Annotated in this window: 56 protein-coding genes and 1 pseudogene (1 of these 57 running past the window's edge); 32 read left to right on the top strand and 25 right to left on the bottom strand. The window is 56.5% G+C overall.

What is annotated here, in order from left to right; all coding sequences use genetic code 11:
* Together xylH and xylR are read left to right on the top strand one after the other, a co-directional pair.
* Window positions 1-780: the 3' portion of a xylose ABC transporter permease XylH gene (gene xylH, locus HMPREF3178_RS07295; RefSeq protein ID WP_004106802.1), read on the top strand. Its footprint begins 399 nt before the window's first position; 780 of the gene's 1,179 nt are visible here — the last part of the coding sequence; its start codon lies beyond the left edge, outside the window; its stop codon occupies window positions 778-780.
* Window positions 781-902: 122 nt separating this feature from the next.
* Window positions 903-2,081 (top strand): D-xylose utilization transcriptional activator XylR, encoded by a 1,179-nt coding sequence (gene xylR / locus HMPREF3178_RS07290; protein ID WP_004106805.1) that lies wholly within the window; start codon window positions 903-905, stop codon window positions 2,079-2,081.
* A 60-nt stretch (window positions 2,082-2,141) separates the two neighbouring features.
* On the opposite strand, the gene HMPREF3178_RS07285 is transcribed toward xylR, so the two are convergent.
* Window positions 2,142-2,969 (bottom strand): protein bax, encoded by an 828-nt coding sequence (locus HMPREF3178_RS07285; RefSeq protein ID WP_071530269.1) that lies wholly within the window; start codon window positions 2,967-2,969, stop codon window positions 2,142-2,144.
* A 315-nt stretch (window positions 2,970-3,284) separates the two neighbouring features.
* Here HMPREF3178_RS07285 and HMPREF3178_RS07280 point away from each other — a divergent pair, with 315 nt between their 5' ends.
* Both HMPREF3178_RS07280 and avtA read left to right on the top strand, forming a co-directional pair.
* On the top strand, window positions 3,285-5,315 hold the full coding sequence (locus HMPREF3178_RS07280; RefSeq protein WP_017145248.1) for an alpha-amylase: 2,031 nt from the start codon (window positions 3,285-3,287) through the stop codon (window positions 5,313-5,315).
* A gap of 174 nt (window positions 5,316-5,489) precedes the next feature.
* Window positions 5,490-6,749 carry a valine--pyruvate transaminase gene (gene avtA / locus HMPREF3178_RS07275; protein WP_004106812.1) on the top strand — a complete coding sequence of 420 codons (1,260 nt, stop codon included), beginning with the start codon at window positions 5,490-5,492 and terminating at the stop codon, window positions 6,747-6,749.
* A gap of 104 nt (window positions 6,750-6,853) precedes the next feature.
* Here the strand turns inward: avtA and HMPREF3178_RS07270 are convergent, their stop codons facing one another.
* Complete coding sequence (locus HMPREF3178_RS07270; protein ID WP_004106813.1) at window positions 6,854-7,342, bottom strand: 4Fe-4S dicluster domain-containing protein; 489 nt, start codon at window positions 7,340-7,342, stop codon at window positions 6,854-6,856.
* 118 nt (window positions 7,343-7,460) lie between these two features.
* Window positions 7,461-7,544, bottom strand: a pseudogene (locus HMPREF3178_RS30800) (IclR family transcriptional regulator); the annotation flags it as partial.
* 197 nt (window positions 7,545-7,741) lie between these two features.
* On the opposite strand from HMPREF3178_RS30800, the gene HMPREF3178_RS07265 reads away from it, so the two are divergent.
* The gene (locus HMPREF3178_RS07265) at window positions 7,742-8,065 is read left to right on the top strand and encodes a hypothetical protein (RefSeq protein ID WP_017145247.1); all 324 of its coding nucleotides are present in this window, start codon (window positions 7,742-7,744) and stop codon (window positions 8,063-8,065) included.
* A 68-nt stretch (window positions 8,066-8,133) separates the two neighbouring features.
* Here HMPREF3178_RS07265 and selB read toward each other — a convergent pair whose 3' ends face one another.
* The 5 genes from selB to HMPREF3178_RS07240 all read right to left on the bottom strand — a co-directional run bounded on the left by selB (window position 8,134) and on the right by HMPREF3178_RS07240 (window position 13,673).
* Window positions 8,134-9,981 carry a selenocysteine-specific translation elongation factor gene (selB, locus tag HMPREF3178_RS07260; protein WP_017145246.1) on the bottom strand — a complete coding sequence of 616 codons (1,848 nt, stop codon included), beginning with the start codon at window positions 9,979-9,981 and terminating at the stop codon, window positions 8,134-8,136.
* Window positions 9,978-11,366, bottom strand: coding sequence for an L-seryl-tRNA(Sec) selenium transferase (gene selA / locus HMPREF3178_RS07255; RefSeq protein WP_017145245.1), 1,389 nt, complete (start codon window positions 11,364-11,366; stop codon window positions 9,978-9,980). The genes selB and selA overlap by 4 nt, the downstream gene beginning before the upstream one ends.
* 95 nt (window positions 11,367-11,461) lie before the next feature.
* A complete protein-coding gene (locus tag HMPREF3178_RS07250) occupies window positions 11,462-12,070 on the bottom strand; it encodes a glutathione S-transferase (RefSeq protein ID WP_017145244.1) in 609 nt (202 codons plus the stop codon).
* Window positions 12,071-12,161: 91 nt separating this feature from the next.
* A complete protein-coding gene (locus tag HMPREF3178_RS07245; protein WP_004116365.1) occupies window positions 12,162-13,298 on the bottom strand; it encodes an HlyD family secretion protein in 1,137 nt (378 codons plus the stop codon).
* 3 nt (window positions 13,299-13,301) lie between these two features.
* Entirely contained in the window at window positions 13,302-13,673 is a 372-nt protein-coding gene (locus HMPREF3178_RS07240; RefSeq protein WP_017145243.1) for a DUF3302 domain-containing protein, read from the bottom strand.
* 535 nt (window positions 13,674-14,208) lie between these two features.
* Between HMPREF3178_RS07240 and mtlA the strand changes: the two genes are divergently transcribed.
* The 3 genes from mtlA (at window position 14,209) to mtlR (ending at window position 17,984) form a co-directional block, all read left to right on the top strand.
* On the top strand, window positions 14,209-16,119 hold the full coding sequence (gene mtlA, locus HMPREF3178_RS07235; protein WP_004106823.1) for a PTS mannitol transporter subunit IICBA: 1,911 nt from the start codon (window positions 14,209-14,211) through the stop codon (window positions 16,117-16,119).
* 123 nt (window positions 16,120-16,242) lie between these two features.
* Entirely contained in the window at window positions 16,243-17,391 is a 1,149-nt protein-coding gene (gene mtlD, locus HMPREF3178_RS07230; RefSeq protein ID WP_017145242.1) for a mannitol-1-phosphate 5-dehydrogenase, read from the top strand.
* Complete coding sequence (gene mtlR / locus HMPREF3178_RS07225; protein ID WP_024274809.1) at window positions 17,388-17,984, top strand: mannitol operon repressor MtlR; 597 nt, start codon at window positions 17,388-17,390, stop codon at window positions 17,982-17,984. The genes mtlD and mtlR overlap by 4 nt, the downstream gene beginning before the upstream one ends.
* Here mtlR and HMPREF3178_RS07220 read toward each other — a convergent pair.
* Window positions 17,973-18,197, bottom strand: coding sequence for a hypothetical protein (locus tag HMPREF3178_RS07220; protein WP_004106828.1), 225 nt, complete (start codon window positions 18,195-18,197; stop codon window positions 17,973-17,975). The genes mtlR and HMPREF3178_RS07220 overlap by 12 nt on opposite strands.
* 275 nt (window positions 18,198-18,472) lie before the next feature.
* Here HMPREF3178_RS07220 and HMPREF3178_RS07215 point away from each other — a divergent pair, with 275 nt between their 5' ends.
* From HMPREF3178_RS07215 to trmL, 5 genes are all read left to right on the top strand, one after another.
* Window positions 18,473-18,835 (top strand): YibL family ribosome-associated protein, encoded by a 363-nt coding sequence (locus HMPREF3178_RS07215; protein WP_004106830.1) that lies wholly within the window; start codon window positions 18,473-18,475, stop codon window positions 18,833-18,835.
* 356 nt (window positions 18,836-19,191) lie between these two features.
* Window positions 19,192-20,847, top strand: coding sequence for an L-lactate permease (gene lldP / locus HMPREF3178_RS07210; RefSeq protein ID WP_004106831.1), 1,656 nt, complete (start codon window positions 19,192-19,194; stop codon window positions 20,845-20,847).
* Window positions 20,844-21,617, top strand: a complete 774-nt coding sequence (gene lldR, locus HMPREF3178_RS07205; RefSeq protein ID WP_004106838.1) for a transcriptional regulator LldR — start codon at window positions 20,844-20,846, stop codon at window positions 21,615-21,617. The genes lldP and lldR overlap by 4 nt, the downstream gene beginning before the upstream one ends.
* Window positions 21,617-22,840, top strand: coding sequence for an FMN-dependent L-lactate dehydrogenase LldD (lldD, locus tag HMPREF3178_RS07200; protein WP_004116380.1), 1,224 nt, complete (start codon window positions 21,617-21,619; stop codon window positions 22,838-22,840). The genes lldR and lldD overlap by 1 nt, the downstream gene beginning before the upstream one ends.
* 126 nt (window positions 22,841-22,966) lie before the next feature.
* Window positions 22,967-23,440 (top strand): tRNA (uridine(34)/cytosine(34)/5-carboxymethylaminomethyluridine(34)-2'-O)-methyltransferase TrmL, encoded by a 474-nt coding sequence (trmL, locus tag HMPREF3178_RS07195; protein WP_004106843.1) that lies wholly within the window; start codon window positions 22,967-22,969, stop codon window positions 23,438-23,440.
* 104 nt (window positions 23,441-23,544) lie between these two features.
* Here the strand turns inward: trmL and cysE are convergent, their stop codons facing one another.
* From cysE to HMPREF3178_RS07170, 5 genes are all read right to left on the bottom strand, one after another.
* Window positions 23,545-24,366: a serine O-acetyltransferase gene (cysE, locus tag HMPREF3178_RS07190; RefSeq protein ID WP_004106845.1), complete on the bottom strand. Its 822-nt coding sequence runs from the start codon at window positions 24,364-24,366 to the stop codon at window positions 23,545-23,547.
* 80 nt (window positions 24,367-24,446) lie between these two features.
* On the bottom strand, window positions 24,447-25,463 hold the full coding sequence (gpsA, locus tag HMPREF3178_RS07185; protein ID WP_004106848.1) for an NAD(P)H-dependent glycerol-3-phosphate dehydrogenase: 1,017 nt from the start codon (window positions 25,461-25,463) through the stop codon (window positions 24,447-24,449).
* The gene (secB, locus tag HMPREF3178_RS07180; protein WP_004106849.1) at window positions 25,463-25,930 is read right to left on the bottom strand and encodes a protein-export chaperone SecB; all 468 of its coding nucleotides are present in this window, start codon (window positions 25,928-25,930) and stop codon (window positions 25,463-25,465) included. Before secB ends, gpsA begins: the two co-directional genes overlap by 1 nt.
* A gap of 60 nt (window positions 25,931-25,990) precedes the next feature.
* On the bottom strand, window positions 25,991-26,242 hold the full coding sequence (grxC, locus tag HMPREF3178_RS07175; RefSeq protein ID WP_004106850.1) for a glutaredoxin 3: 252 nt from the start codon (window positions 26,240-26,242) through the stop codon (window positions 25,991-25,993).
* 111 nt (window positions 26,243-26,353) lie between these two features.
* On the bottom strand, window positions 26,354-26,785 hold the full coding sequence (locus tag HMPREF3178_RS07170; RefSeq protein WP_004106853.1) for a rhodanese-like domain-containing protein: 432 nt from the start codon (window positions 26,783-26,785) through the stop codon (window positions 26,354-26,356).
* A gap of 245 nt (window positions 26,786-27,030) precedes the next feature.
* Between HMPREF3178_RS07170 and gpmM the strand changes: the two genes are divergently transcribed.
* The 3 genes from gpmM to HMPREF3178_RS07155 are packed head-to-tail and all read left to right on the top strand — an operon-like array spanning window position 27,031 to window position 30,795.
* Window positions 27,031-28,575: a 2,3-bisphosphoglycerate-independent phosphoglycerate mutase gene (gene gpmM / locus HMPREF3178_RS07165; protein WP_017145241.1), complete on the top strand. Its 1,545-nt coding sequence runs from the start codon at window positions 27,031-27,033 to the stop codon at window positions 28,573-28,575.
* Window positions 28,576-28,584: 9 nt separating this feature from the next.
* A complete protein-coding gene (gene envC / locus HMPREF3178_RS07160; RefSeq protein WP_004106857.1) occupies window positions 28,585-29,856 on the top strand; it encodes a murein hydrolase activator EnvC in 1,272 nt (423 codons plus the stop codon).
* Between the two features lie 3 nt (window positions 29,857-29,859).
* Entirely contained in the window at window positions 29,860-30,795 is a 936-nt protein-coding gene (locus tag HMPREF3178_RS07155; RefSeq protein ID WP_032726811.1) for a divergent polysaccharide deacetylase family protein, read from the top strand.
* Here HMPREF3178_RS07155 and HMPREF3178_RS07150 read toward each other — a convergent pair.
* From HMPREF3178_RS07150 to kbl, 3 genes are all read right to left on the bottom strand, one after another.
* Window positions 30,792-31,589: a glycosyltransferase family 2 protein gene (locus HMPREF3178_RS07150; RefSeq protein ID WP_004106861.1), complete on the bottom strand. Its 798-nt coding sequence runs from the start codon at window positions 31,587-31,589 to the stop codon at window positions 30,792-30,794. The two genes, HMPREF3178_RS07155 and HMPREF3178_RS07150, sit on opposite strands and share 4 nt — an antisense overlap.
* A 162-nt stretch (window positions 31,590-31,751) precedes the next feature.
* The gene (tdh, locus tag HMPREF3178_RS07145) at window positions 31,752-32,777 is read right to left on the bottom strand and encodes an L-threonine 3-dehydrogenase (RefSeq protein WP_004106864.1); all 1,026 of its coding nucleotides are present in this window, start codon (window positions 32,775-32,777) and stop codon (window positions 31,752-31,754) included.
* A gap of 9 nt (window positions 32,778-32,786) precedes the next feature.
* Window positions 32,787-33,980, bottom strand: a complete 1,194-nt coding sequence (kbl, locus tag HMPREF3178_RS07140; protein WP_004116405.1) for a glycine C-acetyltransferase — start codon at window positions 33,978-33,980, stop codon at window positions 32,787-32,789.
* A gap of 214 nt (window positions 33,981-34,194) precedes the next feature.
* Here kbl and rfaD point away from each other — a divergent pair, with 214 nt between their 5' ends.
* The 5 genes from rfaD (at window position 34,195) to HMPREF3178_RS07115 (ending at window position 39,341) form a co-directional block, all read left to right on the top strand.
* Window positions 34,195-35,139 carry an ADP-glyceromanno-heptose 6-epimerase gene (rfaD, locus tag HMPREF3178_RS07135; RefSeq protein ID WP_004106868.1) on the top strand — a complete coding sequence of 315 codons (945 nt, stop codon included), beginning with the start codon at window positions 34,195-34,197 and terminating at the stop codon, window positions 35,137-35,139.
* Window positions 35,140-35,255: 116 nt separating this feature from the next.
* The gene (rfaF, locus tag HMPREF3178_RS07130) at window positions 35,256-36,314 is read left to right on the top strand and encodes an ADP-heptose--LPS heptosyltransferase RfaF (protein WP_004106869.1); all 1,059 of its coding nucleotides are present in this window, start codon (window positions 35,256-35,258) and stop codon (window positions 36,312-36,314) included.
* A 3-nt stretch (window positions 36,315-36,317) separates the two neighbouring features.
* Window positions 36,318-37,289: a lipopolysaccharide heptosyltransferase RfaC gene (rfaC, locus tag HMPREF3178_RS07125; protein ID WP_004106870.1), complete on the top strand. Its 972-nt coding sequence runs from the start codon at window positions 36,318-36,320 to the stop codon at window positions 37,287-37,289.
* Window positions 37,289-38,197, top strand: coding sequence for a hypothetical protein (locus HMPREF3178_RS07120; protein ID WP_004106872.1), 909 nt, complete (start codon window positions 37,289-37,291; stop codon window positions 38,195-38,197). The genes rfaC and HMPREF3178_RS07120 overlap by 1 nt, the downstream gene beginning before the upstream one ends.
* A complete protein-coding gene (locus HMPREF3178_RS07115) occupies window positions 38,175-39,341 on the top strand; it encodes an O-antigen ligase family protein (protein WP_004106875.1) in 1,167 nt (388 codons plus the stop codon). The genes HMPREF3178_RS07120 and HMPREF3178_RS07115 overlap by 23 nt, the downstream gene beginning before the upstream one ends.
* 25 nt (window positions 39,342-39,366) lie before the next feature.
* On the opposite strand, the gene HMPREF3178_RS07110 is transcribed toward HMPREF3178_RS07115, so the two are convergent.
* Window positions 39,367-40,449: a glycosyltransferase family 9 protein gene (locus HMPREF3178_RS07110; protein WP_004106878.1), complete on the bottom strand. Its 1,083-nt coding sequence runs from the start codon at window positions 40,447-40,449 to the stop codon at window positions 39,367-39,369.
* 21 nt (window positions 40,450-40,470) lie between these two features.
* Window positions 40,471-41,433 (bottom strand): polysaccharide deacetylase family protein, encoded by a 963-nt coding sequence (locus HMPREF3178_RS07105; protein ID WP_004106881.1) that lies wholly within the window; start codon window positions 41,431-41,433, stop codon window positions 40,471-40,473.
* 111 nt (window positions 41,434-41,544) lie between these two features.
* Here HMPREF3178_RS07105 and rfaQ point away from each other — a divergent pair, with 111 nt between their 5' ends.
* The 7 genes from rfaQ (at window position 41,545) to coaD (ending at window position 48,478) form a co-directional block, all read left to right on the top strand.
* Window positions 41,545-42,621, top strand: a complete 1,077-nt coding sequence (rfaQ, locus tag HMPREF3178_RS07100; RefSeq protein ID WP_004106884.1) for a putative lipopolysaccharide heptosyltransferase III — start codon at window positions 41,545-41,547, stop codon at window positions 42,619-42,621.
* On the top strand, window positions 42,618-43,745 hold the full coding sequence (locus HMPREF3178_RS07095) for a glycosyltransferase family 4 protein (RefSeq protein WP_004106887.1): 1,128 nt from the start codon (window positions 42,618-42,620) through the stop codon (window positions 43,743-43,745). Before rfaQ ends, HMPREF3178_RS07095 begins: the two co-directional genes overlap by 4 nt.
* A gap of 2 nt (window positions 43,746-43,747) precedes the next feature.
* Window positions 43,748-44,842, top strand: a complete 1,095-nt coding sequence (locus tag HMPREF3178_RS07090) for a glycosyltransferase (protein WP_017145239.1) — start codon at window positions 43,748-43,750, stop codon at window positions 44,840-44,842.
* A gap of 30 nt (window positions 44,843-44,872) precedes the next feature.
* Window positions 44,873-45,862 carry a glycosyltransferase gene (locus tag HMPREF3178_RS07085; protein WP_004106893.1) on the top strand — a complete coding sequence of 330 codons (990 nt, stop codon included), beginning with the start codon at window positions 44,873-44,875 and terminating at the stop codon, window positions 45,860-45,862.
* 92 nt (window positions 45,863-45,954) lie between these two features.
* Window positions 45,955-47,229, top strand: coding sequence for a lipid IV(A) 3-deoxy-D-manno-octulosonic acid transferase (gene waaA, locus HMPREF3178_RS07080; protein ID WP_004106896.1), 1,275 nt, complete (start codon window positions 45,955-45,957; stop codon window positions 47,227-47,229).
* Complete coding sequence (locus HMPREF3178_RS07075) at window positions 47,229-48,005, top strand: glycosyltransferase family 2 protein (RefSeq protein ID WP_004106899.1); 777 nt, start codon at window positions 47,229-47,231, stop codon at window positions 48,003-48,005. The genes waaA and HMPREF3178_RS07075 overlap by 1 nt, the downstream gene beginning before the upstream one ends.
* Window positions 48,002-48,478: a pantetheine-phosphate adenylyltransferase gene (coaD, locus tag HMPREF3178_RS07070; protein WP_004106901.1), complete on the top strand. Its 477-nt coding sequence runs from the start codon at window positions 48,002-48,004 to the stop codon at window positions 48,476-48,478. The genes HMPREF3178_RS07075 and coaD overlap by 4 nt, the downstream gene beginning before the upstream one ends.
* 126 nt (window positions 48,479-48,604) lie before the next feature.
* Here coaD and mutM read toward each other — a convergent pair whose 3' ends face one another.
* From mutM to radC, 4 genes are all read right to left on the bottom strand, one after another.
* On the bottom strand, window positions 48,605-49,414 hold the full coding sequence (gene mutM, locus HMPREF3178_RS07065; RefSeq protein WP_004116441.1) for a bifunctional DNA-formamidopyrimidine glycosylase/DNA-(apurinic or apyrimidinic site) lyase: 810 nt from the start codon (window positions 49,412-49,414) through the stop codon (window positions 48,605-48,607).
* 192 nt (window positions 49,415-49,606) lie between these two features.
* Complete coding sequence (gene rpmG, locus HMPREF3178_RS07060; protein ID WP_003024094.1) at window positions 49,607-49,774, bottom strand: 50S ribosomal protein L33; 168 nt, start codon at window positions 49,772-49,774, stop codon at window positions 49,607-49,609.
* Between the two features lie 20 nt (window positions 49,775-49,794).
* Window positions 49,795-50,031, bottom strand: a complete 237-nt coding sequence (gene rpmB / locus HMPREF3178_RS07055; RefSeq protein ID WP_002436699.1) for a 50S ribosomal protein L28 — start codon at window positions 50,029-50,031, stop codon at window positions 49,795-49,797.
* A 217-nt stretch (window positions 50,032-50,248) separates the two neighbouring features.
* Window positions 50,249-50,914, bottom strand: coding sequence for a RadC family protein (gene radC / locus HMPREF3178_RS07050; protein WP_004106905.1), 666 nt, complete (start codon window positions 50,912-50,914; stop codon window positions 50,249-50,251).
* Window positions 50,915-51,089: 175 nt separating this feature from the next.
* Here radC and coaBC point away from each other — a divergent pair, with 175 nt between their 5' ends.
* From coaBC to HMPREF3178_RS07030, 4 genes are all read left to right on the top strand, one after another.
* Complete coding sequence (coaBC, locus tag HMPREF3178_RS07045) at window positions 51,090-52,301, top strand: bifunctional phosphopantothenoylcysteine decarboxylase/phosphopantothenate--cysteine ligase CoaBC (protein WP_029496766.1); 1,212 nt, start codon at window positions 51,090-51,092, stop codon at window positions 52,299-52,301.
* A complete protein-coding gene (gene dut, locus HMPREF3178_RS07040; RefSeq protein WP_004116446.1) occupies window positions 52,279-52,737 on the top strand; it encodes a dUTP diphosphatase in 459 nt (152 codons plus the stop codon). The genes coaBC and dut overlap by 23 nt, the downstream gene beginning before the upstream one ends.
* A 176-nt stretch (window positions 52,738-52,913) precedes the next feature.
* A complete protein-coding gene (gene slmA / locus HMPREF3178_RS07035; protein WP_004106912.1) occupies window positions 52,914-53,510 on the top strand; it encodes a nucleoid occlusion factor SlmA in 597 nt (198 codons plus the stop codon).
* Between the two features lie 160 nt (window positions 53,511-53,670).
* Window positions 53,671-54,687, top strand: a complete 1,017-nt coding sequence (locus HMPREF3178_RS07030; RefSeq protein ID WP_017145237.1) for an SMP-30/gluconolactonase/LRE family protein — start codon at window positions 53,671-53,673, stop codon at window positions 54,685-54,687.
* Window positions 54,688-54,724: 37 nt separating this feature from the next.
* Here HMPREF3178_RS07030 and pyrE read toward each other — a convergent pair whose 3' ends face one another.
* Complete coding sequence (gene pyrE / locus HMPREF3178_RS07025; RefSeq protein WP_004106918.1) at window positions 54,725-55,366, bottom strand: orotate phosphoribosyltransferase; 642 nt, start codon at window positions 55,364-55,366, stop codon at window positions 54,725-54,727.
* A 65-nt stretch (window positions 55,367-55,431) separates the two neighbouring features.
* Window positions 55,432-56,148 carry a ribonuclease PH gene (gene rph / locus HMPREF3178_RS07020; protein WP_004106921.1) on the bottom strand — a complete coding sequence of 239 codons (717 nt, stop codon included), beginning with the start codon at window positions 56,146-56,148 and terminating at the stop codon, window positions 55,432-55,434.
* Window positions 56,149-56,176: the final 28 nt, after the last annotated feature.

The following is a 56,176-nucleotide window of genomic DNA, read 5'->3' as shown; positions in this document are numbered from 1 at the left end:
AAAGTCCCGTCGTTTATCGTGACGCTCGCCGGTATGCTGGCATTCCGCGGTATTCTGATAGGTATCACCAACGGGACCACCGTCTCTCCCACCAGCCCGGCGATGTCGCAAATCGGCCAGAGCTATCTGCCTGATGGTATTGGCTTTGGTATCGGCGTGGCGGGAATGGCGGCCTTTATTATCTGGCAATGGCGCGGCCGTATGCGACGTCAGGCCCTGGGACTTGCCACGCCCGCTTCCGCTTCGACCGTAGGTCGCCAGACGATTACCGCCGTTATTGTGCTGGGCGCTATCTGGCTATTAAACGACTATCGCGGCGTCCCGACGCCGGTACTGATCCTCGCCGCGTTGCTGCTGGCGGGTATGTTTATGGCCACCCGCACCGCGTTTGGCCGCCGCATCTACGCCATCGGCGGCAACCTGGAAGCCGCGCGTCTATCCGGTATTAGCGTGGAACGCACCAAGCTGGCGGTGTTCGCCATTAATGGCCTGATGGTGGCGATTGCCGGGTTGATTCTCAGTTCACGTCTGGGCGCCGGTTCTCCTTCTGCCGGCAACATCGCCGAACTGGACGCCATCGCCGCCTGCGTGATCGGCGGAACCAGCCTCGCCGGCGGCGTCGGCAGCGTTGCCGGCGCGGTCATGGGCGCGTTTATCATGTCCGCGCTGGACAACGGCATGAGCATGATGGATGTCGCCACCTTCTGGCAGTACATCGTTAAAGGGGTCATTTTATTACTCGCGGTGTGGATGGATTCAGCCACCAAACGCCGGAGCTGAGAGCTTTGAAAAAAAATGCCCGAATTCTTTGCGCTACAGCCAAACTTAGGCACAAGTAGCTTGAAATAATCCGGGCATTGGCCGGTATTGTATGGCCTGCAAGAGAGACCAGGAACAACACTATGTTTGAAAAGCGTCACCGTATTACGTTGTTATTCAACGCCAACAAGGCCTATGACCGCCAGGTCGTTGAGGGCGTCGGCGAATATTTACAAGCATCGCAATTGGAATGGGATATCTTCATTGAGGAAGATTTTCGGGCGCGAATTGAAAACATCAAGGAGTGGTTAGGCGACGGCGTTATTGCCGATTACGACGACCCGGAGATTGAAAACCTGCTGCTCGACGTTAATGTTCCAATTGTCGGCGTCGGCGGCTCCTTCCACCGCCCGGAGTGCTATCCGCCGGTTCACTACATCGCTACCGACAACGCCGCGCTGGTCGAGAGCGCCTTCCTCCATCTGAAGGAAAAGGGCATTAACCGCTTTGCCTTTTACGGCCTGCCCACATCCAGCTGTAAAGGCTGGGCCGCAGAGCGCGAGCATGCTTTTTGTCAACTGGTCGCCAGAGAGAAATATCGCGGCGTGGTCTATCAGGGGCTCGAGACAGCGCCGGAAAACTGGCAGCATGCGCAAAATCGCCTCGCCGACTGGCTACAAACCCTGCCGCCGCAAACCGGCATTATCGCCGTCACCGACGCCCGCGCCCGTCATGTGTTACAGGCCTGCGAGCTGTTGCATATCCCCGTTCCGGAAAAGCTGTGCGTTATTGGCATTGATAACGAAGAGCTTACCCGCTATTTGTCGCGCGTGGCGCTGTCTTCCGTTGCTCAGGGCACCCGCCAGATGGGCTATCAGGCGGCAAAGCTGCTGCATCGTCTGCTGGAGAATGAAGAGCTGCCGCTTCAACGACAGCTTATCCCGCCGATGCGCGTAGTAGAACGCCGCTCCACCGACTACCGTTCGCTAACCGACCCTTCGGTTATCCAGGCGATGCACTATATTCGTAACCACGCCTGTAAAGGGATTAAGGTAGAGCAGGTACTGGACGCCGTAGGCATTTCCCGCTCGAATCTGGAAAAACGCTTCAAAGAGGAAGTGGGCGAGACCATTCATACGGTGATCCACAGCGAGAAGCTGGAAAAAGCGCGCAGCCTGCTGGTTTCAACCACCCTGTCGATTAATGAAATCTCGCAGATGTGCGGCTATCCGTCGTTGCAGTACTTCTATTCGGTGTTTAAGAAAGAGTACGACGTGACGCCGAAGGAGTATCGCGATCGGCACAGTGAAGTCATGATGTAGAGAGCAAAGAAAAATGCCCGGGCTTGCGCGCCGGGCATTAATAATGTCATGGATAAGCCATTACATATGCGCGGCAATCAACCGCTGGTTATCCTGATACATGGCGAAGAGATAGTTGTTATAGCTCGACCCTTTAGTCGAATAGCCCTTCAGCTTATGAATCATGGTGCTGGCGGTCACTTCCTGATCGGCCTTGCGCAGCTGCGCACGCGATTTACGGAACGATGAATAAGCCGGATGCGTATTCAGGTTTCTCACGTAGGCCTGAACGGACTCTTCCACCGAATCAAACTGCGAGTAGCCCTTCACCGCGCCGCGGCAGTTTCCACCGCCACACTTCATACCAAACAGATTGTTGTTAACGCGCGCCAGTTTTGACGTTCCCCAGCCGCTTTCCGCCGCCGCCATGGTTGCAACCATACTGTTCGGGATAATATCGACGCGTTCAAGCAACGAGTTCCATGGAATATGGCGAGTATTGCCGGACCACTTCACTTTATAGCGCGAGGCGATCTCTTTCAGGCGCGTACGCTCGCTCGGCGACCAGCGCGCATCGTACTGCTTGGAAACCAGCCAGTTACGATCGGCAGTAATCACCTGATTCTGTTTCGTAATATAAGGCATTACCGTCCGGAGAAACGCTTTTTTCCTTGGTGTCCCGGAAGGGTATTTTCGCAAATCAGGAAGTGAACTGCTCTTTACACTATTGCGAGAATACTCTTGTTTACTGCTTACCTTGCTTACTTTAACGGTACTTTTCTTTTTAACTATTGGGGCTTTATGACTCGTTGTTGCTGTGTGTGTTGTTGCCAGCACACTACCTGAAAATATGCAGGTAAGTAACATGAGTATCGCGGCCCCATATCGTCGAATGGGAGTCGATATCATTAGGTCTCCTGGTCGGATGCAATCATTCCAACGCCTTGTTTTTCACAAAAAATCGATAGTTGAATCGCGAATAGTATCAAAAATACCCAGATGACGCACCCACAGAAATAGTCCAATTCCGAAATGGTGTCACCTGAAATCGGTTTCTGCCAGCCTGCGAAGGCGCAAAAATGCTAGCGCCGTCTCATTTTCTGAGCATTTTTTGAGCGCGATCACTCACCCCTTTTCATCCTCCCTGGAAAAGCGCGGCCGGGATGAGTTCATCAGGCGGGTAGACGCGCAAACTGAACAAAACACCGCCTACAGGACTCCGCAATGAAACTCGCTGCGCTTGCGTCGCTGCTGTTGCCTGGGATGGCCTTCGCCGCCTGGACTACCGCAGACTTCCCCGCCTTCACCGAAGAGGGCACCGGCAGATTTATCAGTCAAAACGAGGTAGCAAAGGGTACGCGCCCGCTGCGAATTAATTTTGACCAACAGTGCTGGCAGCCCGCTGGCATGATCAAGCTCAACCAGATGCTGTCGATGGAACCCTGTCGCGACCCGGTGCCGCAGTGGCGCATCTTTCGCGACGGGCGCTATACCCTGGAAGTGGACACCCGTTCGGGTACGCCAACCCTGATGGTCTCCCTTGAGGAGAAACAGTCCGCTGCCGCCGCGCCGCAGATCAAGCAGTGTCCGAAATGGGATGGCAAGCCGCTGACCATTGACGTCAGTAAATCCTTTGCCGAAGGCAGTAAAGTTCGCGACTTTTACAGCGGCAATATCGCGACCGTCAGCGGCGGTAAAATTACCCTCCAGCCGGCGTTTAACAGCAATGGTCTTCTGCTGCTTGAGCGCGCGGAAACCGAATCCGCCGCGCCGTTCAACTGGCACAACGCCACCGTCTATTTCGTTCTGACCGATCGCTTTGTTAACGGCAACCCGGCCAACGACAATAGCTATGGCCGCCACAAAGACGGCATGCAGGAAATCGGCACCTTCCACGGCGGCGATCTGCAGGGCCTGACCAGCAAACTTGATTACATCCAGCAGCTCGGCGTTAACGCGCTCTGGATCAGTTCGCCGCTGGAGCAAATCCACGGCTGGGTCGGCGGCGGTACGAAAGGTGATTTCCCGCATTATGCCTATCACGGCTACTACACCCAGGACTGGACTAAGCTGGATGCCAATATGGGGACGGAAGACGATTTGCGCCGTCTCGTAGACGAGGCCCACAAGCGCGGGATTCGCATTCTGTTCGACGTGGTGATGAACCATACCGGCTACGCGACCCTGGCCGATATGCAGGAGTTTCAGTTTGGCTCGCTGTACATCCAGGGTGACGAACTGAAAAAGACGCTCGGAGAGCGCTGGACCGACTGGAAGCCTCGCGCGGGACAGAGCTGGCACAGTTTTAACGACTACATTAACTTCAGCGACAAAGCCGGATGGGAGAAATGGTGGGGTAAAAAATGGATCCGCACCGATATCGGCGATTACGACAACCCCGGCTTTGACGATCTGACCATGTCGCTGGCCTTCCTGCCGGATCTGAAAACCGAATCCACGGAGCCCTCCGGCTTGCCGAACTTCTATCGTCATAAGCCGGATACTGCCGCTAAAGCGATCCCCGGCTACACGCCGCGCGATTATTTGACCCACTGGCTGAGCCAATGGGTACGCGATTATGGCATCGACGGTTTCCGGGTTGATACCGCCAAACACGTCGAGCAGGCGGCCTGGCTGCAGCTAAAAACCCAGGCCAGTGAAGCGCTGGCGGAATGGAAAAAAGCCAATCCGGATAAAGCGCTGGATAACGCGCCGTTCTGGATGACCGGCGAAGCCTGGGGCCACGGCGTGATGCAGAGCGACTACTATCGTCACGGCTTTGATGCCATGCTGAACTTTGATTATCAGGATCAGGCAGCAAAAGCGACAAGCTGCCTGGCCAATATGGATCTGACCTGGCAACAAATGGCGGACAAGCTCCAGGATTTCAACGTCTTAAGCTACCTCTCTTCGCACGATACCAGCCTGTTCCGTGAAGGCGGTAGCACGGCGGCGGAACTGCTGCTGCTTGCGCCTGGCGCAGTGCAGATCTACTACGGCGATGAATCCTCACGGCCATTCGGTCCGACCGGCTCCGACCCACTTCAGGGAACGCGTTCAGATATGAACTGGCAGGACATCAACGGCAAAGCCGCGCGTAGCGTGACCCACTGGGAGAAACTGGGCCAGTTCCGCGCCCGTCATCCGGCCATTGGCATGGGTAAACAAACCACGCTATCGATGGCGACAGGCTACGGCTTTATCCGCGAGAGCGGTGATGACAAAGTCATGGTGGTGTGGGCAGGACAGCAGTAGCTTTTTGATGAGCGGCTCCCCCGGCGATCGCGGGAGCCTTTTCAGGATAAACGACCAAAAATCATCTACCTCAAAGCATAAAAACGAATTATCTTCCTGATACCTCGATTTGCACCCTGTCTGCGCTGGCGTTATGGTTACCCACTTTCCTGGGATACCGACAGACTAATCGCGATGACATTTTCACTTTTTGGCGACAAATTTACCCGTCATTCGGGCATCACCCGCTTGATGGAAGACCTCAATGACGGCCTGCGTACGCCAGGCGCCATCATGCTGGGCGGCGGCAATCCCGCACAGATTCCGGAAATGAATGATTACTTCCACAGCCTGCTGAGCGACATGCTGAATAACGGCAAAGCCCTTGATGCGCTTTGCAATTATGACGGCCCGCAGGGTAAAAGCGAGCTGCTGACCCTGCTGGCGCAAATGCTGCGTGATGAACTGGGTTGGGAGATCGAGCCGCAGAATATTGCACTGACAAACGGCAGTCAGAGCGCGTTTTTCTACTTGTTTAACCTCTTCGCAGGACGTCGCGCGGATGGAACCACGCGTAAAGTGCTGTTTCCATTGACGCCTGAGTATATCGGCTACGCCGACTCCGGCCTCGAAGAAGAGCTGTTTGTCGCCACTCGCCCGAACATTGAACTGCTGCCGGAAGGCCAGTTTAAATACCATGTGGATTTCGAACATTTGCAGGTCACGGACGAAACGGGAATGATCTGCGTTTCCCGTCCCACCAACCCAACCGGTAACGTGATCACCGATGATGAGCTGATCAAGCTCGATGCGCTGGCCAATCAGCACGGCATCCCGTTGGTTATCGATAATGCCTACGGCGTTCCGTTCCCGGGCATTATTTTCAGCGACGCCCGACCGCTGTGGAATCCGAATATCGTCCTGTGCATGAGCCTCTCCAAGCTTGGCCTGCCGGGCAGCCGCTGCGGGATTATCATCGCTAACGAAAAAATCATCACCGCCATCAGCAATATGAACGGCATTATCAGCCTCGCCCCCGGTGGAATGGGGCCGGCCATGATGTGCGAGATGATTAAACGCAACGACCTGCTGCGCCTGTCGGAAACGGTGATTAAGCCGTTCTACTACCAGCGCGTTCAGGAGACTATCGCTATTATTCGCCGCTATCTGCCGGAAGATCGCTGCTTGATTCATAAGCCGGAAGGGGCCATTTTCCTCTGGCTGTGGTTTAAAGATTTGCCGATATCTACCGAGCTGCTGTACCAGCGCCTGAAAAAGCGCGGCGTCCTGATGGTGCCAGGCGACTATTTCTTCCCGGGGCTGGATAAGCCGTGGCCGCACACGCATCAGTGCATGCGCATGAACTACGTGCCGGATCCGGAGAAGATTGAAGCGGGCGTGAAGATTCTCGCCGAAGAAGTTGAACGCGCATGGAGCGAACAGGGCGCGTCATAGGCCCGAATAAGCCAGATCTATCCCGGCTCGCACTGCGTTTAGCCGGGCTACAAGTCCCGTAGCCCGGACAAGGCGCGCCAGCGCCGCCTCCGGGTAACACGTCGCTACATCGCCAGCGCCATCCGCTGGCGACGTTCAGCGGCTATTCTTTCCAGCTCCATGGGCTCTATGCAGCGTAGCGCCTGCGTCGGGCATGCCGCCACGCAGGCCGGGCCCTCTTCACGATGGCTGCACAAATCGCACTTCAGCGCCTGTACGCCCTCCTCCACCCGCATCACCGTTATCGCGCCATAGGGGCACGCCACCATGCAGCTTTTGCACCCAATACAGCGGCGCTGATCTACGCGCCAGACCGAATTTTCTCGGCGGATAGCGCCCTCGGGGCAGACGTTGGCGCAGGGCGCATCTTCACACTGACGGCACAACGTCGCCGTCGAAAGTTCATCATTCTTTACCACGCGGATCCGCGGTGCAAAGCGCGTAGCGGATACGCCAGAACAATCCTGATTCTGCTGATGGGACACCACGCAGGCGACTTCACAGGTACGGCAGCCGATGCACTTTTGCGCATCCGCGATAATAAACCGGTTCATCCTTGCTCCATTAGGGATAAAAATGCAGAGTGCCAGAAAAAGCCGCTTCCGCGCCTTGATCCTGAATGGAGTCAGCGGCGTTTTCTCTCAGATGCCCGGGACAATTAGGTCATCTGCCTTAGCCTTCCCGCACGGAGAAGCCCAGTTCGCGAGAAATCGCCTCTGCCGTCTCGCGCAGCGGCTTGAGTAAACGCTTCGCTCCCGCCATTTCAGGGCGCAGTGCGAATCAGGGTAACAACAGAGAAACGAACTCAGAAGCAGCAATAAGCGGGCTATTTTCAGATTGACCCCCCTCGCTCCCAGGCCACATACTTTCTCCCGCCCCCCGCTGCTAGCGGGGGTCTGATGGCGCAAGCGACGTCATGTCTCCCGGTGTTTTAGAACAGGATCTTTTGATTTATGGATGAATTCATTACCGTTTCTTTAAAAAAAATGAGCGCGGGCAGTATTTATAATATCCTGCTTATCGGCCTGACCTGCTCATTAGTGCCGCTCGGCCTTTTAAACGGCATTCTCGCGGCGGTTGGCGTCAATTTACTGACGCTGCGCTGGAACGGAGAAGCTGTCCATGGCTTCAGCGCGATTATTATCAGCCCGATCTTGTGCTTCATCCTGGCGCTGGTGTTGACCGGCATCGTCGGCAGCCTGGCCTGGCTCGGATTATGGATTTACGGCCAGTTTCGCCCGCTGACTCTGCGCATCTCTTCCACCGATCGGGGTTAATGCAACCCGCTGCCCGGGCCATCAGACCAGACCTGATAGCCCGGCCAGGCGCCTCCGGCAACTTCTGTTTATTCTTTTATGAACAATGCCTTATCCCGAAGAATATGGTCGTTACCGCGACGGCGAGTAAAACCGATGCGGTCAAAATACTCGAGGATCTGAATCGCCAGCTTGCGCCCGACGTTCAGCGTATCGCGGAAATCCGCCGCGCAGGTTGAACCCCTTTCCAGATCCAGTTCACGGATCATTTTGGCAAACTCCACGATCCGATCGTTGCGATAGTAGCGATCTTTGACGATCGCGGTAATCATCCCCTGCTGCGCCGCCTGGCGAAGCACCGCACGCATTAACGACTCTTCCACGCAGGCTTCCCGCGCCAGATCGCGAACCCACCAGGGCTCATCGGCAAACAGCCCGGCGACCCGCTGCCAGATGGCCTGCTGCTCGTCGGTAAAGCCCGCTTTATGTTCCGGCAGATGCAGCCAGCCGTGGTGGCTATGAACAATACCGCTTTCTCGCATTTGCTCAATCAGCAGCAGCACCAGCGCTTCATCTTCCATCGGCAGCGCAATACGCCGCAGCCGTTCGCGGCCCGGTCCCGGCTCATCGCGATGCTGATCGTGATAGCGCGCGAGGGCTTCAAGCAGCTTGCGCTGCCAGCGCGCGGCGAGCGGGGCGCTCAACAGGCTCTTTCCCGCCTGTAGATAGTCAGGGCGGTTAATCAGGGCGTTGAGGCCATCGCTACTGAGCTGACGCGCCCAGGCGAAATCATCGAGACGCACCGCATCGCGCTGAAGGTGAATATCCAGCGCCTGGACGTCATCGCTTTGCGCAGCAGCCAGCGCGTGCAGCCACTGTAAATACTCCGGCTTACGCTTGCCCCGGCGCGGCGGATTGAGCGCCACCACTCGCGCACCGGCGAGCGTCAGGCGCGCGGAAATATCGCGCAGCACCAGACGGTCATTATCCGCCAGCCGCAGCGGCGTATCGAGGACCAGCTCCGCCAGCGCGCCTTCAAGCAGCGACACCCGGCCGGTAATATGGCTGGCGGCGTGGTGGATATGCAGCGGCTGCCACTGGCTAAGCGGCGTGTGGCACTGGAGCTCGACAATGACCCGGTCAGAGGCTTCCGGGGGCTGTACCGAGAGCAGCCAGTCGCCGCGATTGAGGTCCTCTTTTTGCGCATCGCCGACAATATTCAGGGCAATACGCTGGCCGGCCCGGGCCTGCTCAACCGGCTGATTTTGCGCGTGCAGACCGCGCACGCGCATCGGTTTATCCACGCCGGTCAGCCACAGCGTCTCGCCAACGTTGACCTCGCCGGATAGCGCCGTCCCGGTAACCACCAGCCCCGCGCCTTTGACGGTAAATGCCCGGTCGATCGCCAGGCGAAAACGCTGATGCTGCGGATGCGCGCGCGCGGCAAGGCGCAGGAGATGCTCGCGCAGCTCGTCAATGCCCCGCCCTTCCGTCGCCGCGACGGTAAACAGGGTCGCGCCGGTAAAGCCGAACTCCGCCAGCGCCGCATCGATTTCCGCCTTTACCTCTTCGATCCGAGTTGCTTCTACGCGGTCAGCTTTGGTCAGCGCGACGGTTAACGTCGGCTGCCCGGTAAGCTGGAGGATCGCCAGATGTTCGCGCGTCTGCGCCATCACCCCATCATCGCAGGCCACCACCAGCAGCGCGTGATCGATACCGCCGACACCGGCCAGCATGTTGGACAAAAACTTTTCGTGACCGGGTACGTCGATAAACCCCAGTACCCGCCCGTCGGGCTGCGGCCAGTAGGCGTAGCCCAGATCGATTGTCATCCCGCGCGCTTTCTCTTCCGGCAGGCGATCGGCGTTGATGCCGGTTATCGCCTGCAGCAACGTGGTTTTGCCGTGATCAACGTGTCCGGCGGTGGCAATAATCATCTCAGTAACATCTCCATAAACCGGGTTTCATCCTCAAGACAGCGCAGGTCCAGCCACAGGCGGCCATCATAGATCCTGCCAATAACCGGCACGGACAGCAGACGCCAGCGTGCCGCCAGGGCCACCAGCTGGCTGCCGCGACCATCGCGCGGAGTCAACGTCAACGCCGCGCTGGGCAAGCGGTCCACCGGCAGCGAGCCGCTGCCGATCTGCGACAGGCATGGCTCAACCCGCAGGTCAAAATCAGCATAATGCGCGACCAGAGCCGTTCGTATACGTTCGGCCTGCTGACGAATATCATCCGCCTGACGAGTCAGCAGGCGTAGAGTCGGCAGCTCTGCGGCCAACTTTTCCGGGTGCAGATAGAGGCGCAGCGTGGCTTCCAGGGCCGCGAGGGTCATTTTATCCGCCCGCAGGGCGCGCTTGAGCGGATGGCTCTGCAAACGGGCGATTAGCGATTTTTTGCCGACGATGATTCCCGCCTGCGGGCCCCCCAGCAGTTTATCGCCTGAGAAGCTCACCAGGCTGACGCCTGCGGCAATCATCTCCTGCGGCATCGGCTCTTTCGGCAGGCCGTACTGGCTTAAATCTACCAGCGAACCGCTACCGAGATCGGCCACCACCGGGATATTCAACTCGCGCCCCAGCTCGGCCAGCTCCGCTTCATCGACCGCTTTCGTGAAGCCCTCAATGCTGTAGTTGCTGGTATGCACCTTCATCAGCAGGCCGGTATTGTCGTTCACCGCCTGACGATAATCTTTCGCGTGGGTGCGGTTAGTGGTACCGACTTCATGCAGAACGCAGCCCGCCTGGCGCATCACGTCAGGAATACGGAACGCGCCGCCGATCTCCACCAGCTCACCGCGCGATACCACCACCTCGCTGCCGCCGGCGATCGCCGCCAGCATCAGCAGTACCGCCGCCGCGTTGTTATTGACGATACAGGCGTCTTCCGCACCGGTGATACGGCACAGGAGGTCGGCGAGCGCTCGGTCGCGGTGGCCGCGTCCGGCATCATCAAGATCGTATTCCAGCGTCACCGGCGCGCGCATCGCCCGGGCAACCGCCTCAACCGCCGCTTCCGCCTGAATCGCCCGGCCAAGATTGGTGTGCAACACGGTACCGGTCAGGTTAAAAACCGGACGCAGCGCGCTCTGCTGCGTCAGCGCCAGCCGCCTCGTCGTTTCCTGCAGCCAGTCATCGCACCAGCCCGGCAGCGCCTGGTTCTGACGGATATTTTCCCGCGCCTCGTCCAGCATCTGGCGCAGCAGCGCCACCGTCTGGGAGTGACCATATTGCATCAGCAGCGGCGAGAATGCGGGATCGCGGAGTAAACGGTCGATGGCCGGAAGCCGGGTATAAAGCGCACGAATCTCGGTAGTCATGAATGAGCCTATTTTCCCCCCTCCCGACGGGAGAGGGAGTCAACAAATGAGCAGCAATTGTAATCCCTTCACGAGAAAACTGTTACCTGCCTGGGTCAACTCACCGGCGGTTCGGTGCGCGCAAAGCTGGCGCGCTGAAAGAGGGAATCCACCAGACGGACCAGCTTCGGTCGGGTGGCGCACCAGCCTGGCGCGACGCGGCGGAAATTGAGATAAGCGATGGCGCAGGCTGCGGAAATGGTCGCCAGATTAACCTCATCAGGGCGCAACGTTCCGTCAGTCGCATAGCCTTCCAGCGCATCGAGACCGCGCGCGACCTTTTCGCGCTGGCGCAGCAGTTCACTTTCCGACTGCTGCGCCGCTGGCCGCGCTTTCTCCCGTACCAGAGTTTGCGCGGCCTCCATCACCCCATCTGCCAGCGCCTCAATTTGACGCAGTTTCAGCGCGGCTTTCGGTTCCGCAGGCAGCATAGCCGGGGCGATGCCGAGCAGCTCCAGGTATTGAGCAATAATGGGAGAATCGTACCAGCAGTCGCCGTCATCGGTGACCAGCGCGGGCACTTTTCCCAGCGGATTATACTGCGCCACGCCGTTAGTCTCGTGGTAAGGGAATTCGTTGACGAACTCAAAGGGGAGCGCTTTTTCCAGCAGTATGACGGAAATTTTGCGCACAAAGGGACTGGTGTAGCTGCCGATCAGTTTCATTGCCTGCTCCTTTCGCCAACAAAGTAATAAGTATGGCGCAGGCGCAGGCAAATAGCAGAGAGAGAAATCACCCCATGCCAGACTGACCCCGCTAATGGTCCAGATAGAGATAGTGCATCCAGCTGGTCATGCGCAGTAGCACTTTACGCATCACCGAAACGTGGGTGAAATGATCGGAGTAAACCGCCACCTGGGCATAGATCCCGTCAGGCAGAGCGTCGACGGCAGCGTTGGGCTCCAGCTCAATGGTCGCCAGCACGCCATCGGTACCCGGCGTCACCGTCAGTGCCTGCAGCGTGCCCTGCGCCTGGTATGTTCCGCCCGGCACGACCGGCAGGATACTTACCAGTTTGCCGCGAAAGACCTGTCCCGGCAGCGCGTTGAACACCGCTTCGGCATCGTCGCCCTGCTCCAGCCTGAGCAGCGAATTTTGCCGGAACTGCGCCACGATGAGGCGTTTCTGTTGCGGAATAAAGACCATCACCGGCCGCAGAGGCAGCGAGGCGGCATAGGTACCGGGACGAATCAGGACCTGGGTAATATAACCGTCGCTGGGCGCGCGCACGGTGGTCTGGTCAAGATTATATTTCGCCTCCGCCAGCTGCGCGCGGAGGCTCACTATCTGAGACTGCTCGCCGTTAACCATGCTGTCGAGCTGACTCTGAATTTGCGCCTGCTCCGCCACCGATCCTTTCACCATCGCATCCTGGGCGAGGTAGTTTTGCCGGGCATTATCGATATCGCTTTCCGAAAACGGATTAACCCGCGCCTGGCTTCCTTTCAGGTAGCGCTGATAATCCTTATACAGACGGTCGCGCTCCGCCGAAACGCGCGTGGTGTTGGCCTGAGCCTCAGAAAGCTGGGCTTTAAGGGTATTGATACTGTGCAGCGCGGTCACAAGATCGGCCTGGAGTCTGTCGACCCGCGCCTGATAACGTGTCGGGTCGATGGTAAACAGCACCTCTCCCTTTTTAACTCGTTGATTGGCTTTATCCGTAACGCTGCTGACCACTCCGGTAACCTGCGGGGTAATCGGAATAGAAATCACCGCCTTCTGCGCAGTGAAGGTATAAGGATGGTTGTAGTTCATTAATAAAATAAGCGCGCTAACAATAAATACGCCGCCCAGCGCCGCGGTGGGAACCGTCCATTTATTTACCGGGATCTTAAATATTTTAAATATCGACCAGGCTATCGCCACGTAGGTTAAAATAATCAGCAGATCCATGAGTTATTTCTCCACCGTAGGGGATTGGGCAGATGGCTGAATACCCGTTATCTGCTTTTCAAGCGCAATAACCCGTTGCCGCAGTTCGCTAAGTTCATCCTCGCTTTCCGTCGCCTCCGGCGACATCTCATCCCGCGAGTGCTGCATCCCCCAGCCGCGTTCAGGCCGATAAAGCGTGGCCCAGATCCATAAAAACGGCCAGATAACGTGCAGAGTAAAAAGACTCACCCAACCCGCAACATGAATGGCATCGGCATGCGGGTGGTTACGTTTCTTCGCGATCAGATAAGGAATATCATGGAGAATGATGATTCCATAAAAAATCACCAGAAATACAAAGATCAGAACGCCGAGCGCAAAATAATTGAGAAACATAATTTCCTCGGATTTACGCTAATTATTTCCAGGATGTATGCCGGGCCCGACAAAAAAAGGGCTGACAAATTGAGCATAATTCACCCGTTTCATTTTCGCCATTGACGACTAAAATGTTCTTTAAGCCCTCACGTTGCTGAATGACGCATCAGCAAGCAGAACGCGGTATAACCTGCGCGAGATCACATCAGGGAAAATCCAGGTGAAAATATTTTGTGATATACATCACAAATAAATAACAAAACGTCAAAGTAAATTTGTGATTTTAATCACATAAAAATGCATTATCCCCCCTTAAAACCGGGTCTGTTGTTTTTTTACACACCCATTTTGTGACGAAGATCACTACAAAAGACCCTCGCCGCCCTATATTCATGTGATACAAGTCACATAAAAATCCATCGACTGGACAGCTTAACGATTCAGTGCCAGATTTCGCACTATCACTCAGGGCCCGGCTACCTCTGCCGCCTTATTAACAACAAGCCTCGGGCTTTCAGCCTGCCGATAGCAAAAACAGAAGAAGGGGTGTTTTATGTCATCCGATATCAAGATCAAAGTGCAAAGCTTTGGTCGTTTCCTCAGCAATATGGTGATGCCAAATATCGGCGCGTTTATCGCGTGGGGTATTATCACCGCACTATTCATTCCGACAGGATGGTTACCGAACGAAACGCTGGCGAAGCTGGTCGGTCCGATGATCACCTATCTGCTGCCGCTGCTGATCGGTTATACCGGCGGTAAGCTGGTTGGCGGCGAGCGTGGCGGCGTAGTCGGCGCGATTACCACCATGGGCGTTATCGTCGGCGCGGATATGCCGATGTTCCTCGGCTCCATGATCGCCGGTCCACTGGGCGGCTGGGCTATTAAAAAATTCGACGTGTGGGTAGACGGTAAGATCAAGTCCGGTTTTGAGATGCTGGTGAATAACTTCTCCGCAGGCATCATCGGTATGATCCTCGCTATCCTGGCGTTCCTCGGCATTGGCCCGGCAGTTGAAGTTCTGTCGAAAATCCTGGCTGCGGGCGTTAACTTCATGGTGGCGCACGACATGCTGCCGCTGGCGTCTATCTTTGTTGAACCGGCAAAAATCCTGTTCCTCAATAACGCCATCAACCACGGTATCTTCTCGCCGCTGGGCATCCAGCAGTCTCACGATCTCGGCAAATCTATTTTCTTCCTGATTGAAGCCAACCCGGGTCCGGGGATGGGCGTCCTGCTGGCATACATGTTCTTTGGTCGCGGTAGCGCGAAACAGTCTGCGGGCGGTGCGGCAATTATCCACTTCCTCGGCGGTATTCACGAAATTTACTTCCCGTACGTGCTGATGAACCCGCGCCTGATTCTGGCGGTTATCCTCGGCGGTATGACCGGCGTGTTTACCCTGACCCTTCTCAACGGCGGTCTGGTTTCTCCGGCCTCTCCGGGCTCCATCCTCGCCGTGCTGGCAATGACGCCGAAAGGCGCCTACTTCGCTAACATCGCCGCGATTGTTGCCGCCATGGCCGTCTCCTTCGTGGTTTCAGCCGTGCTGCTGAAAACCAGCAAAGTTAAAGAAGAAGATGATATTGAGGCCGCAACCCGCCGTATGCAGGATATGAAAGCGCAGTCCAAAGGCGGCGCCACTCCGCTGGCCGCGGGAGACGTGGCTAACGACCTGAGCCACGTGCGTAAAATCATCGTTGCCTGCGACGCCGGTATGGGCTCCAGCGCAATGGGCGCAGGCGTGCTGCGTAAAAAAGTGCACGATGCCGGACTGAGTAATATCTCCGTCACCAACTGTGCGATCAACAACCTGCCGCCGGATGTTGACCTGGTCATCACCCACCGCGACCTGACCGAGCGTGCGATGCGCCAGGTGCCGCAGGCGCAGCATATTTCGTTGACTAACTTCCTCGACAGCGGCCTGTACACCAGCCTGACCGAACGTCTGGTTGCGGCGCAGCGCCACACGGATAACGAAGAGAAAGTTCGCGATAGCCTGAAAGACAGCTTCGACGCGTCTGACACCAACCTGTTCAAACTCGGCGCGGAGAACATCTTCCTCGGCCGTAAAGCGGCGACGAAAGAAGAAGCGATTCTGTTTGCCGGCGAACAGTTGGTGAAAGGCGGCTACGTTGAACCGGAATACGTCCAGGCGATGCTGGATCGTGAAAAGCTGACCTCCACCTATCTGGGTGAGTCCATTGCGGTACCGCACGGCACCATTGAAGCCAAAGACCGCGTTCTGAAAACCGGCATCGTCTTCTGCCAGTACCCGGAAGGCGTGCGCTTTGGTGAAGAAGAGGATGAGGTGGCTCGCCTGGTTATCGGTATCGCCGCCCGTAATAACGAGCATATCCAGGTGATTACCAGCCTGACCAACGCGCTGGACGATGAGTCGGTGATTGAGCGTCTGGCGAAAACCACCAGCGTTGAAGAAGTTCTGACGCTGCTGAAAGCGTAACCTGTTGCCCGGCAGTGCGCCGGGCAACGCCCGCCTCTCCTCATTCGTGGGGAGAGGGTTCGGGTGAGGGAAAAGCCTCACCCGAACCCTCTCAGGTAAAAACATTAATTGAAGGTTAATACTATGAAAGCATTACATTTTGGCGCAGGTAATATCGGTCGTGGTTTTATCGGCAAACTGCTGGCGGACGCGGGGATACAGCTGACGTTCGCGGATGTAAATCAGGTCGTGCTTGATGCCCTGAATGCCCGTCATAGCTATCAGGTTCACGTGGTCGGCGAGAATGAGCAGGTTGATACCGTTTCCGGCGTTGACGCCGTCAGCAGCATCGGCGACGAAGTTGTCGAGCTGATTGCCAGCGTGGATCTGGTGACCACCGCCGTCGGCCCGGTCGTGCTGGAACGCATCGCCCCGGCGATTGCCAAAGGCCTGGCCAAACGTAAGGCGCAGGGGGTTACTGCCCCGCTCAACATCATCGCCTGCGAGAACATGGTCCGCGGTACCACCCAGCTGAAGGGACATGTCTTTAACGCCCTGGGCGAAGAAGATAAAGCCTGGGTTGAAGCCAACGTCGGCTTCGTTGATTCCGCCGTTGACCGCATCGTTCCGCCATCGGCTTCCGCTACTCACGATCCGCTGGAAGTCACCGTGGAAACCTTCAGCGAGTGGATTGTCGACAAGACCCAGTTCAAAGGCGAACTGCCGAACATCCCCGGTATGGAATTAACCGATAACCTGATGGCATTTGTCGAACGTAAGCTATTCACCTTAAACACCGGACATGCTATAACCGCCTACCTCGGAAAACTGGCGGGTCATCAGACCATCCGTGACGCGATTCTTGATGAGAAGATTCGCGCTGTGGTTAAAGGGGCCATGGAAGAGAGCGGCGCGGTGCTGATCAAACGCTATGCCTTTGACGCGCAGAAGCACGCTGCTTACATCCAGAAAATTCTCGGTCGCTTTGAGAACCCGTATTTGAAAGATGACGTTGAGCGCGTTGGCCGCCAGCCGCTGCGTAAACTGAGCGCGGGCGACCGTTTAATTAAGCCGCTGCTTGGTACGCTGGAATACGGCCTGCCGCACCGGAATCTGCTGAAAGGGATCGCCGCGGCGATGCACTTCCGCAGCGAAGACGATCCGCAGGCGCAGGAGCTGGCGGCGCTGATTGCCGAGAAAGGCCCACAGGCCGCGCTGGCGCAGATTTCTGGTCTGGACGCGGCAAGCGAAGTGGTGGCGGAAGCCGTTACCGACTACAACGCGACCAAATGAGGCAAGACCTGGCGCGGTCCGAACCGCGCCCATTACTCATGTCAGATATGCAGGCAATAATGGAAGAAACACAGGCATTTGAAAACCGTGTGCTTGAACGTCTGAATGCTGGCAAAACCGTACGAAGCTTCCTGATCGCCGCCGTTGAACTGCTGACGGAAGCGGTCAATATCCTGGTGCTTCAGGTATTCCGTAAAGACGACTACGCGGTGAAATACGCAGTGGAGCCGTTGCTGGACGGCGACGGGCCGCTGGGCGACCTTTCCGTACGCCTGAAGCTGATCTACGGCCTTGGGGTGATTAGCCGCGCCGAATATGAAGATGCCGAACTGCTGATGGCCATGCGCGAAGAGTTGAATCACGATGGTAATGAGTACAGTTTTACCGACGATGAGATCCTCGGACCGTTTGGCGAGCTGCACTGCGTCGCCGCCCTGCCGCCCACGCCGCAATTCGATGATAGCGATGCGGAGCTGCTGGCAATGCAAAAGCTGCGCTACCAGCAGGTCGTACGTTCAACAATGATGCTTTCTCTGACCGAGCTGATTTCTAAAATCAGCTTAAAAAAAGCCTTTCAAAAATCAACGCTCTGATTCTGACTCTTGCTGGTCGCACGTCGGCCGATAGAGCTGACGATAATACTCAAGACGTCGCAGAAACAGCGCTTCTTTATCAGCCGGAATATCCGGCGGTATATGCTGCAAACGCGGAGATTTTTTTAGATATTCCATAAAAGCCTGACTTGAAGCCATAAAATCTACGGCTTTATCAATAATACGCGGTACGCCGTCGCCTATTTTCGCCATCACGCTCTCCTCTGCTGGGGAATGATCCTATTAAGGATTAGCCAAAAATAGCGTTTCAGATGAGGAAAACGTGCTTAACAGCCGACAGGTTTCACAGAAATGAGTATTCGCCAACTCTGCCTTGAAACAGGAATAATTTTCAATAAGTTATATTGTGCCGTTACGCCTGTTAAGGGTAAAAAAATGGCGTCGTTTTGATAAATAACTACCCACAACCCAAGCGACAGCACATACTATAGTCTGATAATGCCCCTTTCTTAATAGATTAAACCACCATGAAAGAAGTCGAAAAAAACGAAATTAAGCGCCTGAGCGATCGTCTTGATGCTATCCGCCACCAGCAGGCCGAGCTGTCACTGGTCGAAGCTGCTGACAAGTACGCCGAACTGGAAAAAGAGAAAACCACCATTGAGACGGAGCTCGTCCGCCTGCGTGAGGTTCAGGGCCAGAAGCTGAGCAAAGAAGCGCAAAAGCTGATGAGCATGCCGCATCGCCGCGCCATCACCAAAAAAGAGCAGGCCGATATGGGCAAGCTTAAGAAAAGCGTACGCGGTTTGGTCGTTGTCCACCCGATGACCGCGCTGGGACGCGAAATGGGCCTCAAAGAGATGACCGGCTTCTCAAAAACCGAGTTCTGATATTTTCATCCCGTGAATCTCCCGGCTCGCGCTACGCTTAGCCGGGCTACGGGTTCACTGTCCTCTGCGAGAGCCGGTAGCCCGGACAGATGCGCAGCATCGCCTCCGGGATCTATTCTGTTACTATCGTTATTCACCGCCCCAATTGGCCCTACCAATTATTTCTTAAACCCCCTAATGGTTCACATATCCATCATTTTCCGTCACAATCATATTGCCCAGCAATAACATTTGATTAACCATTCCTTGTCGTTAATCCTACAATCGCAATTTGGCTGGGCCAATTTTACAAATGATGTGACCTGCTAAGAGCACAAGACTCAGCACGGCATCATGGCGGCCCGATGGAGACCTGCATGAACCTCTGGCAACAAAATTACGATCCGGCCGGCAACATCTGGCTATCGAGTCTTATCGCATCGCTACCGATTCTGTTTTTCTTTTTTGCCCTGATTAAGCTCAAGCTGAAAGGGTACGTCGCCGCGACCTGGACCGTGGTCATTGCGCTCTCCGTCGCCCTGCTGTTCTACAAGATGCCGGTTGACCACGCGCTGGCCTCCGTCATCTACGGCTTCTTCTACGGCCTGTGGCCAATCGCGTGGATTATTATCGCCGCGGTCTTCGTCTATAAAATTTCGGTGAAAACCGGGCAGTTCGACATTATCCGCTCATCAATCTTATCGATTACTCCGGACCAGCGTCTGCAAATGCTGATCGTCGGTTTCTCCTTCGGCGCCTTCCTTGAAGGGGCCGCCGGTTTTGGCGCGCCGGTCGCCATCACCGCAGCGCTGCTGGTAGGACTCGGCTTTAACCCGCTGTATGCGGCGGGCCTGTGCCTGATCGTTAATACCGCGCCGGTGGCGTTTGGCGCGATGGGCATTCCGATTCTGGTCGCCGGGCAGGTTACGGGACTCGACAGCTTTGAAATTGGCCAGATGGTCGGCCGCCAGCTGCCATTTCTGACCATCATCGTGCTGTTCTGGATCATGGCGATTATGGACGGCTGGCGCGGCATTAAAGAGACCTGGCCTGCGGTCATGGTTGCCGGCGGCTCCTTTGCTATCGCTCAGTACCTCAGCTCAAACTTCCTCGGCCCGGAGCTGCCGGACATTATCTCTTCGCTGGTATCGCTGGTCTGTCTGACGCTGTTCCTCAAACGCTGGCAGCCGGTACGCATCTTTCGCTTCGGCGATATGGGCGCATCGCAGGTCGATATGAACCTGGCGCGCACGCACTACACGCCGGGACAGGTGATTCGCGCCTGGACACCGTTCCTGTTTCTGACCGCCACCGTGACCCTGTGGAGCGTGCCTCCGTTCAAAGCGCTCTTCGCTCCCGGCGGCGCAATGTACGATTTTGTGATTAATATTTCCGTGCCGTTCCTCGACAAGATGGTAGCGCGCATGCCGCCGGTGGTTAGTGAAGCCACGCCATATGCCGCGGTCTATAAATTTGACTGGCTCTCCGCCACCGGCACCGCGATCCTGTTCGCCGCGCTGCTTTCCATCGTCTGGCTGCGCATGAAGCCAAAAGATGCGATTTCCACCTTTGGCAGCACGCTGAGAGAGCTGGCGTTGCCGATTTACTCCATCGGCATGGTGCTGGCGTTCGCCTTTATTTCCAACTATTCCGGTCTATCCTCAACGCTGGCGCTGGCGCTGGCGCACACCGGCCATGCATTTACCTTCTTCTCGCCGTTCCTCGGTTGGCTGGGGGTATTCCTGACCGGTTCAGATACCTCGTCTAACGCGCTTTTTGCCGCGCTGCAGGCCACTGCGGCCCAGCAGATTGGCGTCTCCGATATCCTGCTGGTCGCAGCAAATACCACCGGCGGCGTGACCGGGAAAATGATCTCCCCGCAGTCGATCGCCATCGCCTGTGCGGCGGTCGGCCTGGTGGGTAAGGAGTCCGATCTATTCCGCTTTACCGTCAAACACAGCCTGATTTTCACCTGTATGGTCGGCGTCATCACCACGCTGCAGGCGTATGTCTTAACCTGGATGATCCCGTGATAGTGATGCCAAAACGCCTTGCCGACGACGTCGCCCGTCGCGTGCGGGCGCTGATTGAAGAACAAAAGCTGGAGGCGGGCATGCGATTGCCCGCCGAGCGCCAGCTGGCAACGCAGCTCGGCGTATCGCGCAATTCTCTGCGCGAAGCGCTGGCGATGTTAGTCAACGAAGGGGTGCTGCTCAGCCGTCGCGGCGGCGGCACCTTCGTGCGCTGGCAGCACGAAGCGTGGTCGGAGCAAAACATCGTTCAACCGCTGAAGACGCTGCTCTCCGACGACCCCGATTACAGCTTTGATATCCTCGAAGCCCGTCATGCTATTGAAGCCAGCACCGCCTGGCATGCGGCAATGCGGGCAACCGATGCCGAAAAAGAGAAAATCCGCCTCTGCTTTGAAGCCACCCAAAGTGAAGACCCGGACCTTGCCTCGCAGGCCGATGTCCGCTTCCACCTGGCGATCGCCGAAGCCTCGCACAATGTGGTGCTCCTGCAAACCATGCGCGGTTTTTTTGACCTCTTACAATCCTCAGTCAAGGAGAGCCGCCAGCGGATGTATCTCGTCCCGCCGGTATTCGCTCGCCTCACCGAACAGCACCTGGCGGTCATGGAGGCGATTGTCGCCGGTGACCCGGAAGGTGCCAGACAGGCGATGATGGCCCATCTGGGCTTCGTTCACGCCACCATCAAACGTTTTGATGAAGACCAGGCCCGCCAGGCGCGAATTACCCGCCTGCCCGGTGACCATAACGACAATTCCAGGGAGAACTTGTGATGATTATTTCCGCCGCCAGCGACTACCGCGCCGCCGCACAGCGTATCCTGCCACCGTTCCTGTTCCACTACATCGACGGCGGCGCTTACGCCGAGCACACCCTGCGCCGCAACGTTGAGGATCTCTCCGACGTGGCCCTGCGCCAGCGCATTCTGCGCAATATGTCGGACCTGAGCCTGGAAACCACCTTATTCAATGAGAAGCTGGCGATGCCAACGGCGCTGGCGCCGGTCGGGCTGTGCGGGATGTACGCGCGCCGTGGTGAAGTGCAGGCCGCCGGCGCAGCGGATGAGAAAGGCATCCCCTTCACCCTCTCTACCGTTTCCGTCTGCCCGATAGAAGAAGTTGCCCCGACCATTAAACGTCCGATGTGGTTCCAGCTGTACGTTCTGCGCGACCGCGGCTTTATGCGCAACGCGCTGGAGCGCGCGAAGGCGGCGGGTTGTTCAACGCTGGTCTTTACCGTCGATATGCCGACCCCCGGCGCACGCTATCGCGATGCTCACTCCGGGATGAGCGGCCCGAACGCGGCGATGCGCCGCTACTGGCAGGCCGTGACCCATCCGCAGTGGGCATGGGACGTCGGATTAAACGGCCGCCCACATGATTTAGGCAACATCTCCGCCTACCTCGGCAAGCCGACCGGCCTGGAGGATTACATCGGCTGGCTGGCGAATAACTTCGATCCCTCGATTTCCTGGAAAGACCTTGAGTGGATCCGTGAATTTTGGGATGGCCCGATGGTGATCAAGGGGATCCTCGATCCGGAGGACGCCCGCGACGCGGTGCGCTTCGGCGCTGATGGCATCGTGGTGTCTAACCACGGCGGCCGCCAGCTTGATGGGGTGCTCTCTTCCGCCCGCGCCCTGCCCGCGATTGCCGATGCAGTTAAAGGCGACATTACGATTCTCGCCGATAGCGGCATCCGCAACGGCCTCGATGTCGTGCGCATGATTGCCCTCGGCGCCGATAGCGTGCTGCTGGGCCGCGCTTATCTGTATGCGCTGGCCACGCACGGCAAGCAGGGTGTCGCCAATCTGCTGAACCTGATCGAAAAAGAGATGAAGGTGGCGATGACGCTGACCGGGACGAAAACCATCGGCGAAATCAGTCGTGAATCCCTGGTGCAAAACGCCGATGCGCTGCGGACTTTTGATGTTATTAAGGCGGGGAATGCGGCGGTTACCTCTAACCCTGAAGGAACCGTCCGGCAGGCGGGTTAACGTCCTCGTCGGGCCATCCGGCTCACAGGCTGGCGCCGGTTTGCTCCCGCTCCCTTTCCGCGAGAGGGTCGGGGTGAGGGTTAGCCAAATATCTGCTATTCTGCCCCCCGCAATTAAGGGGGCAGCATGCTTAACATCGTCTTATTTGAACCAGAAATCCCGCCAAATACCGGGAATATCATCCGCCTGTGCGCTAACACCGGCTTCAATCTGCATATTATCGAGCCTATGGGGTTTGCCTGGGATGATAAGCGCCTGCGCCGCGCCGGTCTGGATTACCACGAGTTCGCCGCCGTCCAGCGCCATCGCGATTACGCCGCGTTTGTTGAAAGCGCAAAGCCGCAGCGCCTGTTCGCCCTGACCACCAAAGGCACGCCGGCGCACAGCGCGGTGAGCTATCAGGACGGCGATTATCTGATGTTTGGCCCGGAAACTCGCGGACTGCCGGGCAGTATTCTTGATGCCCTGCCGCCAGAACAAAAAATCCGTATTCCGATGATGCCGGACAGCCGCAGCATGAACCTGTCAAATGCGGTGTCGGTGGTGGTCTATGAAGCCTGGCGCCAGCTGGGATATCCCGGCGCGGTACTGCGCAGCTGAGCTGGCTTTCTCCCGGAGGCGGCGCGTAGCGCCTGTCCGGGCTACCAGACTGCGCTCGGCTTTGTAGCCCGGATAGATGCGCAGCATCGCCTCCGGGAAATCAATCAAATACCGTCACCGTACTCGAAGGTATGGTGTATGCCATTAAAGTGCTGATCCATATCCATTGCGGGCTTATCGCTCTCTGGCTTGCCCACAATACGGGCCGGTACGCCTGCGGCGGTGGTATGCGGCGGCACCGGCTGCAGCACCACCGAACCCGCGCCGATTTTTGCTCCGCGCCCGACTTCGATGTTGCCGAGGATCTTCGCCCCGGCGCCAATCATCACCCCTTCACGAATTTTCGGATGACGATCGCCGCTGGTTTTACCGGTACCGCCGAGGGTCACGGATTGCAGAATCGATACATCGTCTTCAATCACCGCCGTTTCGCCGACGACAATACCGGTGGCGTGGTCAAGCATGATCCCGCGGCCAATCTTCGCCGCCGGGTGGATATCCACCTGGAACGATACGGAAACCTGATTTTGCAGGAAGATCGCCAGCGCCCGACGCCCCTGATTCCATAGCCAGTGGCCGATACGATAGGCCTGCAGCGCGTGGAACCCTTTCAGATAAAGCAGGGGGGTCGAGTATTTATCCACCGCCGGGTCGCGCGTTCGCACCGCCTGAATATCACAGGCGGCGGAGGCGATCATTTCCGGGTCAGCGGCGTAGGCCTCTTCCACTACTTCTCGGATCGCGATGGCGGGCATAATCGGAGAAGCCAGCTTGTTCGCCAGCATATAGCTCAGGGCGCTGCCGAGATTTTCGTGCTTGAGTAGCGTGGCGTGGTAAAAACTGGCGAGCATCGGCTCACAGTCAGCTAAAGCCCGGGCTTCGGCTTTAATATTATTCCAGACGATATCCAGTTCTTCACACGGCATTGCTGACTCCAGACGGTATAATCATGACCGGCCAGTTCTTCGCTGGCCGGGTCATTCAGGTGATCCAGGTTCCATTACGGTTAATTGCTGCGCTCGTCCTTGCGTGCACGGCCTAATAAGGTCAATGCTGCCTCGCGCGCAATTTTTCCGCAATACAATACCTGATAAATTTCCTCGGTTATTGGCATTTCGACGCCTAAACGCTGCGCCAGAACGCGAACCTCTTTGGTATTGCGATAGCCTTCAACCACCTGGCCAATCTTCTCCTGAGCGCTTTGCACATCCATACCCTGGCCGAGCATCATGCCGAAGCGGCGGTTACGCGACTGGTTATCGGTGCAGGTGAGCACCAGATCGCCTAAGCCCGCCATACCCATAAAGGTTTCCGGATCGGCGCCAAGGGCCTCCCCGAGGCGAGACATTTCGACCAGCCCGCGGGTAATCAGCGCGGTACGCGCATTGGCGCCAAAGCCGATGCCGTCAGACATGCCGGCGCCGATAGCGATAACGTTTTTCACCGCTCCGCCGAGCTGCACGCCGATAAAATCCGGGTTGATATAGACGCGGAAGCTCTTGCCGCAGTGCAGCAAGCGTTGCAAATCATCAGCAAACTGCGGATCCGTCGACGCCAGCGATATCGCCGTCGGCAGGCCTGCCGCCAGCTCTTTCGCAAAGGTCGGACCGGAAATTACCGCCAGCGGAATATCGTCGCCCAGGGCTTCACGGGCCACGTCCTGCAGCAGGCGTCCGGTTTCAGCTTCCAGACCTTTTGTCGCCCAGACCAGACGAGCGTCAGAGCGCATCAGCGGTTTAATCTGCCGCAGCACTTCGCCGAAAACGTGGCTCGGCACGACTACCAGAATATCGCGGCTGGCAGCCAGCGCGGTCGCCAGATCGCTTTCCAGATGCAGCGTGTCGGGGAAAGGAACGTCAGGAAGAAATGCGGCGTTGCAGCGATCGTGCTGCAGCGTCGCAATATGTTTCGGGTCATGGCCCCACAGCACAACGTGGTGGCCATTTCTTGCCAGGGTGATGGCAAGAGCGGTGCCGTAAGAGCCGGCACCGATTACAGTCATTGCAGCGTTAAGCGCGTTCATCAGGCATCCTGATGTTGTTCAGCACCTTCGCCAGCCTGCTGCTGCAGATAGTTCATAAACAGCGCATCGAAGTTCACTGGCGCAAGGTTCAGTTGCGGGAAGGTACCGCGAGAAACCAGGCTGGTGATGCACTCACGCGCGTACGGGAACAGAATGTTCGGGCAGTATGCGCCGAGGCAGTGCGCCATCTGGGTACCGTCGATGCCTTCGATGGAGAAAATACCGCCCTGCTGAACTTCACACAGGAATGCAGTTTCTTCGCCCAGCGAGGCGGTTACGGTGACACGCAGCACCACTTCATACACGCCTTCAGCCAGCTGGCTGGAAGCTGTATCCAGATCAAGTTTAACTTCCGGCTGCCAATCTTTCTGGAAAACTTGCGGCGCGTTCGGCGCTTCAAAAGAAATATCTTTGGTATAGATGCGCTGAATCTGGAAAGTCATTTCGGTGCTGTTTTGTTCTGACATAGTAAAACCCTTTCGTGTTGTCCTTAAGTACGCCCGTCCAATGGAGATGAGCGCAAAAAATTAGCGCAAGAGGGGATCGAGTCCACCACGTGAATCAAGCGCATACAAGTCGTCACAGCCGCCAATGTGCTGCGCATCAATAAAAATCTGCGGAACCGTCGTCCTACCGCTGCGCTGAATCATCTCTTCACGCTTTGCAGCATCGCCATCGATAGGCAACTCGTTGAACGTGACGCCCTTGCTGTTCAGCAGGGCTTTCGCACGCACGCAAAACGGACATGTCGCTTTGGTATAGATATCAATATTGGCCATGACTTCACTCCTGTTTTTACCCCCGAGGGTTTTACACCGCAGGCAATGTTCCCCCGCTGGCGAATCGCCGGCACAGGGGAAACCGCACTACGCCATAAAGACGCGGGTAAATTATTTACCGCGTACCAGCGGAAGGTTCTCGCCGCTCCAGCCTGCGATGCCTTCCTTCAGTACGAAGACCTTTTCAAAACCGGCTTTGTTCAGCGCGCTGGCGGGTTCTTGCGCCTGCATACCTGAGCCGTCTACTACTATAATGGGTTGTGCTTTGTGCTTTTCCAACTCGCCGACGTTATTTGCTTTGATATCGCTCGGCAGCAGGTTAATAGAACCCGCAATATGACCTTTGCGGAAATCGTCACGCTGACGCAGGTCGACAACCACGGCATCTTCTTTGTTGATCAGGCGCGTCGCTTCACCGCGGGTGATGACTTTAACTTTCGACATCAGCCCTTTAAAGGTGGTGAACAGCACCGCCGCCAGCAGCGCGACCCACGCGATGCTCAGGACGGGGTGACGGCTGATGAATTGCATAATTTCTTGCATGGGGGGTTACAACTCCCGACTAAGTGAGAAAAAAACCAGGGAAGGAGTATACCTGTGCATTGCGGCAAATACAGCCAGTGAGCGCGATGTAATGTATTTTCTGCGGCCCGTCACGAAAAAAAACCGCTCTCGCCGCGGCGATGCGCTCTGGCCGCCCTCTTTCTTTGATCTTTTACGGTGATTTGATCGATTCAGCTGTAGTAAAATTACGCAAATTTTCTGTCTTTGAGCATGAGGTTGTCGCAATGTCGGTTTCTAAAAAACCTATGGTACTGGTGATTCTGGATGGCTATGGCTACCGTGAAGACCAGCAGGATAACGCTATTTACAGCGCCAAAACCCCTGTTATGGACGCACTGTGGGCAAAACGTCCGCATACTCTGATTGATGCTTCAGGCCTGGAAGTCGGTCTGCCGGATCGTCAAATGGGTAACTCCGAAGTGGGCCACGTCAACCTCGGCGCGGGCCGCATCGTATATCAGGACCTGACCCGCCTGGACGTTGAAATCAAAGAACGCACCTTCTTCGCCAACCCGGTACTGACCGGCGCGGTGGATAAAGCCGTTGCCGCTGGCAAAGCCGTGCATATTATGGGCCTGATGTCTCCGGGCGGCGTCCACAGCCACGAAGACCACATCATGGCGATGGTGGAGCTGGCAGCCGAACGCGGCGCGGATAAAATCTATTTGCACGCTTTCCTCGACGGCCGCGATACCCCGCCGCGCAGCGCTGAAAAGACGCTGGCGAAATTCGAAGATAAATTTGCCGCACTCGGCAAGGGCCGCGTCGCCTCAATCATTGGCCGCTACTACGCCATGGATCGCGACAACCGTTGGGATCGCGTTGAGCAGGCTTACGATCTGATGACTCTGGCGAAAGGCGAGTTCCAGGCCGATACCGCCGTTGCGGGCCTGCAGGCCGCTTATGCACGCGATGAAAACGATGAATTCGTGAAAGCAACCGTTATTCGCGCTGAAGGCCAGGCCGATGCGGCCATGGAAGACGGCGATGCGCTGATTTTCATGAACTTCCGTGCCGACCGCGCTCGCGAAATCACCCGCGCCTTCGTTAACGCCGATTTCGACGGATTTGCCCGTAAGAAAGTGGTTAACCTCGATTTCGTCATGCTGACCGAGTACGCCGCAGACATTAAAGTCGCCTGTGCTTATCCGCCGGCATCTCTGGTGAACACCTTCGGCGAATGGATGGCGAAAAATGACAAAACCCAGCTGCGCATCTCCGAAACTGAAAAATACGCTCACGTCACCTTCTTCTTCAACGGCGGCGTTGAAGAGCCGTTCAAAGGCGAAGAGCGCATTCTGATCAATTCACCGAAGGTCGCAACCTACGATCTGCAGCCGGAAATGAGCTCCGCTGAGCTGACCGAAAAACTGGTTGCCGCCATCAAGGGCGGTCAGTTCGACACCATCATCTGTAACTACCCGAACGGCGATATGGTTGGCCACACCGGGGTGATGGAAGCCGCCGTTAAAGCAGTAGAAGCGCTGGATCGCTGCATTGACGAAGTGAGCAAAGCCGTTGAATCCGTTGGCGGACAGCTGCTGATCACCGCAGACCACGGCAACGCCGAGCAGATGCGCGATCCGGCCACTGGCCAGGCGCACACCGCGCACACCAACCTGCCGGTTCCGCTGATTTACGTTGGCGATAAAAACGTCAAAGCGGTCAACGGCGGCAAACTTTCCGACATCGCGCCGACCATGTTGACGCTGATGGGAATGGAAATCCCGCAAGAGATGACTGGCAAGCCGCTGTTCATCGTGGAATAATCCTTCCCCATGAGGGGAAAGGCGACTTATTCAACTACATGGATCGCAACGGCAGTTCGATCCGTCCTTTACGCCAGCGCGCTTAGCGCTGGCGTATTGCTGTGCGCCGCATCTGCTCACGCCGACGATCGCGACCAGCTTAAATCCATTCAGGCCGACATTGCCGCTAAACAGCGGGCGATTAAACAACAGCAGCAGCAGCGTGCTTCCCTGGTTGCCCAGCTTAAAGCGCAGGAGGAGGCCATCTCCGCCGCCGCGCGCAAGCTGCGCGAAACCCAGGAAACGCTGAACCAGCTAAATAAGCAGATCGACGAAATGAACGCCGCGCTCGCGAAGCTGGAGCGTCAGCGCGCCTCGCAGGAGCGCAACCTTTCCGCCCAGCTCGATGCCGCGTTTCGTCAGGGGCCGCACACCGGCATCCAGATGATCCTCAGCGGCGAAGAGGGGCAGCGTAATCAGCGTCTGCAGGCCTACTTTGGCTATCTGAATCAGGCGCGTCAGGAAACCATCGCCCAGCTCAAGCAAACTCGCGAAGACGTGGCGGTGCAAAAATCCATGCTGGAAGAGAAACAGAGCCAGCAGCAAACCCTGGTGTACGAGCAGCGCGCCCAGCAGAGTAAGCTGGAGCAGGCGCGCAACGAGCGTAAAAAAACCCTCGCCAGCCTTGAATCCTCTATTCAGCAAGGCCAGCAGCAGCTCAGCGAAATGCGGGCTAACGAATCACGCCTGCGCGGTCGTATCGCCCAGGCGGCGGCGGCGGCCAAAGCGCGAGCGGATCGCGAAGCCCGCGAAGCGCAGGACGTACGCAATCGCCAGCAGGAAGCCTCACGTAAAGGCACCACCTACAAACCTACCGAAAGCGAACGCTCGCTGATGTCCCGCACCGGCGGGCTTGGTTCACCGCGAGGCCAGGCATTCTGGCCGGTTCGCGGCTCAATTCTCCATCGCTATGGCGAACAGCTGCAAGGTGAACTACGTTGGAAGGGGATGGTTATCGCTGCGTCTGAAGGCACCGAGGTCAAAGCCGTTGCCGATGGTCGGGTTATTCTTGCCGACTGGCTGCAGGGCTATGGCCTGGTGGTGGTCGTTGAACACGGCAAAGGCGACATGAGTCTTTACGGCTATAACCAAAGCGCGCTGGTCAGCGTCGGCACTCAGGTCCGGGCGGGCCAGCCGATCGCTCTCGTAGGCAGCAGCGGCGGTCAGGGCCGTCCGTCGCTCTATTTCGAAATTCGCCGCCAGGGTCAGGCGGTCAATCCACAGCCGTGGTTGGGAAGATAAGTTTTGCTTCAATTTCGCAGAATTGCACTCGCGGTAACCAGTACGCTGGTTATGGCGTCGCCGGTTTTTGCCGGCAAACTCTCCATTGTTATCGACGACTTTGGCTATCGTCCACAAACGGAAAATCAGGTGCTGGCGCTGCCAGCGACGATCTCCGTTGCCGTACTTCCTAATGCGCCCCACGCCCGCGAAATGGCGACGAAAGCGCATAATCTCGGCCACGAGGTGCTAATTCACCTGCCGATGGCGCCGATCAGTAAACAGCCGCTGGAAAAAGATACCCTCCGCCCGGATATGAACAGCAGCGAGATAGAACGCATTATCCGCGAAGCCTACGGTAAGGTTCCGTACGCCGTGGGGCTGAATAACCATATGGGCAGCGCCATGACGTCGAATCTCTTCGGTATGCAGAAAGTGATGCAGGCGCTTGAGCGCTACAATCTCTACTTTCTGGATAGCGTCACCATCGGCAATACCCAGGCCATGCGGGCGGCGCAGGGCACCGGCGTTAAGGTGATTAAGCGTAAGGTTTTCCTCGACGATACCCAAAACGAAGCGGATATTCGCTATCAGTTCAACCGCGCCATCGCTTTGGCGCGACGCAACGGTTCCGCAATTGCTATCGGCCACCCGCACCCGACGACGGTGCGCGTGCTGCAGCAGATGGTGTATAACCTGCCGCCGGATATCACCCTGGTTCGCCCGAGCAGCCTGCTCAACGAGCCGCAGGTGGACACCTCAACGCCGAACGCTGCCCCGCCGCCGAAACAGCCGCCGCGCAACCCGTTCCGTGGCGTGAAGCAGTGCAAATCTAAGCGCCCTCCGGAGCCGATCAACGCCAGCCGCTTCTTTACCATTCTGAGCGAAAGCATCAGCAAGAGTACGCTGGTGCAGTATTACCAGCTGAAGTGGCAGGGCTGGGATACCCCCACCAACTAAACCGTCCTGGAGTCCCGGCGTTTATCCGCCGCGGATTCCGGCTTATCCTGATGGGCATACCAGGCTTTAAAGTATTTCAGAAAGCTATAAAAGGTCGCATAGAGCCCGGTGACCACGCCCACCTTACCCTTTCGCCAGGCCCCGCTGAACAGATACCATTTAAAGAAAGCGCCAATCGCGCTGATCGCTCCGCGTGCGAGAGATGGCCTGATCTTCTGGTATTTAACCAGCCGCGTAGTGTAGCTATTGAGCTTATTAAACACCTCATGCAGGGAGTAAAAGGTGTCGTGTCGCACGAAGCCCGGTAGCTTGCTGGAGTGCTGAAAGCCCACGACCTGATCGTCTACCGGCCGATCGTTGAACCTGGCGACGGAGCGATTAAACAAACGAACCGGGAAATCCGGCGATGATACCGGATAAATGGTGCGAACCTCCTCGCCCAGTACGAACCAGTAACGCGGCAGTCGCCAGGCGCGGGCCGGGTCAGGATCGTCCCCCGCCTTCAGCGCCAGAATAGCCGCCACCACTTCGTCGTCAAGAATCTCATCGCTATCCATACACAGCACCCAATCGTGGCAGGCCAGAGAGGTCGCGTAGTTCATCTGCGCGCCGTGAGAAGTATAGGGATGATGGTGAACGGTGAGCCCGAACTGTTGGCAAATCTGCAGCGTGGCATCCGTGCTGCCTGAGTCGATGACGATAAATTCATCGGCCACCTTAAGCAAAGGTGGTAAAACCTCCCGTAATAAGCGGGATGAATTACAGGTCAATAAGCATACAGAGAGTTTAAGCATAGTACTTGTGTGGTTAAACTGCGATTAAACTGACTGTATAAACGAATAGGTGAGAAAGCGATTTAGAAAAAGTGCGGAGTGGATTAAAAATCAGAAAAGTGGAAGTCAGCTCTCTAAATAAAGCGCCCGCAGGCGCTTTTTTAAGCTCAAATTCGGAGCAGGTTAATCCCAGCTGAGAATAACTTTGCCAGACTGGCCGGAGCGCATCGCGTCAAAGCCCTGCTGGAAATCATCAATGCCAAAGCGGTGGGTGATGATCGGCGACAGATCGAGGCCGGACTGGATGAGCGCGGCCATCTTGTACCAGGTTTCGAACATTTCGCGACCATAAATCCCTTTGATAAACAGCCCCTTGAAGATCACCTTGGTCCAATCGATGGACATATCCGACGGCGGAATACCCAGCATGGCGATGCGCCCGCCATGGTTCATAGTATCGAGCATGGTGCGGAACGCCGGCGGCGCACCGGACATCTCGAGGCCCACATCGAAGCCTTCCGTCATGCCCAGCTCGGCCATCACATCGCTAAGGTTCTCTTTCGCCACATTCACCGCCCGGGTGACGCCCATTTTGCGCGCCAGTTCCAGGCGATATTCGTTAACGTCGGTAATCACGACGTTGCGCGCACCAACGTGTTTCGCCACCGCGGCCGCCATCACGCCGATGGGGCCTGCGCCGGAAACCAGTACGTCTTCACCCACGAGGTCGAATGAAAGCGCGGTATGTACAGCGTTGCCAAACGGGTCAAAAATCGATGCCAGATCGTCGGAGATATTGTCCGGAATTTTAAAAGCGTTAAACGCCGGGATCACCAGATATTCGGCAAAACAGCCCGGACGGTTCACGCCGACGCCCGTCGTATTGCGGCACAGATGCGTACGGCCGGCGCGGCAGTTACGGCAGTGGCCGCAGGTGATATGCCCCTCGCCGGAAACGCGGTCGCCCAGCTTAAAGCCGCGAACTTCCTGACCGATACCCACCACTTCGCCAACGTATTCATGGCCCACAACCATCGGTACCGGAATGGTCTTTTGCGACCATTCGTCCCAGTTATAGATATGTACGTCGGTACCGCAAATCGCGGTCTTGCGAATTTTAATCAGCAGATCGTTGTGGCCGACTTCCGGTTCCGGTACGTCGGTCATCCAGATGCCTTCTTCCGCCTTCAGTTTGGATAACGCTTTCATCTCACACCCTCAGGCAATGACGCCCAGTTGTTTACCGATGCGGGTAAAGGCTTCCACCGCACGTTCAATTTGTTCAGGGGTATGCGCCGCAGACATCTGGGTACGTATACGCGCCTGGCCTTTTGGAACCACCGGATAGAAGAATCCGGTGACGTAGATACCTTCTTTTTGCAGCTCGCGCGCGAACTGCTGCGCCACGGTGGCTTCACCGAGCATTACCGGGATAATGGCGTGGTCGGCGCCCGCGAGGGTAAACCCTGCCGCAGTCATTTTTTCGCGGAACAGGCGCGCGTTCGACCACAGGCGGTCGCGCAGTTCGCTGCCGGCTTCCACCATCTCCAGCACTTTGATCGAAGCGGCGACAATCGCCGGAGCCAGCGAGTTGGAGAACAAATACGGACGCGAGCGCTGGCGCAGCCACTCGACGACTTCTTTGCGCGCGGCAGTATAGCCGCCGGACGCGCCGCCCAGCGCTTTACCCAGCGTACCGGTGATAATGTCAACGCGGCCCATCACGTCGCAGTACTCATGGGAACCGCGGCCGTTTTCCCCTACGAAACCCACAGCATGAGAATCATCGACCATCACCAGCGCATCGTATTTATCCGCGAGGTCGCAAACGCCTTTCAGGTTGGCTATCACGCCGTCCATCGAAAACACGCCGTCGGTGGCGATCAGCACATGACGCGCGCCGGCTTCACGCGCCTCTTTCAGACGGGCTTCCAGCTCCTGCATGTCGTTGTTGGCATAGCGGAAGCGCTTCGCTTTACACAGGCGCACGCCGTCGATGATCGACGCGTGGTTCAGGGCATCGGAGATAATCGCATCCTCTGCGCCGAGCAGAGTTTCAAACAGTCCGCCGTTGGCGTCGAAGCAGGAGGAGTACAGAATCGCGTCTTCCATGCCTAAAAAATCCGCCAGCTTCTTCTCAAGCGCTTTGTGGCTATCCTGAGTGCCGCAGATAAAGCGCACGGAGGCCATGCCAAAACCGTGGCTATCCATACCGCTTTTCGCGGCGGCAATGAGATCCGGGTGGTTCGCGAGACCCAGATAGTTATTGGCGCAGAAGTTAATGACCTGGCTACCGCCGACGGTGATATCCGCCTGCTGCGCCGAAGTAATAATACGCTCTTCTTTAAACAACCCTTCCGCGCGCGCGGTATCGAGGTCATTGGTTAACTGTTTGTAGAAATCACCACGCATTGCAACTCTCCAGATTCGGCAAAATTTGGCACATATTACCTAAAGCTATACGCTGATACGAGATGATGCATTACTGCATGAATTATTTGCAGCATAAATCACGAGACCCTCTTCACCTTATCGGCGAATGGCTGAAGCCTTTCCGATGTGGTGATATGATAGGAGTATTCATGTCCGGATTGTCTCTGGACTACCCACTTCAAAGGTTACAGTTATGATCATCGTTACCGGCGGCGCAGGCTTTATCGGCAGCAATATCGTTAAGGCGCTGAATGACAAAGGCATTACCGACATTCTGGTCGTAGATAATCTGAAAGACGGCACTAAATTCATCAACCTGGTGGATTTGAACATTGCCGATTACATGGATAAAGAAGACTTCCTGATCCAAATTATGGCGGGCGAGGAGTTCGGCGATATCGACGCCATTTTCCATGAAGGCGCCTGCTCGTCCACTACAGAGTGGGACGGCAAGTACATGATGGATAACAACTATCAGTATTCCAAAGAGGTACTGCACTACTGCCTGGAGCGTGAAATCCCGTTCCTGTACGCCTCTTCCGCCGCGACCTACGGCGGCCGCACCAGCGACTTTATTGAATCCCGCGAATACGAACAGCCGCTCAACGTTTACGGCTACTCCAAGTTTCTGTTTGATGAATACGTCCGTCAGATCCTGCCGGAAGCAAATTCGCAGATCGTCGGCTTCCGCTATTTCAACGTCTACGGGCCGCGCGAAGGTCATAAAGGCAGCATGGCCAGCGTCGCGTTCCATCTGAACACTCAGTTGAATAATGGCGAAAGTCCGAAACTGTTCGAAGGCAGCGATGGCTTCAAGCGCGACTTCGTCTACGTCGGCGACGTCGCGGCGGTAAACCTGTGGTTCTGGGAAAACGGCGTTTCCGGCATCTTTAACCTCGGCACCGGCCGTGCGGAGTCTTTCCAGGCCGTTGCAGACGCAACGCTGGCTTATCATAAGAAAGGCAGCATCGAATACATTCCGTTCCCGGATAAGCTGAAAGGCCGCTATCAGGCGTTTACCCAGGCGGATCTCACTAACCTGCGCGCAGCGGGCTATGATAAACCGTTCAAGACCGTCGCCGAAGGCGTAACGGAATATATGGCCTGGCTCAATCGCGACAATCATGCGAATTCATAAAATCATTCGGGCGGTATTAAGGCAGCAACTGAGCGAATCTTCAGGAACATAGGATAACGATGTGACTGAAGTGAACGAAGGCAGCCAACGCAGAGACAGCTTGAAGGATGAAATGAATGAAGATACTGGTGGTAGGCCCGTCATGGGTGGGCGACATGATGATGTCGCAAAGTCTCTATCGTACGCTCAGGGCGCGCTATCCCCAGGCGATAATCGACGTGATGGCGCCCACATGGTGCCGTCCGCTGCTATCGCGCATGCCGGAAGTCAACGAAGCGATCCCGATGCCGCTCGGCCACGGCGCGCTGGAAATCGGCGAACGGCGCAAGCTTGGGCACAGCCTGCGCGAGCGTCGCTACGATCGCGCTTACGTGCTGCCGAACTCGTTTAAATCGGCGCTGGTGCCGTTTTTCGCCGGTATCCCGCATCGCACCGGCTGGCTCGGCGAGATGCGCTACGGCCTGCTGAACGATGCCCGTAAGCTGGATAAAGCGGCCTGGCCGCTGATGGTCGAACGCTACGTCGGTCTCGCATACGATAAAGGCGTGATGCGCTGCGCGAAAGATCTGCCGCAGCCGCTGCTCTGGCCGCAGCTGCAGGTGCATGAAGGCGAAAAATCGCAGGCCTGTAGCGCATTTAATATTTCAGCCGAGCGCCCGATAATCGGCTTCTGCCCAGGCGCAGAGTTCGGCCCGGCAAAACGCTGGCCGCACTATCACTACGCCGAGCTGGCGAAACAGCTGATCGATGAAGGCTTTCAAATCGTGCTGTTTGGTTCCGCAAAAGATCATGAAGCGGGTAATGAAATCCTTGCCGCGCTCACGACTGAGCAGCAGGCATGGTGCCGCAACCTGGCCGGGGAAACTCAGCTTGAGCAGGCCGTCATTCTGATCGCCGCCTGTAAAGCGGTGGTTAGCAACGATTCCGGCCTGATGCACGTTGCCGCGGCGCTGGATCGTCCGCTGGTGGCGCTCTATGGGCCAAGTAGCCCGGACTTCACCCCTCCGCTGTCGCACAAAGCGCGCGTTATCCGCCTGATCAGCGGCTACCACAAAGTGCGTAAAGGCGACGCCGCCGAAGGCTATCATCAGAGTTTGATCGACATTACGCCGCAGCGCGTACTGGAAGAATTAAACGACCTGCTGCTGGAAAAAACGGAACAAGAGGAAGCCTGACGGATGCGGGTATTGATCGTAAAAACCTCGTCCATGGGCGACGTGCTGCATACGCTGCCCGCGCTGAGCGACGCCGCGCTGGCCTTTCCCGGCATTCGTTTCGATTGGGTGGTTGAAGAGGGCTTCGCACAGATCCCCTCCTGGCATGAGACCGTCGACAGGGTCATTCCGGTGGCGATTCGTCGCTGGCGCAAAGCGTGGTTTTCCGCGCCCGTTAAAGCCGAACGCAAGGCATTTCGCGACGCCGTACAGGCGGAAAAGTACCACGCCATCATTGATGCCCAGGGGCTGGTGAAGAGCGCCGCGCTGGTCACCCGACTGGCCCGCGGCGTTAAGCACGGTATGGACTGGCAGACCGCTCGCGAACCGCTGGCGAGCCTGTTCTATAACCGTCGCCACCATATCGCCAAACAGCAGCACGCCGTTGAGCGCACCCGCGAGCTGTTCGCTAAAAGCCTTGGCTACGCGAAGCCGGAAACCCAGGGCGACTACGCTATCGCTCGCCATTTTTTGCGCCAGGCCGACGCCTCCGCTGTGCCCTATCTGGTATTTCTCCACGCCACAACGCGGGATGATAAACACTGGCCGGAAGAGAACTGGCGAGCGCTAATCGCTCTGCTTGCCGACAGCGGCGTGCGTATCAAACTGCCGTGGGGCGCCCCCCATGAAGAAGCGCGGGCCAGACGCCTGGCGGATGGGCACGATTTTGTCGACGTCCTGCCGCGTATGAGCCTGGAGCAGGTGGCCCAGGTGCTGGCAGGCGCGCGCGGAGTGGTTTCCGTCGATACCGGACTGAGCCATCTCACCGCCGCGCTCGATAAACCGAACTTCACGCTGTACGGCCCGACCGATCCGGGGCTGATTGGCGGCTACGGTAAAAACCAGTATGTCGTGCGCCCGGAAAGCGGCAACAGCACGGGGGATATTGCCGCCTCCCGGATTCTGCAACTGTTGAAATCTCAGGAACTGGCTTAATGGGTTCATTATTTAAGCAGATCTATCGCTACACGCATCGACGAGCCTTTCGCCATAACGAAAATCTTTGGCCGTTTACCCATATCACCCGCGCGGCAAGCGGTGAAATCCGCACCCTGAAATACAAAGGAAAAGCGGTCCCGCTGGTCAACCTCAGCGAACTAAAAGATAGCGCTCAGGGCGAAGTGCTGCTGACGGCAACCGGTCCCTCTACGCGCAGTATCGATTTTACGCGGCTGCCGAAAAGCATCCCGGTGATGGGGGTGAATGGCGCGTGGCATCTCTCTGATAAAATTAAATTTTCGCTCTATACCATTGTGGACATGGAGTTTTACGATAAAAAACCGGACATTATTCGTGCGGTGATTAGCCAACCGGACATCGTACTCTTCACCACCATGCATGGCATTGCCAAAATCCTCGACCGCCACGGCTCAGCGCTTCGCTGTCGTTTGGCATTAATTGAAGACGCCTGTTATAAAATTTACCAGCCTAAAGTCCCGAGAAGCGCGATACAGCAGGTCTGGCGCGGCGTCACCGCGCTACGCTTTCATCCGCAAAGGCAGGATATTTGCTTTAGCACCGACATCCGCCATGGCATTTTTGATGCCGGTACCGTGGTCTACTGGGCTCTGCAAATTCTGATGTGGCTGGGATTTAAAACTATTCTGATAAGCGGGCTGGATATGAGCAATTTCAACCAGCCGCGGTTCTACGAAACGGAACAGGATAAACTCCCCTCCTGGCTGGCAAATAAGGTGGATGACCTGGTCATGCCGTCCTTTTCGCACGCTGCCAACGTGCTGCAACAAAACCATATTCGGGTCGTTAACTTCTCCTTAGAAAGCGCGGTTCCGGAAACGATTTTCGAAAAGGTTTCATTTGATGAGTACTTTAAAAATCAGTAGTTATGCCAGACAGGGTTACACCATTTTCTTTCCTTTGTTTCTGTTTTTTAGCGCTATTTTTTGCGTATCAACTCGCGCAAATAACCTTCTTCATTTATCCATTTTGCTGTTTTTGCTTTCACAGCTGAACACAGACAACCGCCGGGCATTAGCGGAGAGCCTGCGCCAGCAGTGGCCGGTCTATGGTCTGCTGGTCGTATTCTGCGTGTACTATGCGCTGAGCAATATTTGGGGCCAGACGCCGCAGCATATCGATTCCCCTCTGACCCACGGCACCTATACCATTTTCTATCTTCTGCTGCTGACAACGCTACTTGGCCATCCTCGCACCCGGCATCTGACGCTGCTGAGCATCGTGGCCGGGATCGCGGTGCTGTCTATCTGGACGATGGTTATCGACTTCACCCTGGTCCTCAAGGAGCGCCTGGTGTCGCCGGATAATCCCGGCCCGACCAACGTTATCGACCTGGCGGGTTATTGCGGTATTGGGGTTCTTATTTGCGCCATGCTGCTGAAAGAAAAAGGCAGCCACCTTCTGTATGTGCCGATGGCTATCATGCTGGTGATGCTATTTCTGACCCAAAGCCGCGGCCCGATTATCGCCCTACTGGTGGCGTTTGTTTGCACCCTGCATCTGCACGTCTTTACCCGCCGTAATATCTTGATTGTCGCCGCGTTAGCGATGATTCTGGGACTGCTTTTCTTCTTCACCCCCACTGGAGACCTGCTGCTGGCGCGCTTTGAGGAGCTGGGGACGCAAAGCGGTTTGCGCATCAGCATCTGGCATCATACGATCGAGGAAGTGGCCAGCCAGCCGTGGCTGGGGCGAGGTTTTGACTACGAGCTGAACTTTACCAACTACAGCGGCGAACATATCACCACCACCCACAGCGTCTATCTTGGCGCCCTGCTGAAAGGCGGCATCATTGGTCTGGCGCTGCTGTTGGCGGTGATTGCCGGAGGGCTATGGCAGGCATGGCGCAAACAGCAGGATGGCCGCTACGGACTGGCGATTTTTATCTATGCGCTGATTTTTATGGCTTCGCAGGGCATGTTTATCATCAGCAATCCTCGCGAAACCTGGCCGCTGTTTTGGCTACCGCTGGGTATTGCGCTGAGCGGCAGCCTGAAGGCGAAACGCTAAGCAAAGGGCCCGTTACGGGCCTTTTTTATGCCTGCTCGCGAGAGGCAACCAGGTCGTCCGCCTGCGCTTTAATCACCGGCCAGACGGCGTCAATCGTCATGTCGGCGACGTGGGTCTCTTCACAGACAATCTGTCTGGCCTTGTCATAACCCGGCGCCCAAATAGTATAGCCCGGCAAACCGGTATCTTTGAGCTTACGTTTGTTGTAAACCGCCACCATGGGCTTGTCGAATGCGCGGGCAATATGCACGATGGCGGTATCCGCCGTAATCACCAGATCGCACTGGCGAACGATCTCTACCGCTGAATTAATATTGCTATCAGGCAGATATAGCGCTTTATCCAGATTTAGCTGGCGAATTTTTTCGCTATGCCCAACCATGATGACGCTCACGGCATACGGAAGCGTATGCAGGCGGTCAATCAGAGTCGCCACCTGATGATGACAAAAGTCTTTATCCGTTGAAGCGGTAAACGGGTTGATCGCAATACAGAGAGCGCGCGCTTTTTCCTGATTAAGTAAAAGCTTAACCCTTTCCCGTTCGTGAAGATCGCCGGGCAGATGATAGTGGTAACGATCGTGTTCTATGCCAAATAGCCTGGCCACTTCTTTGTAGCGGGCGGAAATATGCCTGGCGCTGTCAAAAAAAGGAATGGAGTGATCGTAAAGCTTATATTCTTGTTTATTAAAACCAATAACGCAGCCAGGCCGCAGATCAGAGAGCAGTTTAAAACGCTCGTAGGTTTTAACATCATCAAAATCAACGACCGCGTCAAATCCCACCGCACGCAGCGCATTTAAGGGCATCCGCGGCTGATATAAATAGACCTGCTCAAGAAAATCCGCACCGGCAAGCATCTGTTTACAGACAGGCCCGGTAAGAACAGACACCTTATAGCCCCGGTCAGCCAAAAGCTTTGCGCAGCCGGTCGTCACGACCATATCCCCGACTTTGTCATCCAGGCGCAATAATAAAACATGCTGAATCTTCGCGGGATTAAAAGGCTGGCGTGCGCTTTTATTTCTGTAACGATAGTTAATCAAATTAAATTTAATTTCGCGGAAGAAGGCATTTTTCTTCCGCGTGAACTGCTTCACGATACGCATACGGTACCTGGTTGTGATCTTTTATCGCTGTGCGCGTTTCTGTTGGTAATATTCCGCCAACGTCATTCCCTTCACCTGCGGTGCCAGCCAGCTGAAAAAAGCGTCCAGATCGGCATATAAGCGCTCAATATCCTGCTCGTTTTTAAACGTCGGGCTGCCGCCAGGCATATACTCAGAAGAGTGGAGCATATATTCGACGTAGTCATTACCCTGAGTCAACGTTTGTTCGACCACTTTTTTCATCGTCTCCACGTTGCCGCCCATCGGACGCAGCCAGTGTACCGACGGCGAGCGGACTTTGCCGCGCAGGCGATCGTAACCCTGCTTCAGGCTATTCATCCACGCAGAATGCTTGTACTGAATGCTCATTGGCACTTCCAGCAGCGACGACTGGCCTTCACGACGAATATCGTTCTCGTCGAGAAAGTAGGCGTGCTGCGGGAAGTGACGATAATCGGTACCGCCGTCGCCCTGCGGCGCGCCTTTCGCCGTTTTCCAGTTCACCCTGGGAGTAACCGAGCAATCGACCAGATAGCCATACTCCACCAGCAGACGCGCGTAGCGCTCGTCAAACGCCCAGCGTCCGGCGCGATGGCTGACCATTTTAGTCTGGAAGGTATCCTCCAGCAGACGGGTCATATAGTCGACTTTTGCCCGCATCGCCGTATCGCTGTACTCGATCAGATACGGTTTATGCCGCCAGTCGTCATCGGTAAGCGGGTCGGTCGGTGGGCTGTTCCAGGCATGCAGATGCATGCCGATTTCCGCCGTCCCCCGGGCAATCACATCTTTGGCGAATTCGATATAAACCGGGTCGATGGCCATTTCATAGTTGGTCAAATAAACCGGTTTGAAGCCATACTTTTCGCAAAGCTGCTGAAAACGCGGTAAATAGCGCGCATTCTCGGTGGTGATGCTGTCATGTTTTTGCCAGAGGTTATCGCCCTCTGTATCAATCGTGATGAGAAATGCGGGTTTGTGCACGAAAACGTCCTCAGGCCATACGTATCGGGTCATGGTAGAGCAAGACAAGGCTTCTCTCAATCTATCTGATCCCCTAGAATCGGAGCCCTGACCCTGAATGAAGAACAGAGAATGACGCCTGAAACCCGCACTTCCGGCCGCGTGAACCCGGCGCGAATCCTGGTTATTAAGCTTCGCCATCATGGCGATATGTTATTGATAACGCCGCTTATTCACGCGCTAAAACAGCAATACCCCGCCGCCTGCGTGGATGTGCTGCTTTATGAAGAAACCCGGGATATGCTCGCAGCGAATACTGAGATCCGCCATATTTATGGTATCGATCGGCGCTGGAAAAAACAGGGCACCGGCCATCAGCTCAAGATGGAATGGCAGCTGATCCGCACGCTCCGCCAGCAGCGCTACGATATGGTGCTCAATCTTGCCGATCAGTGGCCCAGCGCGATTATCACTAAACTGACCGGGGCGACCACCCGCATCGGCTTTGACTTTCCGAAGCGTCGTCATCCGGCCTGGCGTTTTTGCCATACCGCCCTCGCCTCAACCGAGCTGCACAACCAGCTGCATACCGTACAGCAGAATCTGTCGATTCTGGCGCCGCTTGGGCTGGATATTGATGATGCGCCGGCAACGATGGGCTACAGCGAACAGGACTGGCTCGCCAGCCGCGCGCTGCTGCCGGAAGGATTTCAGGACAACTATATCGTCATTCAGCCGACCTCCCGCTGGTTCTTTAAATGCTGGCGCGAAACGCGGATGAGCGCTCTGATAAACGCGCTTTCTGAGGCAGGCTATCCGGTCGTGCTGACCTCCGGCCCCGACGCCAAAGAGAAGCAGATGATCGACACGATTATGACGGGCTGTCCCAATGCTCGCCTGTACTCCCTCGCCGGGCAGCTCACCCTGCGCCAGCTGGCGTCTCTCATCGACCATGCCCGCCTGTTTATCGGCGTCGACTCCGTGCCGATGCATATGGCCGCCGCGCTGGGCACACCGCTGGTGGCGCTATTCGGCCCCTCCAAGCTCACTTTCTGGCGTCCATGGCAGGCGCAGGGTGAGGTAATTTGGGCGGGTGATTTCGGCTCGATTCCCGATCCTGACGACATAGATACCAACACCGAGGAACGCTATCTCGATTTAATCCCCACCGACGCGGTTATCGCGGCGGCGAAAAAGGTACTGGCATGAGTAAATTCAGGCTGGCTCTGGTACGCCAGAAGTATCGCCCGGACGGCGGCGCGGAACGATTTGTCTCCCGCGCGCTGGAGGCCCTCGACGACAGCGACCTTGAGCTGAACGTCATCACCCGCGAGTGGCAGGGGCCGGTGAAGCCCGAGTGGAACATCCACATCTGCAACCCGCGCAAGTGGGGGCGGATCAGCCGCGAGCGTGGGTTTGCCGACGCCGCCCGCCAGCTGTGGCAGCGCGAAGCCTTCGATCTGGTGCAAAGCCATGAGCGTATCCCCGGCTGCGACCTGTACCGCGCCGGAGACGGCGTACACCGCCGCTGGCTGCAGCAGCGCTCGCGCATTTTGCCCGGCTGGAAAAGCCGCCTGCTGTTTGCCGATCGCTACCATCGCTATGTGATGCAGGCCGAGCGCGAAATGTACCAGGACTCGCACCTGCGCGGCGTTATCTGCAACGCGGAGATGATTAAACGCGAGATTATTGCAGACTTCGGCCTGCCGGCGGAAAAAATCCACGTTATCTATAACGCCATCGATAACCAGCGTTTTCTGCCGCCGACGGAAGCGGCCTTTGTCGCGCTGCGTACCAAATGGAATCTGCCGCTCCAGGCGACCTGCCTGATTTACGTCGGCTCCGGCTTTGAGCGCAAGGGGCTGGATGCGGCGATCCGCGCCATCGCGCCGACCAACCGCTACCTGCTGGTAGTGGGCAAAGATAAAGAGCAGAGTCGTTATCAGCAGCTGGCGAAAACGCTGAACTGCGAGGAGCGGGTGCGCTTTTTCGGCATGCAGTCGGAAACCCTGCCGTTCTATCAGATGGCCGACGGCCTGCTGCTGCCGACGCTGTACGACCCGTTTCCCAACGTTATTCTCGAAGCGATGGCCTGCGGCCTGCCGGTCATTACCACTACCGGCTGCGGCGGCGCGGAGTTTATTGTTCAGGGCAGCAATGGCTACGTTTGCGATGCGCTGGATATCCCGGCCCTGCAGGAGTCGGTTAGCGCCCTTCCCGCCCGGGCGTTAGGCTCCGCGGAAGGCGAACGCGCCCGCGAGCGCATCATGGCCTGCACCAGCGAACGCCTCTCGGCGCAGCTGCTCTCCCTTTATCAGGATTTGGTGAAATAACGATGCGCATATTGTTTGTTATCGACGGCCTGCCCGGCGGCGGCGCGGAAAAAGTCGTGCTGACGCTGGCGGCGCACTTTCTCAGCCAGGGAGAACAGGTATCGCTTTTTTCCCTGCGCGACGTCTGCGATTATCCGCTGCCGGAAGGACTGGATTATCAGGTCATCGCCGACCGCTGCCGCAAACCGTGGCGCAAACTGACGGAACTCTCCCGGCGCGCGCGCCAGCTTGATGCGGCCATCGATAGCGCAGAACGGCAGGGCCGCTTCGATCTGGTGCTCTCGAATCTGCATAAAACTGACCGCATTGTCTCCCGCAGCCGCCTGCTGAACGGGCGAAACGTCTGGTATTGCCTGCACGGCGTATTCTCTACTTCCTATCTCGGCCATCGCACCGGTTTTGACCGCTGGCTTAAGCAGCAGAAGATCGGACGCGTTTACCAGGGACGCAACGTCGTCACCGTCTCCGATGCGGTAGGTCAAGATCTGGTCGAGCAGTTCGCCATTCGCCCGGCCCAGCTGAAAACCATCTATAACCCGTTTGATATCGCCGCGCTGCGCGCAGCGGCTGAAGAGCCCAGCCAGCGACCCGACGGCGACTATATTATTCACGTGGGCCGCTTTCATCCCGGTAAACGCCACGACCGCCTGATTGAGGCGTATGCGCAAAGCGGTATTGATGCGCCGCTGGTGCTGCTGGGACAGGGAAAACCGGAACAAGAGCAGCGCCTGCGCCAGCTGGCGCAGCAGCTACAGGTTGCCGATCGCGTCCTGTTTAAAGGCTTCCAGAAAAATCCGCTGCCGTGGATCAAAGGCGCGCGGATGCTGGTCCTGAGTTCCGATAGCGAAGGTTTTGGCAACGTGGTGGTTGAAGCGCTGCTGCTGGATACGCCGGTCGCCAGCACCCGCTGCCCGGGCGGCGTGACCGAGATCCTCACCGGCGAGCTGTCGCGCGGCCTGGCGGATCTCAACAGCCCGGCGCTGGCTCATACGATGCAAAGCATTTACCATAGCCCCCCTGCCATCGACGCCTCGGCGCTGGAGAAATTCAGCGTGGCATCGATTTGTCAGCAGTATCGTCAGCTGCGCAGCGCCTGACGCCGTTATTCAACCAGGATCGAATGATTTATGAGTCAAACGCCTTTACTAAGCATCGTAGCCGCCGTCTATAACGGCGAAAAATTCCTTGCGCAATTCTTTGAGTGCCTTGAGCAACAGCAGCTGGAAAGCTATGAACTGATCCTGGTGAACGACGGGTCGACGGACGGTAGCCTTGCGGTTATCGACCAGTGGAAAGAGCGCCTGCAAAACGTGCTCGTACTGGAACAGGAAAACCAGGGCGTGTCGGTGGCGCGCAATACCGGGCTCGCCGCGGCGACCGGTAAATACCTGACCTTTCCGGATATCGACGATAAGCTTTACCCGGGCATGTACCGTACGCTTCTGGAAATGGCGGAAAAGGGCAATCTTGACGTCGCCACCTGCAACGGCCGCTACGTCTACGAGACGAAAAAAGATATCCATCCTATTTTCCCGCTGGACCGGCTACAGTCGACCGGCGTTTTGCCCGGCCACGTCTGGTTAAAACAGGCGCTGGATTCTCGTAAGTTCCTGCATGTCACCTGGCTCAATATTTACCGCCGCGAGTTTATCGCGGATCACCGCTTCCATTTTGAGCCGGGCCTGCGTCATCAGGATATTCCCTGGACCACGGAAGTGCTGCTGGCGGCAGAACGCGTGCAGTACACCAGCGAGCAGTTCTACGATTACTACATCCATTCGGAATCGGTGTCGCATAAGCCGGACAATGACGATACGCTGATGCGTTCAGCGCGCCACTATATGAAGATTCTTGAGATGCTGGACGCCATCAACCAGCGCTATCCGGACAAGGTTCGCAATATTTCCGCCTGCCGCTGGCAGATCGCTAAAGAGGGGCTGGGAATTATTCATACCTTCGATAGCATGAAAGATGAGTCAAAAAAGCATATTATCATTAAAGAGTTCTTTGACCGCGGTATCTGGAGCCTGATCTGGAAAAATGCCCATACGTTCCGTCTACGCTGGCGTCTTGGACGCCGCTATCTGCGCATCAAGCGCTATCGCGACGCGGCTTAATACTGAATCCCTTAGTTTCCGCCAAAGAGATAGCTTTACGCGGGTTAAATGCTTAGAATTTGCCCGCAAAAACATAAATACGGATAAATCGCTTGGAATTGCTTTATACCGCCCTACTTTACCTCATTCAGCCGCTGGTGTGGCTGCGACTGCTGTTACGCAGCCGTAAGGCCCCTGCCTATCGTAAACGCTGGAAGGAACGTTATGGCTTCTGCCAGAACAAGGTAGAACCGGGTGGCATCCTGCTGCATTCCGTTTCCGTGGGTGAAACGCTGGCGGCTATCCCGCTGGTGCGCGCGCTACGCCACCGCTACCCCTATCTGCCGATCACCGTCACGACCATGACGCCAACCGGCTCCGAACGCGCGATGTCCGCTTTCGGTAAAGACGTCCATCACGTCTATCTGCCTTACGATCTTCCCGGCGCAATGAACCGCTTCTTCAATACCGTTCAGCCAAAGCTGGTTATCGTCATGGAAACCGAACTGTGGCCGAACATGGTCGCCACGCTGCATAAACGCAAAATTCCGCTGGTTATCGCCAACGCCCGGCTGTCCGAACGCTCGGCGAAAGGCTATGCCAAACTGGGCAAATTTATGCGTCGGCTGCTGAGCCGCATTACCCTTATCGCCGCACAGAATGAAGAAGACGCCAGCCGCTTTATCGCCCTTGGCCTGAAACGCAATCAACTGGCGGTCACCGGCAGCCTGAAGTTTGATATTTCAGTCACGCCGGAGCTGGCCGCTCGCGCTATCACCCTGCGTCGCCAGTGGGCGCCGCACCGCCAGGTATGGATTGCCACCAGCACCCACGACGGCGAAGAGCAAATCATTCTTCAGGCGCATAAAAAGCTGCTGGAGCGCTTCCCCAACCTGCTGCTGATCCTTGTCCCGCGCCACCCGGAGCGCTTCGGCGACGCCCGCGAGATGGTGCAGAAAGCGGGAATGAGCTACACCCTGCGCAGTACCGGCGAAATCCCGTCGAACAGTACCCAGGTGGTGATTGGCGATACCATGGGTGAGCTGATGCTGCTGTACGGCATTGCCGACCTCGCGTTTGTCGGCGGTAGCCTGGTGGAGCGCGGCGGTCATAACCCGCTGGAGCCCGCTGCTCATGCGATACCGGTACTGATGGGCCCGCACACCTTTAACTTCAAAGATATCTGCGCCAAGCTGCAGCAGGACGATGGACTGATTACCGTCACCGACGCCGACTCGCTGGTGACGGAGGTGTCAAACCTGCTGACCGATGAAGATTACCGTCTGTGGTATGGTCGTCACGCGGTGGAAGTCCTGCACCAAAACCAGGGCGCGCTCTCCCGTCTGCTACAGTTACTCCAACCCTATCTGCCGCAGCGGAGCCACTAATGTCGCCTCGACTCTCGGTCGTGATGATCGCCAAAAACGCGGCGGATCTGCTGCCTGATTGTCTGGCGTCGGTAAGCTGGGCCGATGAGATAGTGCTGCTGGATTCCGGCAGTAGCGACAACACCGTCGAATTAGCCCGCAGCATGGGCGTTCAGGTGCATGTCAATCGCGACTGGCAGGGCTACGGTATTCAACGCCAGCGCGCCCAGGACTACGCCACCGGCGATTACGTGCTGATGATCGATACCGACGAGCGCGTCACTCCGGAGCTTGCGCAGTCTATCCGCAGCGTGCTGGCCGCGCCGCAAACCGGCGCAATATACAGCATTGCCCGGCGCAACTATTTTCTTGGCCGCTTTATGCGCCACAGCGGCTGGTATCCCGATCGCGTGATGCGCTTGTACGAACGCGGCCGTTACCGCTATAACGATAATCTGGTCCACGAATCTCTCGATGCCCGAGGCGCGCCGGTTATCGAGCTCGCGGGCGATCTGCTGCATCTGACCTGCCGTGATTTCTCCGGCTTTCAGCAAAAGCAGCTGGCCTACGCCGCCGCCTGGGCGCAGGAGCGCCATCAGAGAGGCAAAAAGACCTCGCTGGCCGCTATCTTCGGCCATACGCTGGGCGCCTTTGTGAAAACGCTGCTGCTGCGCGGCGGCATTCTGGATGGGAAACAAGGCTGGCTACTGGCGGTGGTCAACGCGCAATACACGTTTAATAAATACACCGAGCTGTGGGCCCTGAGCCGCGGCTACTCGGAGAAAGTGTCATTATGAGCACAAAAGCGATCTATCCGGGAACCTTCGACCCTATCACCAACGGCCATATCGATATCGTCACTCGCGCGGCCAGCATGTTCGATAAGGTGCTGTTGGCTATCGCCGCCAGCCCGAGCAAAAAGCCGATGTTCACTCTCGACGAGCGCATCGCACTGGCCACCCAGGCAACGGCGCATCTGGTCAACGTTGAGGTTATTGGCTTCAGCGATTTAATGGCCAATTTTGCCCGCGCGCAGCAGGCGAACATTTTAATTCGCGGCCTGCGGGCGGTGGCGGATTTTGAATATGAGATGCAGCTGGCCCATATGAACCGTCATTTAATGCCGACGCTGGAGAGCGTGTTTCTGATGCCGTGCAAAGAGTGGTCGTTTATCTCCTCTTCGCTGGTAAAAGAAGTGGCGCGCCACCAGGGCGACGTCTCCCACTTTCTGCCGGCAAACGTTCACCAGGCGCTGCTGAAGAAGCTGTAATCCTGCGCCATCGGGTCTCTTCCCGCAGGCGATGCTGCGCATCTGTCCGGGCTACCCAATCAAATCGCACGGACGCGTAGCCCGGCTAAGCGCAGCGCGAGCCGGGTTCACCGCAACCACCGCATATTATTTCTGGCACTGGCGACAATAAAACGTCGCCCGCTGGGCGTGTTTACTGCCGATAACCGGCGTCCCGCAAATGCGGCACGGCTCGCCCTTGCGGCCATACACCTGCAGCTCCTGGGCAAAATAACCCGGTTTACCGTCGCTTTGCAGGAAATCTTTCAGCGTCGTCCCACCCTGTTCGATGGAGCGCAGCAGGACCAGCTTAATCACTTTCACCAGCTGTTCGCACTCCTCGCGCGACAGCGAAGAGGCCAGCCTGTCGGGGTGAATACCCGCCGAAAATAGCGATTCGCTGGCGTAGATATTACCCACGCCGACCACCAGCTTGTTATCCATTAGCCAGGGCTTGATCGCAGTTTTCTTCTTCGCGCATTTCTGCTGGAGATAATCGGCGTTGAACTCATCGCTCAGCGGCTCCGGTCCCAGATGCGCCAGCACCGGATGCCCTTCCAGCTCTTTAGTCCACAGCCAGGCGCCAAAGCGTCGCGGATCGGTATAGCGCAGGACCTTGCCGTTACTCATCACCAGGTCCACGTGGTCGTGTTTTTCCGCCGGCAGATCTCCGCTGAGGATACGCAGGCTTCCCGACATGCCGAGATGGACGATAATCCAGCCGTCGGGCAGTTCGAGCAGCAGATATTTAGCGCGGCGGCGCACGCTGAGCACAGGAACGTCGCTCAGGCGATAGATCTCTTCGGAAACCGGCCAGCGCAGGCGCCCGTTGCGCACAACGGCGTGCAGGATGGTCGCACCAACCAGGTGAGGCTCAATGCCGCGGCGGCTGGTTTCTACTTCAGGTAATTCAGGCATTCTTTTCTCGAACAAAAACGGCTGGATGCTCTATCTTACCGCGTTCAGCGACGAGGTTCAGGGCAATTATTGTTCAGCTTGCTCTTCCGCCTGCCACAGGAGGGCTAAACTGCCGCCAGCGCCGACGGTGGCGTCGTTTTAATAACAAAAAACCCCGCCGAGGCGGGGTTTTTCTTTACAAGGAACCTAAAATTATTTGATTTTAGCTTCTTTGTATAAAACGTGCTGACGGACAACTGGATCGAACTTTTTCAGTTCCAGTTTTTCCGGCTTAGTACGCTTGTTCTTCGTGGTGGTATAGAAGTGACCAGTACCAGCAGAAGAAACCAGCTTGATTTTCTCACGAATACCTTTAGCCATGATTTATTTCCTCTAAGTACTTAGTACTTTTCGCCACGGGCACGCAGTTCGGACAGAACTGTATCAATGCCTTTCTTATCAATAACACGCATACCTTTAGCAGATACGCGCAGGGTGACAAAACGCTTCTCGCTCTCAACCCAGAAACGGTGAGAGTGCAGGTTCGGCAGGAAACGGCGTTTAGTCGCGTTCAGTGCGTGGGAACGGTTGTTACCGGTCACCGGACGCTTGCCAGTAACTTGGCAGACTCGGGACATGTCTATTCTCCAAAAATCAAATTAGCTCGAGCTTCGTATGGGGTATTGGCGCCTCGTCAGGCTTTACAGCCCGGTCATCGCATAGTTCTATTGAACTCTCGATTGCCAGGCCCAAATGCCAAACCCGAGATTCTCAAAGGTGGCGTAGTATACGCTGACTCTGCGATGTGCTCAAGTCCCGAACAGACAAAGATCCCGATGGATCGCATGATCGGGGCTAAATCCAGCCGCGTTCAGCAAAAGATACGTACGCTCCGCGGCCGATAACAAGGTGATCGAGCACACGTATATCCATGAATCGACAACATTTTATCACTCTTTCGGTAATCAATCTGTCGGCCTTACTCGGCTCAGGACTTCCGGATGGATGATTATGTGCCAGGATCACCGCGGCGGCGTTCACTTTGATGGCTTCGCGTACGATTTCTCGCGGATGCACCTCAACGTGGCTAAGAGTACCAGAAAAAAGTCGGCTATGTTTCAATACCCGGTTCTGATTGTCTAAAAAGATCACCATGAAGATCTCGCGCTCTTCGTCGGCCAGCTGGCTTTGCAGAAACTCCCGCGTCATCGACGGGGTGACCAATGAGGGCTCTTCCGTCATCCGCAGGCTGAAATAGCGTCGCGCCAGTTCAGCAATCCCTTTTAGCTGCGCATATTTCGCCAGACCAATGCCTTCAATCTCAGCGAACTGTGACTCTTCCGCCGAAAGCAGGCCGTACAGCGAGCCAAATCGCTGCAGCAGCTCTCGCGAAAATGTCATCACGTCCTGCGTGCGCGTACCAGTACGTAAAAACAGCGCTAACAGCTCGATATCCGATAAAACTTCGATACCGTAACGCTGCATCTTTTCCCTCGGCATGAGGGTTTCCTGTATCTCCATCGCGGCCTCTCCTTCCCACTCCCCGCTATCCTGACACAGCCTTTTTGCGCCGCCGACAGGCAAGTTTTATCCCTGCGTAGCGCCTCGCAAAGTGGATCGCCACCAGGCACACGATGCCGTGAGGATTGTGATAAGATGCGCGAATTCTGGTGTACCGCAACAGGAAAAAATCATGATGAGTCTGGCTGGTAAAAAGATCGTTCTCGGCGTGAGCGGCGGCATTGCTGCCTATAAAACGCCGGAACTGGTGCGCCGCCTGCGCGACCGCGGTGCGGATGTCCGCGTCGCCATGACGGAAGCCGCTAAAGCCTTCATTACGCCATTAAGTTTACAGGCGGTATCGGGTTATCCGGTTTCCGACAGCCTGCTCGACCCGGCCGCCGAAGCCGCAATGGGCCACATTGAGCTGGGGAAATGGGCCGATCTGGTTATTCTCGCTCCGGCGACCGCCGATTTAATCGCCCGAGTCGCGGCAGGCATGGCTAACGATCTCGTCTCGACGATTTGCCTGGCGACGCCGTCGCCCGTCGCGGTCGTGCCCGCCATGAATCAGCAAATGTATCGCGCCGCCGCCACCCAGCATAATCTTGAGGTGATTGCCTCGCGCGGTTTGCTGGTCTGGGGCCCGGACAGCGGCAGCCAGGCCTGCGGCGATGTTGGGCCGGGGCGGATGCTGGACCCGCTGACCATTGTGGATATGGCCGCGCAGCACTTCTCTCCTGTCAAAGATTTGCAACATCTCAACATCATGATTACCGCGGGCCCAACCCGCGAGCCGTTGGATCCGGTGCGTTATATCACTAACCACAGTTCTGGTAAGATGGGCTTCGCGATTGCCGCCGCCGCCGCGCGTCGCGGGGCAAACGTCACGCTGGTAAGCGGCCCGGTTTCTCTACCTACGCCGCCGTTTGTACAAAGAATTGATGTCACCACGGCGCTGGAAATGGAAGCCGTGGTGCAAAACGGCGCCTCACGGCAGCATATTTTTATTGGCTGCGCGGCGGTCGCCGACTACCGTGCGGTCACCATTGCCAAAGAAAAAATCAAAAAACAAGGTGATGAACTCACCCTGAAAATGGTTAAAAATCCGGATATCGTCGCAGGGGTCGCCGCGCTTAAGGCCAACCGCCCTTACGTCGTTGGGTTTGCCGCCGAAACGAATAATGTGGAAGAATACGCACGGCAAAAGCAAGCCCGCAAAAATCTTGATCTGATCTGCGCTAATGATGTTTCACAGCCAAATCAGGGATTTAACAGCGACAGCAATGCATTACACCTTTTCTGGCAGGAGGGAGATAAGCGCTTACCACTTGAGCGCAAGGAACTCCTGGGCCAATTATTACTCGACGAGATCGTGACCCGTTATGATGAAAAAAATCGACGTTAAGATTCTGGACCCGCGCGTTGGTCAGCAATTTCCGCTGCCGACCTATGCCACCTCCGGTTCCGCCGGACTTGACCTGCGAGCCTGTCTCGATGACGCCGTAGAGCTGGCGCCTGGCGCTACGCTCCTCGTGCCAACTGGCCTGGCGATTCATATTGCCGATCCGTCTCTGGCAGCAGTGATTCTCCCGCGCTCCGGGCTGGGTCATAAACACGGCGTCGTCCTGGGTAACCTGGTCGGCCTGATTGATTCCGACTATCAGGGTCAGCTGATGGTTTCCGTCTGGAACCGCGGTCAGCAGAGCTTCACCATCGAACCCGGCGAGCGTCTCGCGCAAATGGTGTTCGTGCCCGTTGTACAGGCGGAATTTAACCTGGTGGAAGAGTTTGACACCACCGATCGCGGCGAAGGCGGCTTCGGTCACTCAGGGCGTAAATAAGCCCGGCAATAGACAAAAATCTTCGGGGCGTCGCCGATAAACGGGCAGTCCCAAAGATGAAGTGGAACCTGCATCGCAAAGCGCACTAATGCAATAACATCACCGCAGGCAACAGCTTGCGGTCGCTTTGTGGATGCCTGCCTGACAAGTGCTTTTTTTCAGGGGTATTTTAAAACATGGCAGAAAAACAAACTGCGAAAAGGAATCGTCGCGAAGAAATACTTCAATCTCTGGCGCTAATGCTCGAATCCAGCGACGGGAGTCAGCGTATCACCACGGCGAAGCTGGCGGCCTCCGTTGGCGTATCCGAAGCGGCTCTGTATCGGCATTTCCCGAGCAAGACCCGCATGTTTGATAGCCTGATTGAGTTTATCGAAGACAGCCTGATTACGCGCATCAATTTGATTTTAAAAGATGAAAAAGACACCACCGCGCGCCTGCGTCTGATTGTGTTGTTGATTCTGGGGTTTGGCGAGCGTAATCCTGGGCTGACAAGAATTCTGACCGGCCACGCGCTGATGTTTGAACAGGACCGGCTTCAGGATCGCATAAACCAGCTTTTCGAGCGTATTGAAGTCCAGCTGCGTCAGGTGATGCGTGAAAAGAAAATGCGTGAAGGTGAAGGCTACTCCGTCGATGAAGCCCTGCTGGCCAGCCAGCTGTTGGCATTCTGCGAAGGGATGCTGTCGCGCTTTGTGCGCAGCGAGTTTAAATATCGCCCGACGGACGATTTTGACGCCCGCTGGCCGCTGGTCGCCGCCCAGCTGAAGTAACCCTCTCCTGTCTCTATGCAGCCCGAAAGGCTGCATCTCTCTTTTTTGATTATTCTGGCATAACGCCCAGAACAATTCGTAGAACTGCCAGATGTTTTCGGCTCTCGCTCTCTCATACCATCCTTTGATTGTATCTTTGCAATGGATAAGGAGAGGGCTGATGGCGACATCACGACGGGAATTGCTCAAACTGGGCGGTCTGGCAACCGCATCACTCGTGCTTAGTCAAAAAAGCTTCGCGGCCTGGGCGCCATCTGCACGTTATCCCGATCCGCGTATTATGGCGGTGGATGATAGCTTTCGCCGCTATATGCTTGCCAGCGCAAAAGTGGAGCAGATCGCCACCGGCTTTCGTTGGGCGGAAGGGCCGGTATGGTTTGGCGATACGCGCATGCTGCTCTGGAGCGATATTCCTGACAACGTCATTATGCGCTGGGATGAGGCCACCGGCGCTACCAGCGTATTTCGCCAACCGGCAAACTACGCGAACGGCCACGCCCGCGATCGGCAGGGACGGCTCATCAGCTGCGAACACGATACTCGACGAATTACCCGCACTGAATATGACGGTAGCATCACCGTACTGGCGGATAACTTCGAAGGCAAACCGCTGAACTCGCCAAACGACATCGTCGTGAGGTCAGACGGCAGCATCTGGTTCACCGATCCGCCTTTCGGTATCAGCGGATTCTATGAAGGGCATAAGGCCACGCCGCAGCTGCCGCAAAACGTTTATCGACTGGACCCGGAGAGCCGTAAACTGAGCGTCGTGCTGGGCGACGTCAAGGGGCCAAACGGCCTCTGTTTTTCCGCCGATGAAAAAACGCTCTACGTGGTGGAAAGCCGCGCTACCCCAAACCGGCTTATCCTGGCGTGGGATGTTGTCGATAACACATTGAAAAACAAAAGAGTGCATATTGACTGCGATAACGGAACCGCTGACGGCATCGCCTGCGACATGGACGGGAACCTGTGGTGCGGGTGGGGTACGGGCAGCGAAGAGCTGGACGGCGTCCGCGTCTTCAATCCGCAGGGGAAAAACATCGGTATTATTCAGTTACCGGAACGCTGCGCCAACCTGTGCTTCGGCGGTGAACAGCGCAACCGCCTGTTTATGGCATCCAGCACGTCCATCTATTCGCTCTACGTCAATGCGCAAGGCGCAAAGCTGGTCTGAAAATATGCCCGGCGGACGTTGCCGGCCGGGCTGATATTTACACCCCGTACGCTTCGCGATAGGCGCGAACGGCTGCCAGATGTTCAGCCATTTCCGGCTTCTCTTCCAGATAGCTGATCAGGTCTTTCAGCGTCACGATGGAAATCACTTTACAGCTGTAGTCGCGCTCAACTTCCTGAATCGCTGAGATTTCACCGCGTCCGCGTTCCTGACGATCCAGAGAGATCAGTACGCCGGCTAACTCGGCGCCGTTGGCCTGAATAATTTCCATCGATTCCCGAATCGCGGTGCCTGCGGTGATAACATCATCTACCAGCATCACGCGGCCCTGCAGCGCGCTCCCCACCAGATTTCCACCTTCGCCGTGGGTCTTTGCCTCTTTGCGGTTAAAGCAGTAAGGCAGATCGCGGTCATGATGTTCCGCCAGCGCGACCGCCGTGGTAGTGGCGATAGGGATGCCTTTGTAGGCCGGGCCAAACAGCAGGTCAAAATCAATCCCGGAATCCACCAGCGCTTCGGCATAAAAACGGCCTAACAGTGCCAGATCGCGCCCGGTATTAAACAGGCCGGCGTTGAAGAAATAGGGACTCTTGCGCCCGGATTTCAGCGTAAACTCGCCAAACTTAAGTACCTGCTTGTTAAGCGCAAACTCAATAAACTGGCGCTGATACGGTTTCATGGATTCGCTCCTCATCTTACTTTTCTACGGACAAAAAAAAGGCGACTTCTCAGTCGCCTTAAAAACTAGTTTTGCAACGCCGCCTTCTGCGTCGTGACAATGGATTCGATGCCCCCTCGGGCCAATGCCAGCAGGGTAAGGAGCTCTTCATGGGTGAACGGTTCGCCTTCTGCCGTACCCTGCACCTCAATGATGCGACCATCTTCGGTCATCACCACGTTCATATCGGTTTCCGCCGCGGAATCCTCAACGTATTCCAGATCGCAAATCGCTTCGCCATTCACGATCCCTACGGAGACTGCCGCCACCATTCCTTTCATCGGGTTAGTTTTCAGCTTACCGGCCGCAACCAGCTTATTCAGCGCATCCGCCAGCGCCACGCAGGCTCCGGTAATCGATGCAGTACGGGTGCCGCCGTCGGCCTGCAGCACGTCGCAGTCCAGAGTAATGGTGAATTCGCCCAGCGCTTTCAGGTCAACTGCCGCGCGCAGCGCACGCGCGATCAGGCGCTGGATTTCCATGGTGCGGCCGCCCTGTTTACCTTTGGCGGCTTCACGCGCGTTACGCGTGTGGGTAGAACGCGGCAGCATGCCGTATTCGGCAGTGATCCATCCCTGCCCCTGGCCTTTCAGAAAGCGCGGCACGCCTTCATCAATAGAAGCGGTGCACAATACTTTCGTGTCACCAAATTCGACCAGCACGGAGCCTTCTGCGTGTTTTGTGTAGTTACGGGTCAGGGTTACTGGACGCACTTGATTAGCGCTACGGCCTGCTGGACGCATGATGTTCTCCGGCTTGAAACGAATGTGG

Source organism: Klebsiella sp. HMSC09D12 (assembly GCF_001808475.1).
In the GTDB taxonomy this organism is placed as follows: Bacteria; Pseudomonadota; Gammaproteobacteria; order Enterobacterales; family Enterobacteriaceae; genus Klebsiella; species Klebsiella oxytoca.
This window is presented reverse-complemented; position numbering and strand designations above follow the sequence as displayed.

Bases quoted from the DNA above. Each gene is read 5' to 3' on its own strand.
- xylR (WP_004106805.1), top strand. From the start codon at position 903: ATGTTTGAAAAGCGTCACCGTATTACGTTGTTATTCAACGCCAACAAG.
- HMPREF3178_RS07285 (WP_071530269.1), bottom strand. From the start codon at position 2,969: ATGATATCGACTCCCATTCGACGATATGGGGCCGCGATACTCATGTTA.
- HMPREF3178_RS07280 (WP_017145248.1), top strand. From the start codon at position 3,285: ATGAAACTCGCTGCGCTTGCGTCGCTGCTGTTGCCTGGGATGGCCTTC.
- avtA (WP_004106812.1), top strand. From the start codon at position 5,490: ATGACATTTTCACTTTTTGGCGACAAATTTACCCGTCATTCGGGCATC.
- HMPREF3178_RS07270 (WP_004106813.1), bottom strand. From the start codon at position 7,342: ATGAACCGGTTTATTATCGCGGATGCGCAAAAGTGCATCGGCTGCCGT.
- HMPREF3178_RS07265 (WP_017145247.1), top strand. From the start codon at position 7,742: ATGGATGAATTCATTACCGTTTCTTTAAAAAAAATGAGCGCGGGCAGT.
- selB (WP_017145246.1), bottom strand. From the start codon at position 9,981: ATGATTATTGCCACCGCCGGACACGTTGATCACGGCAAAACCACGTTG.
- selA (WP_017145245.1), bottom strand. From the start codon at position 11,366: ATGACTACCGAGATTCGTGCGCTTTATACCCGGCTTCCGGCCATCGAC.
- HMPREF3178_RS07250 (WP_017145244.1), bottom strand. From the start codon at position 12,070: ATGAAACTGATCGGCAGCTACACCAGTCCCTTTGTGCGCAAAATTTCC.
- HMPREF3178_RS07245 (WP_004116365.1), bottom strand. From the start codon at position 13,298: ATGGATCTGCTGATTATTTTAACCTACGTGGCGATAGCCTGGTCGATA.
- HMPREF3178_RS07240 (WP_017145243.1), bottom strand. From the start codon at position 13,673: ATGTTTCTCAATTATTTTGCGCTCGGCGTTCTGATCTTTGTATTTCTG.
- mtlA (WP_004106823.1), top strand. From the start codon at position 14,209: ATGTCATCCGATATCAAGATCAAAGTGCAAAGCTTTGGTCGTTTCCTC.
- mtlD (WP_017145242.1), top strand. From the start codon at position 16,243: ATGAAAGCATTACATTTTGGCGCAGGTAATATCGGTCGTGGTTTTATC.
- mtlR (WP_024274809.1), top strand. From the start codon at position 17,388: ATGAGGCAAGACCTGGCGCGGTCCGAACCGCGCCCATTACTCATGTCA.
- HMPREF3178_RS07220 (WP_004106828.1), bottom strand. From the start codon at position 18,197: ATGGCGAAAATAGGCGACGGCGTACCGCGTATTATTGATAAAGCCGTA.
- HMPREF3178_RS07215 (WP_004106830.1), top strand. From the start codon at position 18,473: ATGAAAGAAGTCGAAAAAAACGAAATTAAGCGCCTGAGCGATCGTCTT.
- lldP (WP_004106831.1), top strand. From the start codon at position 19,192: ATGAACCTCTGGCAACAAAATTACGATCCGGCCGGCAACATCTGGCTA.
- lldD (WP_004116380.1), top strand. From the start codon at position 21,617: ATGATTATTTCCGCCGCCAGCGACTACCGCGCCGCCGCACAGCGTATC.
- trmL (WP_004106843.1), top strand. From the start codon at position 22,967: ATGCTTAACATCGTCTTATTTGAACCAGAAATCCCGCCAAATACCGGG.
- cysE (WP_004106845.1), bottom strand. From the start codon at position 24,366: ATGCCGTGTGAAGAACTGGATATCGTCTGGAATAATATTAAAGCCGAA.
- gpsA (WP_004106848.1), bottom strand. From the start codon at position 25,463: ATGAACGCGCTTAACGCTGCAATGACTGTAATCGGTGCCGGCTCTTAC.
- secB (WP_004106849.1), bottom strand. From the start codon at position 25,930: ATGTCAGAACAAAACAGCACCGAAATGACTTTCCAGATTCAGCGCATC.
- grxC (WP_004106850.1), bottom strand. From the start codon at position 26,242: ATGGCCAATATTGATATCTATACCAAAGCGACATGTCCGTTTTGCGTG.
- HMPREF3178_RS07170 (WP_004106853.1), bottom strand. From the start codon at position 26,785: ATGCAAGAAATTATGCAATTCATCAGCCGTCACCCCGTCCTGAGCATC.
- gpmM (WP_017145241.1), top strand. From the start codon at position 27,031: ATGTCGGTTTCTAAAAAACCTATGGTACTGGTGATTCTGGATGGCTAT.
- envC (WP_004106857.1), top strand. From the start codon at position 28,585: ATGAGGGGAAAGGCGACTTATTCAACTACATGGATCGCAACGGCAGTT.
- HMPREF3178_RS07150 (WP_004106861.1), bottom strand. From the start codon at position 31,589: ATGCTTAAACTCTCTGTATGCTTATTGACCTGTAATTCATCCCGCTTA.
- tdh (WP_004106864.1), bottom strand. From the start codon at position 32,777: ATGAAAGCGTTATCCAAACTGAAGGCGGAAGAAGGCATCTGGATGACC.
- kbl (WP_004116405.1), bottom strand. From the start codon at position 33,980: ATGCGTGGTGATTTCTACAAACAGTTAACCAATGACCTCGATACCGCG.
- rfaD (WP_004106868.1), top strand. From the start codon at position 34,195: ATGATCATCGTTACCGGCGGCGCAGGCTTTATCGGCAGCAATATCGTT.
- rfaF (WP_004106869.1), top strand. From the start codon at position 35,256: ATGAAGATACTGGTGGTAGGCCCGTCATGGGTGGGCGACATGATGATG.
- rfaC (WP_004106870.1), top strand. From the start codon at position 36,318: ATGCGGGTATTGATCGTAAAAACCTCGTCCATGGGCGACGTGCTGCAT.
- HMPREF3178_RS07120 (WP_004106872.1), top strand. From the start codon at position 37,289: ATGGGTTCATTATTTAAGCAGATCTATCGCTACACGCATCGACGAGCC.
- HMPREF3178_RS07115 (WP_004106875.1), top strand. From the start codon at position 38,175: ATGAGTACTTTAAAAATCAGTAGTTATGCCAGACAGGGTTACACCATT.
- HMPREF3178_RS07110 (WP_004106878.1), bottom strand. From the start codon at position 40,449: ATGCGTATCGTGAAGCAGTTCACGCGGAAGAAAAATGCCTTCTTCCGC.
- rfaQ (WP_004106884.1), top strand. From the start codon at position 41,545: ATGACGCCTGAAACCCGCACTTCCGGCCGCGTGAACCCGGCGCGAATC.
- HMPREF3178_RS07095 (WP_004106887.1), top strand. From the start codon at position 42,618: ATGAGTAAATTCAGGCTGGCTCTGGTACGCCAGAAGTATCGCCCGGAC.
- HMPREF3178_RS07090 (WP_017145239.1), top strand. From the start codon at position 43,748: ATGCGCATATTGTTTGTTATCGACGGCCTGCCCGGCGGCGGCGCGGAA.
- HMPREF3178_RS07085 (WP_004106893.1), top strand. From the start codon at position 44,873: ATGAGTCAAACGCCTTTACTAAGCATCGTAGCCGCCGTCTATAACGGC.
- HMPREF3178_RS07075 (WP_004106899.1), top strand. From the start codon at position 47,229: ATGTCGCCTCGACTCTCGGTCGTGATGATCGCCAAAAACGCGGCGGAT.
- coaD (WP_004106901.1), top strand. From the start codon at position 48,002: ATGAGCACAAAAGCGATCTATCCGGGAACCTTCGACCCTATCACCAAC.
- mutM (WP_004116441.1), bottom strand. From the start codon at position 49,414: ATGCCTGAATTACCTGAAGTAGAAACCAGCCGCCGCGGCATTGAGCCT.
- rpmG (WP_003024094.1), bottom strand. From the start codon at position 49,774: ATGGCTAAAGGTATTCGTGAGAAAATCAAGCTGGTTTCTTCTGCTGGT.
- rpmB (WP_002436699.1), bottom strand. From the start codon at position 50,031: ATGTCCCGAGTCTGCCAAGTTACTGGCAAGCGTCCGGTGACCGGTAAC.
- radC (WP_004106905.1), bottom strand. From the start codon at position 50,914: ATGGAGATACAGGAAACCCTCATGCCGAGGGAAAAGATGCAGCGTTAC.
- coaBC (WP_029496766.1), top strand. From the start codon at position 51,090: ATGAGTCTGGCTGGTAAAAAGATCGTTCTCGGCGTGAGCGGCGGCATT.
- dut (WP_004116446.1), top strand. From the start codon at position 52,279: ATGATGAAAAAAATCGACGTTAAGATTCTGGACCCGCGCGTTGGTCAG.
- slmA (WP_004106912.1), top strand. From the start codon at position 52,914: ATGGCAGAAAAACAAACTGCGAAAAGGAATCGTCGCGAAGAAATACTT.
- HMPREF3178_RS07030 (WP_017145237.1), top strand. From the start codon at position 53,671: ATGGCGACATCACGACGGGAATTGCTCAAACTGGGCGGTCTGGCAACC.
- pyrE (WP_004106918.1), bottom strand. From the start codon at position 55,366: ATGAAACCGTATCAGCGCCAGTTTATTGAGTTTGCGCTTAACAAGCAG.
- rph (WP_004106921.1), bottom strand. From the start codon at position 56,148: ATGCGTCCAGCAGGCCGTAGCGCTAATCAAGTGCGTCCAGTAACCCTG.